The organism is uncultured Cetobacterium sp. (genome assembly GCF_947072685.1).
GTDB lineage: Bacteria > Fusobacteriota > Fusobacteriia > Fusobacteriales > Fusobacteriaceae > Cetobacterium_A.
Window position 1 is genome coordinate 1 of the sequence record NZ_CAMTIK010000019.1, and the last position, 41,436, is coordinate 41,436.

Sequence of the window (41,436 nt, forward strand, 5' to 3'; positions counted from 1 at the left end):
GTTGCTTCCGCAACTTTCTGACTATTTTCTCTATTCGGTTGTTAATGTCCTTCTGATTAAAATTAAGTGGTGCGAGAGGAGGGACTTGAACCCTCACGTCGAAACGCCAGATCCTAAGTCTGGTGCGTCTGCCAATTCCGCCACCCTCGCTTATTTATGGTGCCGCTTATCGGAGTCGAACCAATCACCTACTGATTACAAGTCAGTTGCTCTACCAGATGAGCTAAAGCGGCTTTTTATTAAATTAATGGTGGTGAGAGAAGGATTCGAACCTTCGAAGGCAGAGCCGTCAGATTTACAGTCTGATCCCTTTGGCCGCTCGGGAACCTCACCAAATTTTATTAAGTTGTATGGTACCCCGTAGGGGAATCGAACCCCTGTTTATAGAGTGAAAATCTATTGTCCTAACCGTTGAACGAACGGGGCAAAATATATTGGCTGGGGTGGCTGGATTCGAACCAACGCATGACGGAGTCAAAGTCCGTTGCCTTACCGCTTGGCGACACCCCATTAAATGGTCGGAATAGCAAGATTCGAACTTGCGGCCCCCTGCTCCCAAGGCAGGTGCGCTACCGGACTGCGCTATATTCCGTACTCTATTATTTTTGTCAGTTTTGTCCGCTGACAAAAATAATAGTATCATAAAATTTAAATCGTGTCAATAAGATTTTTTTATTTTTTTATCAATTTTTTTTTATCAATTTTTTCTTACTTATTATTACTATCATTTTTAAATGAAAACTATATGTTACTTAGAACTTTAGGTTATTTAAATAATTCATAATATATTATTTTTTAATGTATTCTAAAGAATAAATATTGTTGTCATTATTATTTTACTATAGTGTTTTATCAATTTATTTAATTATTTCTAAGATTTAATAATATATAGATTTAGTGTAATCAAAAGTTTTATAAATTAGAATAGATTGATTTTTAAGATTAAGAAATAAAATCATTTTAATATTGCTAAAATTAATTTTAAATTAAAGATTTATTCTGTTTATAGTTGTTTTTTTTGTTTATAGTTGTTTTATATTGTTGTCAGAAATAATTTTTTTGGAATTATAGCGTGAAACATTAGAAGAATTAAGTGTTTTATATGTGAATAAGGGAAAAATATCATGACCGTAGGTGTTGTATATCTATAGACGTAGGTGTTGTATATCTATAGACGTAGATGCTGTATTTAAAAGACGTAGGTGTTGTATATCTATAGACGTAGGTGTTGTATTTTAAAAAGTTAAAAAAATATCCTTTAGTGCTGTGCTTTTTTTGAAATATTTACAAGCCAAGTGGTCAAAAATAGAATTTTAAAAAACAATATTTTTTATACAACAGAAGAGTCAAAATAACTTGTTTTTTTCAGAAATTTCATGTAAAATATACAACATATAAGGGCAGTTGAATTGAAATATACAACATATAAGGACTGGTGAAAATGAAAAAATTAAAAAAATTTGAGATTCCTATGAACCAGATAATAGATACAGGACCTAGTGAAATTGTTGAAAAATTTTTGGATGTTTCGGAAATTGAAAATGAAAAAAACCACAGTTTAGTTAGAATAGATATAAATATGATAGAATATCCACTTTTTACAAAAAGTACAAGTAAAAAGAAAAATCAAATTATAAGATATTTTTTTAATAGATCAAAAGAAGCATATATACAAGTAAATCCTACATCAGGAGACTATATACCTGGAGAACTTGAGGAAAGAGTTTTTATAGCATTATTAAAAATAATGAGAGATAAGAGATATAATAGCACTTTTTATACAACAGTTAGCGAAATTCTGACAAGTATGGGAATTGTACAGGATTCTTTTAAAGGTTTTTATGGAAGAATATCAAAGGCTTTAGTTAGATTATCTCAGACTAGTTACACATTTAAAAATTCCTTGTACTCAAATAAAATAAAAGGAATAATAGAGGAGCAAATAAATACGAATATAATGAATATACATATGATTTCGATGAGACAGGCACATGAATCGGAAAAAGAATTGTTTATAGATAGAAGGATAAAAGAAATTATAAAGGTTTCAATCTCAGAACATTTTTATGATAATATAATAAGAAAAGGGTATCTAGTATATGATTCTCAGTTGTTATTAAGTATGGAGAATCCAATAACAAGAGCACTGTATATGCTGATAAATAAATTAAGATTTAATAGGATGTATATAAAAGTACTTTCAATAAATCTAATAAAAAGAATTCCTTTAAGTGAAAATATTCAGAAAATAGGAAGAACAATTAAAGTGATAGAAAAAAGTTGTGAGGATTTAAAAAAAATGAATTTAATCACAGATTATAAAATTATAAAAAATAGTAAATGGATAGAGTCTGAATTTGAATTTTATTTCAATGAAAGTCATAATGCTCTTAAACAAACATATTTTTATGATGATAAAAATCATTTTGATAATCTATTGATAACCCATACAGATAGTGGTGTAGATCTACCAAATGATGGGAATAAACATTTTGAAGCAGTGAAAGCAGAGACAATAGATAGAATTCCAACAAATGAAAAGTTAGAGGAAATATTAAAAATACTACCCCCAAAAGCGAGGGAATTAAAAACACTGCCTAAAGTGATTAAAGATAGCATACGTCAATATGGTTTTGAACATATTAGACTAGTGGCCGAATATATGAAGATTCAAAAAGTCGGAAATATAAGAAGCTATATGATTCAAGCACTTTTAAAAGGTTGGGCAGATGATTATATAATGCAAAAACAAAAGAATAATACAGCAAAAGCGGGCAAGAATGAAAATTTAAAGTTAATTGAAGTATTGGAAGAAGATACTAGAGAAGTTGAAATAACAGAATATGATATTGAAATTAAAAACTTTATTGATAGTTTGGACTTAAAAAACAAACAAAATTTAGAAGACCAAGTATATAAAGATTATATAAAAATGTGTGGTTCAGAAGGCAAAATTCAAAAAATGGCCTTTAGTGCAGCAAAAGATAAATTAATAAAAGATTATGTTTCAAAGAATTTCGAGAATATTACAGCAGAAGTGGCAAAAAATAAAAAAGATAGCCTGGAAATAGAAATTATCCCTAAAGAATCAAGCAATATAAAGAAAATAATAAATACAATAGAAGTGGACATAAACGAAACTCAAGACATAAAACCACTATATATAGAGAAAATAGAAGTTAAAAAACAGATTACAGCAGAAATGGCTATAAATAGAAATGTAGAAATAAGGAAAATTTATAGGAATATGTCGATGTTTCAACTCGATATACTAGATATTTTAGAGGGAGAAAATATAAAAGAGGTTAATAAAATAATAAGACTCTTAAATATAACAAAATTTTTTGAGGGAGAATTAGGAAAATTGCATATAATACTAGAATATGATGAAGATGGAGAAAGTTATATAAAAGTAACTCAGGTAACTGCTTAATTTTGGATTATTATAGTTGTGGCCAAAAATAGATAGAACAGGAAAAGGACTTGTGTGCTGTGTGAACTATCACCACCCTAACAGAGGAAGAGGTTTTCACAGAGTGTTTTGATAAAAAGTTAGTTATAAAAAAGATAGGAGGTCATTACAACTTATAAAGTGTAATAACCTCCTATTTATTAGTCAACAAGAGAGTTGATATATTTAATTCTGCTATCAGATAGTTTGTAATCAAATGATTGTGTTGTATCATCTACTTTTACTGTTACTAGGTAGATACCTTCTTTAACTTCATCCATAGCTATAATTTCAAAATTTTCAACATCAAGTTTTTCTGAAATTGAGTCGAGAAAGTCATCTTCAAACTCGAATTCAAAATACTCGTTGTTATGTTCTATAACATAGTTAAAATCAATAAAATTTAATAGTTTCATATTTAGCCTTCCCTTAATAGTTTTTATTTATATAAATCAAGGTCTAAAAGAAGAGACTTGATTTCATTGTTTAAAGTTTCAATTTTATTATAAACTGCTTTAGCTTTAATTGAATCCAAAGAGGATGTTTCAATTTTATTTTCAATTAAAGTAGAAATATTAGAATTAAGTTTGTTGAATAATTTTTCAATATTATTTAAATTTTGATTGCTATTTTTATTAGACACCAATCCCTCTTTTAGTGAAATATATTCTTTTCGTGTTTTTATTTGTTTGGATAAAACAGCTTTAACCAAATCTTGATTAGCATTTGGAGAAGAAACTTCATAAGTTAATGAGAGAGGAAGAGATTCAAAATAAGCTTGATCTTCTAAAGATAGACAATTAGTTTTTAGAAATCTAAAACGATTAATAAGTCTTTCAGCACTTTTTTTTCCGACTTTAATATGTTCTAGCCAAATTCCGAAAGTACCCGTTTTATTACTTGCATATTTTTCATTAGCCTCTAATAGAATTTCACCAGCTTTAGAATGATATTGACTTTTAACAAGATTTAAAAGGGATTCATATTTTATCAAGTCAGATTTCATTTCATCGTCCTGAATATCATCATAATTAAAAAGGAGTTCATTTGTAGATAGAAAATCATTTTCAATAACTGTGATTTCAAACTCTTTGCTTTCAATAGAATCTTTTAGTTCTTCTTTTTTTTTAAAAGAATCTTTTTTTAACCTGTCTAAAACACTATTTTTTTTATTAATCATTGATTATTCCCCCAATTATATCTCCATAAAGACCCTGCAATTCTTCAGCTTTTTTTGATTGAGTTTCCCAAATTGTTTTCCCTTTTTCAGAGAGTTGCTCTTCTATAACACTTTCAGGAATAGGATTAGTTAAAACCACGCCAGTATTATCAAAAAAATCAGTTAAATTTCTAAAATATTCTTTTGAAATTTTTGTACTTCTATATAAGTTAGGAACAATTTGAGTTATTTTATCTCCTTCAGCTTTTTCAATTAATCTAGTTATACCTGCTGTACTAAGTTTATCAAGTTTTATAGGAACGATAATTTCATCAGTGATTTCCAGGATAACATCGTTTAATATATTAAAGACAGGTGCACAATCAACAACAATGTAGTCATAAGAATCTTTTAGTTGAGTAAAAGTACTTTTTATTTTATTCTTTAAATTGATACCAAAAATATCTGTTTCTACAGGGAAATAATCTAAATTTTCTCTGATTTTTATTTTTATTTCATTCCCTGTTTGAACAAAAGATTTGAAACCCTTACCACCTTCGAACCACCCACCCAAAAGAATTAGGCTATCATTTTGAGCATCAGAAGTAATTAAAGCAGTTTTAAATTCAAGCATTGCTAATCCATGAGCAATGTTCTTAGAAAGCGTAGATTTTCCAACGCCCCCTTTGTTGTTTTTAATAGTTATTATTTTCCCCATCACCAACGTTACCTTCTAAAGTTAAAGTAACGCTTTTCACCTCCTTTTATAGTAATAGTATAAATTAAAAAGTAGAAATAATCAATTTTTTTATCAAGAATTTAGAGGAAGAGAAATTAAAAGACGACAATTTGTCGCAATTAAAAGGAGAGAAATTAAAAGACGACAATTTGTCGCAATTAAAAGGAGAGAAATTAAAAGACGACAATTTGTCGCAATAAGAAAAGTAATATGATATAATAGTAATAAAATTAAAAAGAGGTAAATATGGAATTTAAAGCATTAGAAAAAATAGAATTAATGAAGTTTTTAATTGAAAACTTAAAAAAACAAAGTAGAACTAATATAAAAACTTTATTATCAAAGGAACAAATATTAGTTAACGGAAAAGTAGAGAGACAATATAATTATCTTTTATCTAAAGATGATATAGTGACTGTTGATTGGAACAAAAATAGAAATGATAAAACGCCTAAAGGAATCAGAGTAATTTATGAAGATAAATCTATTATAGTGGTAGAAAAAGAAAGTGGTATATTGTCTATATCTACAGAAAACAAGAAGAATGAAAGAACAGTATATAAACTGCTTATGGATTATGTTAAGGGAAGAAATGAGAGAGATAGAGTTTTTATTGTTCATAGATTAGATAAGGATACTTCAGGTGTTATGCTCTTTGCAAAAACAGAAGAAATAAAAACAGAACTTCAAGAAAATTGGAAAGATATTGTAAAAGAGAGAGAGTATGCTGTTATTGTTGAGGGTATTTTAAAGAGTAAAACAGGACAGGTTAAATCATATTTAAAAGACAATAAAGCATTTGTAACATACTCTGTAAAAGATGATAAAACTGGTGGAAAATTGGCAGTAACAAATTATAGAGTAGAAAAAACAAAAGGTAAGTTTACATATTTAAAAGCGTTATTAGAAACAGGAAGAAAAAATCAAATAAGAGTTCATATGAGTGATATTGGGCATCCAGTTATAGGGGATAAAAAATATGGAGCTCAAACTAATCCAATTAAAAGATTAGGTCTTCATGCTCATACTTTAAAATTCATACATCCTGTAACAAAGCAAGAGATGTGTTTTACTTCGGATATTCCTCAAGAGTTTAAAAGAATCATAGGAGAGTAATTTTATGTTGAGATTAGATGATTTGAATTTTTTAAAAATCAAAATAGAGGAACACCCAACAAAAAAAATGAAATTGGAGTTCTTAGATAAACCTAATGCCATAGCCGCACTAGTTTTAAATGAACAAGAGACAGAAGTTTTACTGGTAGAACAGTATAGACCTGGAGTGAGAGGAAAATTATTAGAGATACCAGCAGGAATAATTGAGAGTGGTGAGAGTCCTTTGAGCACTCTATATAGAGAGATTAGAGAAGAAACAGGCTATGAAAAAGAATGTTACAATATCATATATAGTCCTGAAAAAGGATTGGTTTTATCTCCCGGATATACAACTGAATCATTGTATATTTTCATAGTTAAGCTGAAATCTGAATTTGAAAAAGTGAAGGATTTGATTTTAGATGAAGGAGAGGATATTGAATGTATTTGGATGGATTTAAATAAAGTTCTTGAAAATACAACAGATTTTAAAACTCACTATGCAATAAACCTATATAAAAGTTTATAAAAAATACCCATCGATCAATTGGTCGATGGGTATTTTTTTTAAATATTTAAAAATTGAAAATATTCGATAGCCTCTTTTAAATGACGAATACCTTCGGTTATTTCTTTTTTTGTAATTCTAGAGAAATTTAATTTAATATAGTTATCAAATGATTCAGAGTAGTTGTATCCAGGAACAATTCCAACTCCAGAAAGTAAAAGTTTGTTATAAAGAGATTTTGAAGATATATTTTCAGGGAGCTTTATCCAAAGAGAGCATCCACCACAAGGGATCGAAAAATGAATATCATCAATTTTATTTAACTCTTGGATAAGTAAAGCTTGAATATTTTTAAAAGATTTTCTTGAGGAGGACATATGTCTTTCAATTAATCCTTCTTTTAATAAATATGCAAAAGCCTTTTGGTATAAAGTTGAAGTATTTGAATCAGATAAAATCTTATTATTCAAGAAACTATTTAAAATTTGTTCTGGAATAATGGCAAATCCCAATCTGAACCCAGGCATAAATATCTTTGAAAAACTTTTAATATAAATGACTCGGTTATTAATATCCAAAGATTTTAAAGAATGTGGAGGATTATTGGAATAATATAAATCTGATGAAGAATCATCTTCAATAATATAAAAGTTAAAAGTTTTAGCTAAAAGTAATAAAGTTTTACTTTTTTCTAAAGAAAGAGTTATACCAGTGGGGGTTTGAAAATTAGTCATAAGATATAAAAATTTTATAGGGAATTTTAATAATATCTTTTTTAATTCTATAATATCAATGCCATCTGCTTTTAAAGGAATTTTAATAATATTTAAATTCAATTTTTTAAAAGTACTAAGAGCTCCTAAATAAGTTGGGTTTTCTACAATAATATTGTCTTTACTAAATGCCAATGTTTTAGAGATAAGATCTATTCCCTGTTGAGCTCCAGATAAAATTTGAATCGAGTTAATATTCGATGTGATATTTTGTTTATATAAATTTTTTTGAATAGTGGTTCTTAATTCAAGATTTCCAAGTGGTCCCTCATTGATTAAAGAAAGTTCTAAATCTCGATCTAAAATATAGTTTATAGCTTTTTTGATCTCCTTAACAGGAAGAAAACTGAGATTTGGAGCTGAACTTATGAAGTCAAAATAAATTTTATTTTGAGTGATTAAATTGAGATCTTCGTGTTCTATAGAATCAAATTTCAGATGAATATTTGAAAAAATAGATTTATTCACAAAAGTTCCCTTGCCTTTGTAAACCTCTATATAATTAATTTTTTCTAATTCTAGATAGGCTTTAGCTACGGTATTGGAGCTTATATTTAAGAAGCTAGAAACCTTTCTAATAGATGGTAATTGTTTATAAATTTCTTTTGTTTCAATTTTTTTTTTTAAAAAAGCAAATAATGGTATATATACAAAATTTGGGTCTGTAATTTTAAAATCATTAAAAAGTGTTTTCATCAAAGCTCCTTTGTTCAAGTGTATTAATACAGTTAGGATTATTAGTTTGAAAAACAAAAATTGATATGTGATACTAGGTTAATTATAGCATATAAATACAAAAAAACTGGGGAGGAAAATAAAAATGATTTTAAAAAAAATAAAAATATTATGTTGTTTTTTAATTTTTGCAACAATTTTATTTGGTGAAGAGAGAGGTGAGAAAAAAATAAAAATAGGTATAGGATATAGTGGACGATCATATGATCCTCATAAACATACTGATAGTGCCACGTTAGGAATAACAAAACAAATATATAGTAATTTGTTTTGTTTGAATGAAAATGGAGATATAGAGAATGAACTTGTTGATTCCTATAGTATAAATTCAGCTGGAGAGATTCAAATAAAATTAAAAAAAAATATAGTCTTTCATGATGGCGAAGAATTAGATAGTGAAATAGTAAAAAAGAGCTTAGAAAGAAATATGGAAATTCCAATAACAAAAGTTTTAGTTGAACCAATAAAAGATATTGTTATATTGGATAAATATAATTTTAAAATTGTATCTAGATATAATCCAAAAATTATATTGAATAATTTAACACATTCATCACTCGCAATAGTTAAAGAAATATCAAATAAAAATCTTGTCGGAACAGGACCATTTAAATTAAAAGAATGGAAAAACGGAGAGAAAGTAATATTATATAAAAATAAAGATTATTTTAAAGGAGAACCTAAGGTAGATGTTTTAGAGTTTGTAACAATTCCTGAAGCATCAAATAGATATATAGCTTTAGAAACAGGTGAGATTCAAATAGCTTATGACTTGGCTTCGATAGATGTAGCGAGCACAAAAAATAGAAAAGATATAAAGATAGTGAGTAAACTGTCTTATGGAACGGATTTCTTATCTATAAATACACAGAGGGCACCTTTGAATAATATAGAGATAAGAAAGGCAATAAAATATGCAATAAATAAAGAAGCAATAAATGAGGTTGTTTTTGAAAATACAGCAGAAGTGGCCAAATCTATCTTGACACCGAATACTTATGGCTATTTTAAAAATAAGGAAGAGGCAAAAGATTGTCTGGAAGAGGCAAGAAATATAATAAAAAACTATGGGGAAGCGGTATCAATTGAATTATGGGTATATGATGATTCTACTAAATATCAAATGGCTCAAGTGATTCAAGCAAATTTGAAAGATATAGGGATTGATGTAAAAATACAAACATTAGAGCTGTCAACATTTTTACAACTTACAGCTCAAGGAGAGCACGATACTTTGATAGGATTGTGGTATGCGAGTACAGGAGATGCAGACTATGGATTATATCCATTATTACATGACAGCTCAAAAGGCGCAGTTGGGAATAGAAGTTTTTATAACAACAAGGAAGTAAACAAATTGTTAGATGAAGCTAGAATAGAATCATCTCCGAAGGAAAGGTTAGCCAAATATAAAAGAGTTCAAGAGATAGTAGAAGATGAAAATCCAGTGATACCTTTGGTTCATAAAATGTATCATATAGGATTAAATAATAATATTAAAAATTTTAAATTTAATCCAAATGGCAATCATATTTTAGAAAATATTCAGGTTAATTAGAAATTAATTATTCTTCTTTATTTTTTTTAATATTATAGATATAATATTTTAAAGAATGACAAGGGGGATAAAATGATAAAAGCAATTGCACTGGATTTAGATGGGACATTATTAAACTCTAAAAAAGAGCTTTCAGAGGAAAATAAAAAAATCTTATATAAATTTTATAAAAAGAAATGTGAAATAATAATAGTTACTGGAAGGTCTTATAATGCTACAAAATTAGTTGTTGAGGAGTTAGGCTTTCCATTAACCGCAATCTGTTATAACGGGGCTAAAATTATAGATACAGAAAAAGAAGATGTGATATTTGAAAAACCATTAGATGAGCATATTGTGAAAAAATTAATAAAGTTAAGTAGAGAAACAAAGATACATTTAAACCTATATCAAGACGAGAAATGGTATGTGGAAAATATAAAAAATTGGCAGACAGACTATTATAAAAAGGCAACAAAATTGAGTCCAGAAGAAAAAGATTTCTGTACTTTTGAAACCTATTTAATGACAAAAGCACTTTTTATTGATGAGAATGTGGAGCTGAAAAAATTAGAAAAGTTGATTAAAGAGTACTTAAAACTGGATGTTTATTTAGCTTTTTCTCAAGAGCGCTACTTAGAAGTATTGGATAAAGAAGTGAATAAAGGTTTAGCTTTAGAAAAAATATTAAAATCTAAAGGAGTAAGTTTAGATGAGTGTATTGCTTTTGGAGATGCAGGGAATGATATGGAGATGATAAGTATGGTTAAATATGGCGTAGCCATGGGAAATGCTTCACAAGAATTAAAGGATAAAGCTTCTTACATAACAGATATAAATGATGAAAATGGAGTTGCTAAATTTTTAGAAAAATTTTTATAGAGAAGTGGGATTTAAAAACAATCCCACTTTTTTACTATAGATTTTCAGAAATAGCCCAAGCTATAGAATCTTTCATATTGGCAAAATTTCCAAGTCTTTTGATTTCAACCATTTCTCCAAACAATTTAACTTCAAAATTAGGTAGAGAATCAATATTTTCAGCTAAACTAACACTTCTTCTTCCAAAAGTAAGATTTCTTTTTTCTTGTTCACCATCAATAGAAAGAATTAACATTCCTTTGTTGAAACCAACTATTTGTATTTGTCCAACTTTTTCATAGAAATCATTTTCTAATCTTCTTTCTTTTCTAGATTCGGCATTAACCCTCTTATTTTCCGCTCTTCTTCTATCTTCTTTTGATTTTACAATTCTAGCAGCTTTTTTCATATTTTTAAGAGCACTATATTCAGTTCCCTTAGGCTTCGTTTTACTGATTACTTTCATACGTCACATCCTTTAATTTGTTTTTCTATCATTATATTATAAAATCTTTTACACTTTTTTACAAGTTATTTAAAAAAAAGTTTGACAAATACTGAAAAATGTTATAATAATTAATTAACGAACATGTTCACGAGAACAAAGGTGGGTAAAAAATGATAACACAATCAGAATTAGCTAAAATTTTAGGAATAACCAGAACTACTGTTGCTAGAGCTTTAAACGGCAGTAAAAATATAAAACCAGAGACTAAAGAAAGTATTTTAAGATTAGCCACAGAGTTAGGTTATGAAAAAAATTATTTAGGGAGTTCATTGGCTATAAAGGAAAAAAAAGTTATAGTGGCTCTTGTTGTAAAATCAATGAATGAAGAGTACTCAAAACAATTAAAAAATGGACTTAAGGAGTTCGAAGAGGAAGTAAAAGCATATGGAGTTAAGATAAAGATAATAGAAACAGATATTAGTGATGTAGATGCCCAAATAGAGGTGTTGAATAAAGTGCTTGAAAAGAAAATTTATGGTTTGATAATAACACCTTTGGATAAGATAAAAATAAGAAAAATATTGCAGCCTTTAAAAAATGAGATAAGTATAGTTTCCATAGGAAAACAATTATTTGAAGATGGTGTATATATAGATTCAAGATATTATAAGTCTGGAAGAATAGCAGCAGAAGTATTGGGGAATATTTCTAAAAAGGATAAAAAAATATTAATTATAGATGGTGGAGATGATAGAGTTTCTTCTAAAAAATATCTGACAGGATTTTGTGAAAAAATAGTTGAGTTAAAAAAGAATTTTGTAGGTCCTGTAGAAATAGATGATCTATTAGAAAATAAAAGTAAAATTTTAAATTATCTATCAAATGACATAGACAGTATATATGTAAATAGATTTGCACCAGAAATAATTGAATATTTAAAATCTATCAATAAAATAGATTTTAAATTTGTAACAAATGGTTTTAATCAAAAAATACGGGGATTAATACAGAGTGGTGAGATAGTAGCGACAATCTCAGAAGATTTTCAGAATCAAGGGTATACTGCTGGAAAAAGAGTATTTGAGTTATTATATAAAACAAGTTTAAAAAGACCTCAAGAATATAAAACTAAAATAGATATATTATTTAAAGAAAGTTTATATTAGTTAGTTTGAGTGTTAAAAAATAAAAAGATTATTAGAATTAAGGGAGGAATGGGTATGAAAAGAGTATTAAAAGTAGCGGGAATGACTTTAATTTTTGGAATGGCAGCATTTGGGGCAAATGAAAAAGTTTATAAATTAAAAATGGGATTAGTTGCAAACACAAGTTCAAATGAATATAAAGCGGCAGAATATTTTGCAAATAATTTAAAAGATAAGTCAAACGGGCAATTGATTGTAGATCTTTATCCAGGAGCTCAATTAGGAGATGATAGATCTATGTTAGAACAGCTCTCAGCAGGCGTTTTAGATTTAGGTTTTGCTGAAATCGGGCGATTTAATATATTTTTTCCTGAAGCTCAGCTATATTCATTACCTTATGTAATAAAAGATTTTGATCATATGAAAAAAGCAACATTCGAAACAACATTTGGAAAGAATCTTCAAAATAAAATTAATAAAAATTTAAACATTCAAATTTTATCTCAAGCATATAATGGAACAAGACAGACAACAGCTAATAGGCCAATAAATTCAATAGAAGATATGAAAGGATTAAAATTACGTGTGCCAAAAGCTGATTCAAACTTAGAATATGCAAAAAATACGGGGGCATCACCAACACCAATGGCATTTTCAGAGGTTTATTTAGCTCTTCAAACAAATTCAGTTGACGGACAAGAAAATCCATTATCAGCAATAAGAGCACAAAAGTTCTATGAAGTACAAAAAAATCTAGCTTTAACAAATCATATACTCAATGATCAACTATATCTAATAAGCGGATCAACTATGAAAAAATTACCAAAAAATTTACAAGAAATTTTAAAAACTGAAACTCAATCAGCGGCAGATTACCATACAAAATTATTTTTAGAAGAGGAAGCTGGATTATTGGATTTCTTTAAATCTCAAGGAGTAGCAATTACAAACCCAGATTTGGTACCATTTGCAAAGGCTATGCAGCCATTTTATGATGTGTATGTAAAAAATAATGGTAAATTAGGAAAAGATGGTTTAGAGGAGATCACATCAGTTAAATAGTGCAATTTAAGTAATAGGAGTTGAATATAGCATGAAGAGAATTTTAGATAACATAGAAGAAATTGTAGGAGCGATACTATTTATAGCGATGTTTTTTATATTAGTAGCACAAATAGTATCAAGACAACTATTTGATTCTCCATTGGTTTGGAGTGAAGAACTTGCAATATTATTATTCACATATATAGGAATGTTGGGTGTGAGTATTGGAGTAAAATATAGACAGCATGTTTTTATAGATTTTTTATACAATAAATTTTCAGGAACAGGATTGAAGATTGCCAACACGTTTATTCAATCGGTAGTGTTTGTATCGTTAATTTTGATGATACAGATAGGCTACAAATTATTTTTAAGAAAAAGAATATTTGAGTTGGTAGCACTAAAAATATCAGCAGGATGGATGTATGCATCCTTACCATTGATTTCATTATTGATGTTAATAAGATTTCTAGTGGTTTTAAAAGAAGATTATAAAGATGGAAAGTTTATAATTACTCCTAAAAGTGACAGAGAAGCAAGTAAAAAAGAGGCGGTGAACGAAAAATGTTAACTTTAATGACATTTCTATCTTGGTTTGGACTTATATTTATAGGTGTACCAGTTGGTTTTTCGCTTGTATTTGCAACACTGTTGTTCTTTGCATTGACTGATTGGAATGTTATTTATTTTGTGGGATCTCTTCTTGTTGACAGTTTGGATAGCTTTAGCTTATTGAGTGTACCCTTCTTTGTTTTGACAGGAGTATTGATGAATAGTTCTGGAATAACAGAAAGAATTTTTAGATTTGCTAAAGCTTTACTCGGACATTACACAGGAGGAATGGGGCATGTAAATATATTTGCAAGTCTTATATTTTCTGGAATGTCTGGATCAGCTCTAGCAGATGCTGGAGGACTGGGACAACTGGAGATAAAGGCTATGAGAGATGAGGGATATGACGATGATCTCTGTGGTGGTTTAACTGCGGCATCATGTATAATTGGACCGCTTGTACCTCCGAGTATAACTATGATTATATATGGAGTAATTGCAGATCAATCAATAGCTAGATTATTTTTGGGAGGATTTGTTCCTGGGATAATGTTAACTTTTGCACTTATGATAATGAATTATTTTATATGTAAAAAAAGAGGGTATAAAAGAGCTCCAAAGGCTTCAATGGAAGAGAGATGGATATCTTTTAAAGAATCCTTTTGGGCACTTTTAACTCCATTTATAATAATAGGTGGAATATTTTCTGGGTATTTTACACCAACAGAGGCCGCAGTTATTGCGACATGTTATTCAATGGGATTAGGATTTTTTGTATATAAAGAGTTGACAGTTTCGGGATTTGTCAAGGATGTTATTGAAACGATAAAAATAAGTGGAGTTACTGTTTTAATGATTATGGGTGTAACTTTTTTTGGACAAGTTATAGCAAGAGAGCAAATTTCTATGAAAATAGCAGAGGTGTTCTTAACATTTGGAAAATCTCCACTAATGGTTCTTATAATGATAAATTTATTATTAATTTTTTTAGGAACATTTATAGAGGCACTAGCCCTTCAAGTACTTGTGTTACCGATGTTAATACCTGTTATTATTCAGTTTGGAATAGATCCAGTATTCTTTGGAGTAATAAGTACACTTAATCTAATGATTGGTATATTGACACCACCTATGGGAATGGCCTTGTTTGTGGTGGCTCGAGTTGGAAAAATTCCAGTCAGTACAATAACTAGAGGAGTGATACCACTTTTAATTCCGATAATATTGACATTAGTTTTATTGACATTATTCCCACAGATAGTATTGTTTGTACCAAATTTAATTCTAGGAGCATAGTTTTTAAAAAATAAATTAAAATAAAAAAATTGGAGGCAGAAATGAAAGGGCTTTACTCAGCATTATTAATCTCATTTGATGAAAAAGGAAACTTAGACGAAAAGGGAACAAGAAATATTGTGAGATACAATATTGATGTAATGAAAGTTGACGGACTGTATGTTGGTGGAAGTACTGGAGAAAATTTTATGATTTCTACAGATATGAAAAAAAGAATATTTGAAATCGTAAAAGATGAGGCTAAAAACAAGATAAAGCTTATAGCTCAAGTTGGATCGATTAATTTATATGAGGCAGTAGAACTTGGAAAATATGCAACGGATTTAGGATATGACTCATTATCAGCAGTGACACCATTTTACTATAAGTTTGATTTTGAAGAGATTAAAAACTATTATATGACAATAGTTAATGAAACAAATAATAATATGATAATCTACTCAATTCCATTTTTAACAGGAGTAAATATGAGCGTTGAGCAATTTGGAGAGTTACTATGTCATGATAAAATAATTGGAATTAAATTTACAGCAGGAGATTTCTATTTATTGGAAAGAGTTAGAAAAGCGTTTCCTAATAAGCTAATTTATGCAGGTTTTGACGAGATGTTATTACCGGCAGTAGCTTTAGGAGTGGATGGAGCAATAGGAAGTACTTACAATATTACAGGAAAAATTGCAAGAGAGGTCTTCGAGGCAACAAAAGCAGGAAATTTAACTCTTGCAAGAGAGAGACAGACTCATTTAAATGATATCATAGAAGATATATTAAAAAATGGTTTATATCAAACAATAAAAGAGATTTTAAAATCAAAAGGAGTAGATGCAATAGGATATTGTAGACTACCAATGAAAAAAATCTCAGCAGAAAAAGTGGAAATCGCAAAACAGATTGGAACTAAGATAAACTAGGAGAGAAAAATGAATATAATAGCCATAGATATAGGTGGAACAGAGATAAAATATGGCTTAGTTAATGAAGAGGGGGAGATTTTATTCTCCTCTTCTTTACTAACTGAAGCTTCAAAAGGGGTAGAACAACTTTTAAAAAAGATTGATAAAATAATAGAAGAGTTTATATCAACATATTTGATAGCAGGAATAGGGATTTCTGCAACGGGTCAGATAGATGGAAAACAAGGTGTGGTTGTAGGTGGTACCAATTTGATTCCAGGTTGGATTGGAACCAAATTGGTAGAGATTTTAGAAGAGAAATACAAAGTTCCTACAATTTTAGAAAATGATGTTAATTGTGCAACTTTAGGAGAAATGTGGCTAGGTGCTGCAAAAGGTAAAAAGAATTTTATCTGTTTAACTATAGGAACTGGAATAGGCGGAGGGGTTGTTTTAAATGGGCGTCTCTTAACAGGGGAAGGAAGTGTTGCAGCGGAGTTTGGACACATCCAAATAGTTAAGGATGGAAAAGAGTGTGGCTGTGGAAATAAAGGCTGTTATCAGGCTTATGCTTCAACAACAGCTTTATTAAAATTAGTAGAGGAAAAAATGGGAAGAAATTTAAATGGGAAAGAATTCTTTGAAGAAGTACATAAAAATAGTATACCATACATAGAAATATTAAATGAATGGGTTGATTATTTTACAGATGGCCTATCTTCTTTGATATATATATTTAATCCATCATTAGTTGTAATAGGGGGTGGGATTTCCAAACAAGGTGATTTTTTAATGGATATATTTAAAAAAAGTTTAGAAAAAAAAGTTATGAAAAATTATTTGGATATTTTAACAATAAAGATGGCAGAACGAGGAAATGATGCTGGAATTTTAGGTGCATCGTACTTATTAATCGAAAAAAATAAAAAAACCAATCAAAAAAGTTATTGACAAAAATTTATTTTCATTTTACAATAGTCCTCATATAAGTAAAATTGAATAAGGGAAATCGGATGAAGGTATAGGGAGAGAGCCAATTTGGCCACCGAAGAAGTAAATCTTTCAGGTTAGTTTAAAAAACTTGAGGACCTATACTGGACGAGCCTCTGGAGAGACTCTATGAGCACCGAAGGAGCAAAACCAACTATTGTTGGACTAAACTCTCAGGTAAAAGGACAGAGGAATTATGCAGTAAATTTTTATATTTACTATTTTTTGTGTATAATTCTTTTTTAATTCCAGAAGGTATTATTTTATAATACCTTCTTTTTTTATTCAATTCAATATTAACAAGGAAAAAAAAGGAGGAATTACAATGCAGGAGATTGTAACAAGTATCAATAGTTTTTTATGGGGAAATTTTTTAATTATTTTATTGATGGGGACAGGGATATATTTTACTTTAAAGTTAAATTTTGTTCAAATTAGAAAGTTTAAAGAGGGAGTAAAACATGTAACAGGTTCAATAAACTTGAACGGAAAGGCAGCAGATAAAAATGGAATGTCATCATTTCAAGCCTTAGCGACTGCAGTGGCAGCTCAAGTTGGAACTGGAAATCTGGCAGGTGCAGCAACAGCGATAGCATCAGGAGGTCCAGGAGCTATATTTTGGATGTGGGCCAGTGCTTTCTTAGGGATGGCAACAGTTTATGTAGAGGCTATATTGGGGCAAATTTTTAAAACAAGAATAGATGGTCAGATAACAGGAGGACCTGCATACTATATAGAAAAAAGTTTAAAAAATAAAAAATCGGCTAAATTTTTATCATATTTTTTTGCTGTTGCATGTATTGTGGCATTGGGTTTAATGGGAAATGCAGTTCAATCTAACTCTATATCAGCTGCTTTTGGAAAAGCTTTTGGAGTTTCACCAGCGATAGTAGGTGTTGTTATATCCATATTATCTGGATTTGTATTTTTCGGTGGAATAAAGAGAATTGCCTCAGTAACAGAAAAAATTGTACCAATAATGGCGGGTTTATATATTGTGGCATGTATCATAGTGATAGCGATTAATTACAGAGAAGTAATTCCAGCAATAACTTCAATTTTTTACTCAGCATTCACTTCACAGGCAGCAATGGGTGGAGCTGTGGGAATAACAGTGAAGCAAGCTGTAAGATATGGAGTTGCAAGAGGACTATTTTCCAATGAGGCAGGAATGGGATCAACTCCTCATGCACATGCAATAGCAAAAGTAAAACACCCAGGAGAACAGGGGATTGTAGCAATAATAACTGTCTTCATAGATACATTTGTGGTTCTTACAGGAACGGCATTGGTTATTTTGACATCTAAGGTTCCTTTAGTGAAAGGAGCGGGGATTATTTTAACTCAAGGGGCATTTTCTAAAACATTAGGTGTATTTGGAGATTCTTTTATAGCGATATGTTTACTATTTTTCGCCTTTTCAACAATAATAGGATGGTATTTTTTTGGAGAAGCAAATGTTAGATATATATTTAGAGATAAAAAAGCTATAAATATATACCGAGCTATTGTTATGATAATGATAGTTATTGGTTCCATGATGAAAGTTGAACTGGTTTGGGAATTAGCAGACATGTTTAATGGTATGATGGTGATACCAAACCTGATAGCTCTGCTGGCATTAGGAAAATTTGCAAGAACAGCAATGAAGGAATATGATAAATTATAAATACAAAATGCGTCTATTTAGTATTGAATGTATTTTTTTATTGACACATTATGGTAGTATACAGTATAATTATTATAGAAAAATAACGAATATAATAATAAATAGAAAGGGGAACATTATGAAGAAATTTTTAATGGTAGCATTAGTTTTATTATCTACAATAGCTTTTGGATCTGAGGTAAAAGAAGGAACTGGGTTGGGATATGCAGATGATATAAAAGTAGCTGTAACTATGGAAGGAGATAAAATAGTTGCGATTGAAGTAAAAGAGAGCACTGATACTCCGGGAATAGCAAATCCAGCAATTGAGCAATTAACAAAAAAGGTTTTAGAAGCTCAAACATCTAAAGTTGATACAGTAGCAGGGGCAACATATACGTCTGAGGGATTCTTAGAGGCTATAAACAACGCAACAGGAAAGTAATTAACTATAAAGCTGAGATTTTATCTCAGCTTTTTTTTATAAATAAAAAATGGGGAGACATAATGAGAAATAAGTACTTAATATTATTGGGATTAATAGCACTATCAAGTTTAAGTTTTGCAAACGAACAAGCAACTAGAAGAAATAAAAGGGGAATGTTACGAAATAGTGACGAATTGGTAGGGGTAGATACATATAGTTTTCATGAAGAGGAAAGAGCTAAGAAAAAAGGGGCTGTAGGATTGGTTGAAATTGGAATGGATACCATGATGTATGAGAGATCTTTAGATGAAAAAAATAGAATAGAGCCGTATTTAAAATTTGAATTATTTCCTTTAGAAAATTCAAACTTTTATATTGATGGAAGAACATCATATAGACATGAATATACAACGACAGAAAAAAGATACAATAAAACTATGGTTGAATTGTATGGAGGTTCAATTTATAGAAATGGTCGATTCTTTTTAAACTACAAATTTGGGATTAGACATGATGAACTTAGACATACAAAAGTTCAGAACTCAACAACATTAAGATTTATACCAAAAGCGACCTATGATTTTACAGAGAGATTTGGATGGTATTTAAAAGGAGCTCTTGGACATGCAAAAGTTCAAGGAGATGAAAGAGATTTGAAAACTAAGGAGTTCAATTTACCTTTTCAAAATTCAGATTATGTAAATAAGATTGAAACAGGATTGAGTTATAGATTGAATGGAACTAAACTTTCTTTAGGGGTTGTAAACAAATCGGATGAGGAATATGCTGGTGAGAATATAAAATGGAGTTATTTAGCTAAAATAGATCATAACCTATATACCACAAATACACTACAAGTAAGACCATATGTTTGGGGATTTTTAAATCCTGAAGTTAAAACTGGTGGAAACAACAATAAAACTACAATTCATAATGAATTAGGGGCTATGATTGGAACTAGAGTTATTTGGAACCCTAGAGTAGATTTATCTTTCACAACAGATATTGTCTATATCGCACAATATAAAAATGTTTCTAATGATGGTTCTGGCGGAGGAACAGGTGGTGGAAATATTTCTGGCGGAGGTTCAGGAAGTGGCTCAGGAAATAAACCAAAACCTAAAGTAAATAGTACTCCAAGCTCAGGAAATAATAAGATTAAAAGAGCTGTAGAAGATTCAGTTATTATAAGATTAGGATTTAAAAAGTATTTCTAAAAAAAAACAGTATTTTTTGTTATAATAGCATTATCAAATTTAAGAGGTGCTAATGATGAAGAAAATATTGATAGTTGAAGATGAAAAAGAATTGGCTCTCTCTCTGGAGAGCCAATTTTCAGTTTTAGATGTGGAGATAAAAATAGCAAAAGATGGAAAAGAAGCATTGGAGATATTTCATTGGTACAAACCAGAACTAGTATTACTAGATATAAATCTCCCTAAAAAAACTGGTTGGGAAGTTTGTCAATCTATAAGAAAAGATTCAGATACTAAAATAATAATGATGACAGCTAGGGATTCAGAATTAGATGAGATTCACGGACTTGAAATAGGTGCGGATGATTATATAGTAAAGCCATTTAGTATAAATGTTTTAATAACTAAGGTGAAAAAAGCTCTAAGATTAAATATACAAAGTATATATAGGTATGAAGAGTTTCAATATTGTTTTAAAGATGGGATTTTAAAAATTTTCGGTGAGAGAGTGGATCTTTCATCTAGAGAAAAAGATTTATTGGAATATTTTATAAAAAACAAAAATATTCCTTTAAGTAGAGGGAGCATTTTACTTCAAATTTGGGGAATAGAAAATGATTTTGACGAACGAGCATCGGACACACTTGTAAAAAGATTGAGAAAAAAATTAAAAAATTATGAAACTTTAATTGGAACAGTTAGAGGAGTGGGGTATATTTTTGAGGAAAAATAAAGCAAGTATTTCAAAAAAAATGTTTATTTATTCAGTGGGAATAGTAATAGTTGCGATGTTAGTAAGCTACGGGTTCAATATACTTTTTTTAGATTTATATTATAAAAGAGAAATAAAGAAGGATTTTCCTGAAATAGCAATAAAGATAGAAAAATATTTAAAAAAAAATGAGATAGAAACATTAGAAAAATATATAAAATTACTGAGAGAAAAAAATGGAATAACAGTTTTAATAATGGAAGAAAATGAGAAAAGATGGAATAATTCTAGAGGTGGATTTGGAAAAGGATTTTCTTTAGAAAATTTAAAAAACGAAGAATTTTTAATAAAAAAACAAAGAGAAACAGAAGCGAAAATAATAGTCTACAATAAAAAAATATTGAAAAATCGTTGGATTTCTATAAGAACTTCATTGTCTGTTTTAGATTATTATAAAAATGAGATAGTTTATTTTAATATACTGGGAACAATTATAGCTGTATTGATTGCTTTGATATGTAGTAGAATTTTTTCTAAAAAAGTTATAGAGGACATAGATCGATTGAGTAAAAAAGCTGAAGATATATCAAATTTAAAATTTGATAAGAATAATTTAGTAAAAAGAGATGATGAATTAGGAAAATTAGGTGAAAATTTAGAAAAGATGAGTTTTAAACTGGAGACAGCTATTGCGGATTTAGAGTCTTTTGTTTCCAATAGTTCTCATGAATTAAAGACCCCAATTGCGATAATTTCATCCAAAGCTGAACTGTTGATGAAAGAGGTATCTAAAAATAAAAATTTAGAAGAAAGTTGTACAGTAATATTAAGAGAAAGTTTTTATATGAAAGAGTTGATTTCAAAGTTATTAACACTTTCTAAAATCGGTTCTTTGACAACATTGGAGAAAAAATCTATAAATTTAGAAGAATTAATAAAAGGGATATTAGAAAGGTATGATTATATAGAGCTTTCTAAAAATTTAGAAATAGAGTTAAGTGGACTTGATAAAAATATAATTGTAGATAAAGATTTTTTTTCAATTGCCTTAGAAAATATAATTCACAACGCATTAAAATATTCGGAACAAGATAGCATAGTTAAGATAAATTATAACAAAAATTTATTAGTAGTTGAAAATGAAACGAAAAATATAGAAAATATAAATCTTATTTTTGAGCCTTTTTCAAGAGGAGAAAATGGCATAAGGGAAGAGGGAACAGGACTAGGACTTACATTAGTAAAGAAAATTTTAGATATGAATAAAATTAAATATGAAGTAAAGTTAAATGAAAAAGTATTTAAATTTATATTGAACGTAAATTAAACTCGAGACACATATCTCGAGTTTTTTATATTTTCACAGAAATGGTAACCAAGTTGTATAATGGTGTATGGCATATGCCAAAACTGTATCGTAATATCTCCAGGTTAAATAAAGACAAAATATAGAAAAAGTAGCACACCGAGTATCTTTATTTTTAATTTTTATTAAAAGATATGGAATCATAGTAATTACACCAATTCTAAAAAATTCTAAAATTCTTAAAACTATAGCGAATCTATAAAATGTGATGAAAATAAATAGAGCTAATATATTTATATTAAACATAATATTTTGTTCTTCAGTCAAATTTGAGGATACAAAAATTAGAATGAGAACAAAAATTGAAAGTTCTAAAAATTCATAAAAATTTCCATGCTCTATAATGTAGGAGTACCTATTTAATCGTTCGCTTAGTCCTAAAAAAGTTATATTTACTGCAAATATTAAGTATGAAAAAGGATTAATAATTAAAGCTAGTGCCAAAATTCCTAGAACAGTTTTTTTATCTAATTTTAGATTCAATATAAAGTAAAGAGGGTAAAGAATAAGACTTGTTTTATGGAATAAAAAGGCTAAAGTTATCAATCCGAAGTAATAGAAAGGTTTTTTTTCTAAAATATACTTTAAACTAACCCAAAACAAAAGAATTGATATGTAGTTTCTTATAATAGTAAAATTATGCCAATAGTAAAATGTTGATAAATATATTAGAAAAGAAAAAGTAGGAAGTTCGCTATATTTAATAAGCAGTTTATAAATAGTAAAGTTAAAAATAAAGCTGAGTATAAATAAAAAAATATTGTAACTGATTCCAAGCATTTTAAAACTATCTCTTAAAATAACAAATAAAATTTCATATCCATAGGGATTTTGAGATTGGGGGAGACTATAAAAATATTTATAGACATGATAGTCATATCCACCGACATCTACTCTTGTTCCTGTATAAATTGATAGAATCAAAACAGGAAAAATCAGAAGGAATTTTTCATAATAATCCTCTGAAAATAAAAATGTATAAGATAAAAAAATTAGATATATTCCCAAAACAAAGATCATAAATTTTCCACCTTTTCCTTAAGAAAAATAGTAGTTATTCCAAAAATAAAAGAGATAATAAAGCCGTAAAAAAGAATTAAGTATCGATTATTTATAACTTCAAATGTTTCAGCTTTTATAATTAAAGGAAATGATTTCTTAGGGTTATTTATAAGAGTTTGAATTTGAACTCTTTTCTTGTTTGAAGTCTCTGTAGATAGTTTATTAAATAAAAATTCTTGATTGAAAAGAAGTAAAGAATCTAAGAACTCATTGACATCAATAATAGATTGCTCTGAGTTTAAAGAGTTGGCAATTACAGTATATGTCCCTTCACCACTATTAAACTTTATACTTACATTATCTTTAGTTATAAATTTAGAAAAGACAATATCTCCGTCTCCAGGTTTAAAATTTTCGTAAGTGACGATTCCATTATTATCAAGTTTTGTAGTTTTTATGCTTCCGCCGATACCAACATAACTAAAAGCGCCCTGTGCATAATATTTAATAGGAGTATGGAGATATACACCAAAACTGATAGCAAGTCCAGAACATAAAATTAAAAAAAATAGTTGTGAATGTTTTTTTATAACTCTGAGTATATCATTTGACATATGCCCCCCTTTACATAGTTTATTTTGAAGTTCTTCTAATTTAAAAGTACTGTAAAAAATAAAAAAACCTCTTTTTTAGAGGTTTAATTTAAAAGTATTTAATTAAAATGAATATTTTAAACCAGCTGAATAAAACCAGTGGTCTTTATTTCCTTCTTCACCATTATCTGTGTTATCATTTCTCCACTCATAGTTAATTTTAGCAATCAATTGTAAAGTTTTAGTGAGATTATAATGGGTATTAACTCCTAACATGTCTCTCTGAATTTGTTTTTTCTCTCCATTGGTTGCAATTCTTTCTCCATCAATTCCTTTAAAGAAGAAAGGAACAAATTTTAAATTTCTATTTGGTGAGTAGTGATATCTAAATCTAATTTGACTTCCATCTACATCATAATCAAATTTATTAACCCCACTTGTATCATCAGCAAAAGCTACTGAAAGTGCATGTCTTCTATTGAAGGTGTATCTAGCTCCACCCTCTAGTCGATGTTTATAACCATATCTAGATTCAGATATAATTTGTCCTGTCGCCCAATTTTTTGAAACATACGAATCTTTTAGCTCGGTGTATGCAATAAATCCTCTCGAATAAAGACTCCAATTTCTATTAAAAGTATAAGTAAACTTTGGATAGAATCTATATTCTTTAGCTGAATCTAGTTTCATATCGTCGTTATGGAAATCTGTATATTTTAATCCTATTTCAGGTCTAAACATAAGTTTTCCAAAAGTATAAAGATTTTCAACATAGAACTCCGACATCTCTCTACTTTGCTCTTTTATATTTTTACTAGAATTTTTACTTTCATTAAAAACTCTATCAGCAAATCCAAATCTGAATGCCAAACCCTTATTTTTATTAGGTTTTAAAGTAAGAGAAACATTTCCTTCTCTAAAATTTCGAGAAGCACCACCCTCTTCGTAATCCTTAACTTTAAATCCGACCTCGATATCTCCCCCTATTTTACTTGCATCAAATGCGAAAGTAGATGCATTGATTCCTAGAAAACTGCAAAGAGACATAAAAGAAATAACTCTTCTTTTCATTTTTACCACCCCTATATGTCAACATTATGTCAAAATTATACACTATAAAGATGAATTATGTCAATATTATGTCAAAAAAAACCAGAGGATTTTCCTCTGGTAAAATTATCGTTTAATTAAAAGGATACCAAAATCCTTTTAAGACATAAAATTTTAAATAGATTGTAAAAATTAAAAGAGCAATCATTAAGATTGAAGTAATAAAATCAATTGAAGCATACTTCTGTCCACTGTACCAAGTTCTTTTATTTTTATTTCCAAATCCTCGAAGATCCATAGCATTAGATATAACTTCCACTCTGTTCAAAGATGAAAGAACCAATGGGAAAAGGATAGTATTGTAATTTTTAAGTCTAGTTATTATATTGGCATCCTCTTTTCTAAAAGCTACTCCTCTAGCTTCTTGAGCGTTCATAATATTTTTAAATTCATCTCTGACATCTGGAATATATCTCAACGCGATATTTATAGCATATGCAACCTTATATGACACTCCAATCTTATTTAAGCTGCTTGCAAACTTGCTTGGGTGAGTAGTAAAAATAAACAGCATCATAATAGGAAATACAGCCAGATATTTCATAGAAAGTGTTATGGCAAACCAAACTGTTTCTAAAGACAGTGTTATTCCTTTAACTGTGATCAGTGATGTTGTAGTATCTGTCAATGTAGAACCATAGTTAGGAGTTACAACTATTAAAAATATAGAGTTCATAATAGTAAACATAACAATAAAGATAAGCAACGGTTTTATAGATTTAAATGGTACTTTTGCAACTTTTAAAAGAGATAATCCTACTATAAAAAATCCTAAAAAAACTCTCAAATCATTGAATAAAAAGACGCATGCTGTCCAAACTAAAAGAAGAATAAATTTAATGCTCCCATCAATTTTATGAATCGGTGAATTTGTTTCTATATAAAGAGTTCCTGCTCTAGACATTATCTATCCCCTCCTTGATTTTCAAAATTTATGAAAGAGTTCATAAGGATTTGAGGGTCTAGATGCATAAATTCCGCCATCTGAGAAAGTGAAGTTTCTTTTAAATTAGATTTTTTCATCAGCTCTTTTTCTCCTAGAATATTTGCAGGTTTATCATTGGCAATGATAGTTCCATCACAAAGAACAATCCCTCTATTTGCATATTCAAGAGCAAGGTGCATATCATGGGTAATCAAAATAATTCCAACATTTTGAGAGGAAATAGACTTTATAAATTCCATAAACTCTTTATATCTTTTATAATCTTGACCAGCAGTGGGTTCATCAAGAATCAAAATCTTTGGTTCAAGAGCTAGAATTGCTGCAATTGTAAGCCTTTTCTTTTGTCCATAACTTAAAGATGTAACAGGCCAATATCTAAATTCATGAAGCCCACATATTTCTAAGGCTTTTTCAGCTTTTTCAGTATAGTTTTTAACTTTTCTAATTTTTAATCCGAACTCTACCTCCTCTAGAAGAGTTTCTTGGGTAATCATGTGATTAGGATTTTGCATAACAAAGCCAATATTTTCTCCTCTTCTTCGAATGCTCTCTTTTTTTATGCTTTTTCCAAGAAGTGAAATATCCCCAGTAGTTTCTTTTTCAATCCCTGTTATAACTTTACAAAGAGTTGATTTCCCAGCACCATTATTTCCTAACAGAGCTAAAATTTCACCTTTCTCTAAAGAGAAATTGACGTTGTTTAAAATATTTTTATTTTCATCATATGCGAAGGTTAAATTTGAAATATTAAGAATGGTTTCACCAAATTTTTTATTTTTAATTTCAATAGATTCACACCAAGTTTTTACTTTTGAAATATTTTGTGGAGTTCCAATTTTTTCAATCGGATAGATAGAGTCTTTTTTAAAATCTACACCAGAATATTTTAAAGCTTCTATATATAGAGGCTCTCTAAGTCCATATTTTCTAAAAATATCCTGTCTAAACAGGTCTTCAGGCTTACCATTAGCGACAACCTCACCTCTATTTAAAACGATAACCCTATCAAAATTTTGTTCTAAAACGTCTTCGATTCTATGTTCAATAACAATAACAGTTTTCCCTGTTTTACTTTGAATGTCACAGATCAACTTCATAGCATGTTTCCCGCTGTATGGATCTAAATTTGCGAGAGGTTCATCAAAGAGTAAAATATCTGCTGAGCTTCTCATGATTCCAGCAAGTGATACAGATTGTTTTTGTCCACCCGATAATTCTTGAGGACTATGATTTATAAAATTACTCATACCGACATTATTAAGAGCAATCTGAGTATTTTTTATCATCTCTTCTTGAGGAACTAAATTATTCTCGTCAATGAAAGACACGTCTTCACCAACACTTAATCCAATAAATTGTCCATCTTGATCTTGTAAAACAGTCCCAACATGGTTACTAATTTCAAATATACTAGTTTCATAAGGATGAATGCCATTTAAAATAAGGCTTCCTTTAAATCCACCCTCTTTAGAAAATGGAACGATACCGTTTAAACAGTTTCCCAGTGTGGATTTTCCACTTCCACTAGGCCCAGCTATCAACACTTTTTCACCTTTTTTTATCTCTAAATTGATATTTTTTAAAGTGGGTTCTAGTTGGTTCATATACTTAAAAGTAAAATCTTTAAATTCTACTACATTAATCATTTGTTCTCCTTTAGTCTTCTATTTTTAGATTTGAGTATTTTCTTTTTCTTGCAGCTATTCCAAGTATGATAGGAATTCCTAAACTTGCAGTAACAACAAAATTGGTTGCGGTCGCCAGAGCAATTTGAATCCAAACCTTTTGAGCGGGTTCGCCGTAAAAATAAACATCCCCTGTATAAGCTGCAAAACCTGCAAAAATCATACCTAAAATAGCATAGATATACATTTTAAAAATATGTTTTTTTGTAACATGACCAGTTTCAAGGGAAAAACTTTTATCAAGAGTGATCATTCCACCAAAAAGACCAATAACAGCAGATAAAAACACCCAGCTAAACCAAACACTTCCCCACATAATCATGTCGTTTAAAGCATGCCCTACAAAGCCTACAAAAAATCCAACAACTGGACCAAAAATTGCTCCAAAAATTGTTAGAAGAGCAACAGCAATTCTAAACGAGGTGTTGGGACCAACTGGAATAGCAACTCCAGAGAGAACACTGTAAAGAGCAGCCCCAATACCGATAGCTACAACACTTTTAGTCGAGAATAACTCTGTTTTTTTTACGTAATAACGAAATCCTTCATCGTCAGTATATGTTTTATTCATTTTTTTCCAACCTTTCTTTTCTTAATTTCCAATCGGGCATATAAATATGGATAAAATTCCAAAATTCTTTTTTATGATGCGGATATTTTAAATGTGCAACCTCATGAAGAGACACATAATCAATACACTCTAGAGGTTTTTTTATGAGTTCTAAATTCAGAGTGATGACTTTTTTTAGATATCGGCATGAACCCCAACGATTTTTCATTTTTCTAATTTTTAATTCATTGAAATCTTCACCTATAATCTGACTATATTTTTTTAAAGAGTTAAAAAATATAGTAGATGCTTGTTCTCTATACCAGTAATAAAGAAGGTTTTTTATATTTTTTTCGTCGCTTTCTCTATTGGTTTGGATATATATATAATTTTCAACAAGTTGAACTTGATTTTTTTTATTTTGAAAAATTTTAAGAATATACATTTTTCCAAGATACTCTATATTGTCTCCGTTTTTATAAGATTTGTCAACCTGTTTAGGAGAAAATTTTTTAATTTTTTTTAGAGATTCATCAATCCAGTTTTCTTTTGATTTTATGAAGGACTCAATGTAATCTTTTGGAGTGGCATAAGGGACAGAGAGCAGTATTTGTCCATCAGCTTTAACTTTTAATATTAGATTTTTTATTTTTTTTTTGGTGATAATGATATTATATGTCATAGGTTATATCTTCTCCTTAATCTATCTATTATTAAAATAAGTTTACACTAAAAAAATCATAAATAAAAGATATTTGACAAAATATTATGTGCGGTGTATATATATTATTACAAAGATTAACTTGGGGAGGTTACTATGAAATCAAAATTATTTATGTTAGCAAGTCTTTTAGCTGTAACAACGGTCGCAAGTGCAGCTGTAAAAAAAGATGTAAAATTTACGGAGGTTCCTTACGGAGCGTGTGCAAAAGAGATGACCATAGAGGTTAAAGATGGAAAAATTGCGTCATTTTCAGCAGTAAAAGGATGTCCTGGAAATTTAAATGCAATTTCAAAATTACTTCCTGGAATGGAAGTGGACAAGGTTATCGCTTTGCTGGATGATAATCCTTGTAGTGGAGCTCCAATAAAGGGATTGAGCTCTTGTATGGACAATATGGTGGAGATGTTAAAATACCATGTGAACGGTGAAGGAGAAGGGCATGCTGCTGAATTAAGAAAAAAACAAAAGAATCAAAAGATAGCATTTTCTTATGAGGGGCATATCTGTACAGGGTGTGGATTGTGTGAGTCTCAATTTTCTTAAAAATATAAAATTTTTAAAAGTCCAATTTACTTGGGCTTTTTTTAATGGGTTAAAAAAGGTCTAGGGAACTTTTTGATATAGCGTTGATATATTAGAAAAATTATGATTAGATATTGTCAAGGAATAGAGCATAACAGGAGGATATTCATGGAAAATTTACACAACCCAAAAATATTTAAAATTAATAGATTAAACGCACATTCAGATCATAAATATAAAAGTAAGGGTATAAATTGGAGAAAAAGTTTGAATGGAATTTGGGAATTTTCGTATTGTGATTCTCCAAACTGGTCCAATATTCAAGTTCCAGGACATATGGAACTCCAGAGTCACGGGGAGCCTCAATATGTAAACACAATGTATCCATGGGATGGGGTAGAGGAGCTAAGAGCAGGAGAGGTTCCAAAGGAAAAAAATACTTTTGGTATATATAAAAAGTATTTTGAGATTCCCAAAGAATGGAAAGTGAATCCAGTATACATATCTTTTCAAGGGGTAGAATCTTGTTTAGAGTTATATTGTAATGGGGAGTTTGTAGGTTACAGTGAAGATAGTTTTACTCCAAGTGAATTTGAGCTCACAAAATATTTAAAAGAAGGTACGAATGAACTTACAGCTAAAGTTTATAAATGGTGTAGTGGAAGTTGGTTAGAAGATCAGGACTTTTGGAGGTTCAGTGGGATTTTTAGAGATGTATATCTTTATTCAATTCCTAAAGCACATATAAGAGATATGTTTATCACTTCAGTTTTAAGTCCAAATTTAAAAAAAGCAACGTTAAAGAACAAATTAAAAGTCCAAACTTTAGAGGAAAAAAAAATTGATATATTGATGGAAATCTGGGATGAAAAAGAGCTTGTATCTTCTATCCAAGAAAAAGAAATAGATATTGTCAGCAATTGTGAAGTGGAACTTATAAAAAAAATAGATTCACCTAAATTATGGAGTGCAGAAAAACCAAATCTTTATCTAATAAAAGTATTATTATTAGACTCAGATTCAGGAGAAGTAATCGAAGAGATAGAGCAAAAATTTGGATTTAGAAAATTTGAAATAGAAGATAAGATTATGAAGATAAATGGAAAAAGAATAGTTTTTAAAGGGATAAATCGTCATGAATTTAATTGTGATAGAGGAAGAGCTGTAACCGAAGAGGATATGATTTGGGATATAAAATTTTTGAAAGCCAACAATTTTAATGCAGTGAGAACTTCCCACTATCCCAATCAAACGAGATGGTATGAACTGTGTGATGAATATGGGCTATATGTAATAGATGAGGTAAATTTAGAAACCCATGGAACTTGGCAAATATTAGGACAGCCCTGTCCAGAGAATGTTATTCCTAACAATAATCCAGAATGGTTAGAAAATATAATAGATAGAGCAAAATCGATGTTTGAAAGAGATAAAAATCATCCTTCAATCATAGTTTGGTCTTGTGGAAATGAGTCGTTTGGAGGAGAAAATCTGTATAAGATGTCAGAATTTTTGAAGTCTTTGGATACGACAAGAGTAATTCATTACGAAGGAATATTTTGGGATAGAAGATATGATAAGACGTCTGATATGGAGAGTAGAATGTATGCAAAAGTTCACGAAATAGAGAAGTATTTGGTTGAAACTCCAGAAAAGCCTTTCATATTATGCGAATATTCACATGCGATGGGAAATTCAAATGGCGGACTTCATAAATATACTGAACTTGAAAAAAAATATCCAATGTATCAAGGTGGATTTATATGGGATTATATAGATCAGGGACTTAGAAAAAAAGATCCTTTTGGAAAAGAATATCTAGCTTTTGGAGGAGATTTTGGAGATAGACCTACGGATTATAATTTTTGTATAAACGGAATTGTTTACGCGGATAGAAAAGTGTCACCAAAGGTTCAAGAGGTTAAACAACTATTTTCAGATTATAAAATAGAAGTGAAAGATAGATTGTTTGTAATTGATAATCAAAGCTTGTTTACAAATACATCTGAGTATGATGTGGAAGTTAAAATTTTTGAAAATGGAGTGAAAATATCTTCAACAGTTATGGAATGCGATGTAAAACCTTTAAATAAAAAAGAGTTTAAATTACTACTTCCGAAAATGAATGAAAGCGGTGAATATACTGTAGAAGTTTCTTTAAATTTAAAAGAGGATAGATTTTATGCTAACAAGGGACATGAAATTTGTTTTGGTCAAAATATCTATGTTATTGAGCAGGAGAGATCTAAGGAGTTAGAAGATACACCTATTTTAATAAACGGTGGGTTTAATATAGGAATCAAGGGCAAGGATTTCCATTTGGTTTTTTCAAAAGCCTATGGAGGATTAATATCCTTAAAGTATTCGAATAAAGAGTTTATAGAGGGGATAGTTCTTCCTAACTTTTGGAGGGCAGGAACCGATAATGATAGAGGAAATAAGATGCCATTTAGATATGCTCAGTGGAAAATAGCATCTTTGTATCCAAAGATGACAAACGTTGAAGTGGTAGAGGGTAAAAATTATGTTGAGATAATATCTAAATATGAACTTCCTACAAATCCAACAACAGATTGTGTTGTAAGTTATAGAGCTTTTTCTGATGGAAAGATAGATGTTGGGATGGAGTATATTGGTGTAGAAGGTCTTTCAGAGATGCCATTATTAGGGATGAGCTATAAAATACCACAAGAGTTTAGCGAAATAAAATGGTATGGTATGGGACCAGAAGAAAATTATATTGATAGAGTTTCTGGAGCGAGATTAGGAATTTTTGAAACAGATGTGCATAAAAACATGAGTCAATACGTAATTCCACAAGAGTGTGGAAATAGAATAGGAACAAGGTGGATAGAGATAAAAAACAAGGCAGGATTTGGTATGAAAATTTCAGGGGAGATTCCTTTTGAATTTAGTGCGTTGCCATACACTGTAAGTGAACTAGAAAACGCATATCATCAGTATGAATTACCCAAATCTCATTGTACAGCTTTAAATATAAATAAAGTTCAAATGGGAGTGGGGGGAGATGATTCTTGGGGTGCAACAACTCATGAAGAATACTTGATTCCATCGGATAAGAATATTATATTTAGATATGTAATTCAACCAAATATGTAAAAATTATGACACAGATTTAAATCTGTGTCGTTTTTTTAATTTTTTAATACAAAATTTTGGATTATGTGGTATAATATCATGTTAAATTTAGATAGAAAGTGGGAGAAAAAATATGAATATTATTGAGTTTAAAAATGTATCAAAATCATTTTTTACACAGAATTTATATAAAAAAGTAGAATTAGAGATAAATTCTGAGGATAAAATAGCATTGGTAGGAAATAATGGAACTGGAAAATCAACGTTTATAAAGCTTATAATGGATGAACAGTCACCAGATAGAGGAAAAGTAATAAGAAATGAAGAGGCTATCATCTCTTGTTTTGATCAGTTTGGAAAAATAGATTTAAGCAAAAAGGTAGAGGATTTATTGAATACACCTTTTGAAAAAGTAATATCAGTACAAAAAGAGTTGGAATCAGTATCCACTCAATTTTCAGATAACAGTGAAGAGAATGAAAAATTACTGGAGAGATATTCTGAGCTTTCAGATGAATTTGAAAGTTTAGGAGGGTATTCATACCTTCATATCCAATCTGAATTTGCGGATATATTTGAACTGACAGATAAATTAAATAAGACATTCAAAGAACTTAGTGGTGGAGAAAAACAGTATATAAGATTGGCAATGACTTTATTTAGTCATTCAGATTTAATTATTTTAGATGAGCCATTATCTTTCTTTGATAAAAAGAAAACTGCTTGGCTATCAAGCTATATTTTAGAAAGCCATAAAGCTTTTTTAGTGATATCACATAATGTTGATTTCATAAGATCTTTTGCAAATAAAATATTAGATATTGACAATATGAGAATAGAAACTTATAACTGTAACTATCCTGATTATTTAAAAGAGAAAAAAAGAAGAATAGCTGAAGAGAAAAAGCAAAATCAAGAAACAGAATCTATTATCGAGACAACAGAAGAAGCTGTAGAAAAAAAATTAAAGCTTTTAGAAAGATGTAACAATAAACATGCTCATGCTGTTATTTTGAGAAGAATGAGAAAAGAATTGGAAAGATTACAAAAAGAGAGAATTAAATTCTCACCTGACTATCAATACGAGTATTCTACTCCACCAAGAGCGGTATTTATATCTGGTAGAGAGATAGATGGACCAATAGCTACTTTGACAAATGTTTCTAAAGAATATCCGGATAAATTACTTTATAAAGATGCAAACTTAGAGATTGAAAAAGATACAAAGATTTGTATAGTTGGAGAGAATGGTTCTGGAAAATCAACATTATTAAAAATAATCGCAGGTTTAGAAAAAGCAACGAGTGGAGAAGTTGTTATAAATGAAGATGCAAAAATATCATTTATAGAGCAGGACACTATTTTTGAAAATGAAAAACTATCTGTTAAAGATTATTTAAAGGAAAAAACAGGACTATCAGATGACTTTATAGAAGCAGCAATTGATAATCTTTATAACAATGAACTTGAATTTAGAGATAAAAGAATATTTATGCTTTCTGGTGGAGAGAAAAAGAGATTAGAAATATTTACAAATACTCTTCTGGAAACAGATCTATTGATAATAGATGAGCCATCAACTTATATGGATGATTATTCAAGAGATACGATAGCAAATATGCTTTTAGATTATCCAGGTGCAGTTATTTTAGTAAGTCATGATAAAGTATTGTTGAGAAAAATCAAATTTACAACTTATGATATACGTGATAAAAGATTTAGAATAAAAGAGTAATAAAAAAACTTCTTGACTTGAGCTATAGATTATGGTATAATTTTTAATGTCCTGAGGGAATTCCTTCAAGACGTTAATGTGTCTGTAGCTCAGCTGGATAGAGCAACGCCCTTCTAAGGCGTGGGTCAGGAGTTCGAATCTCTTCAGACACGCCATTTTTTTATTTAAAGCCGCTTTAGCTCATCTGGTAGAGCAACTGACTTGTAATCAGTAGGTGATTGGTTCGACTCCGATAAGCGGCACCATAAATGAATTTTAAACCTCTAAGTTTTAGAGGTTTTTTTATTTTCTAAATAAATTCAAGTGAAAAAGGTCTTTTACAAGACCTTTTAAAAATTGGATGGGGTTGCAATATATTGACCTGTACTGGAGTCTTCATTCACGTTGACATATACAATTCTATTGGAGTTTGAATTAATATAGTTTGAAATTCCAGAAACTAGATAAGGAAAACTAGTTCTTAAATCACTATCCTCGCTCTTTAGAGTTCCAACAACTTGCCAAACTGCATTATTTTTCTCGTAAGCAGAAAGTTCTAAACGCTTCACAAAATATGTGGAAGCACTTATAGAGTTTGTCCACATATCTCCATAGAATCCATTGTAAACACCACCATAAGGACCATTCCACCAAGGATTAACAGGAACAGGATAAGATTCAAAATTTGTGTAAGGGCCATGTATATTATAGTTGTAAACAATATTATACATTGAATTCTTTGGAGAGAAAGTTCGAGTATACCCTTTTGTTGATAACATATTTTGAAGCATAATTTCAAAAGATTGCTGTTGGAGTTGTAAGCCTGGAGTTGTGGTAGAAAGATAGTATGTTCCACCAGACATCTGCATAGTTGAATATGAGTCAACGGCAACAACTTGACTATTTAATGCACTACACCCTTGAAGTAAAGCCAATGAAAAGCCAGATATAATTAATAATTTTTGATACATAAAAGACCTCCTAACACTAATCTATATTTAAAACTATATTCAAATAAAAAAAATAAATCCTTTAATGTTGGAGTTATATTTTGAAAACAAAGAAGGAAGAATAAAAAAAGTGAGTATATAAGAAGTGAAATAGGGATTAAATTTTTTAGTATTAACTGGAGGCTAATTATGAAAAAAATACTATTTAAAGTCTTGGTATCGTCATTGATTATATCTGCGTCATCTTTTGCAGAAGATTTTAAACCCAATGGGAGTTTAAATTTTACTCAAACATTTTATGGGAATGCGGGGAAATATAAGACTGCAACATCGCATCCATCTGGTGTATTGAATTATAATTTTGCTAAAGAATGGACTTTAAGTTTACAGTGGGATAGAACGTGGAACATGTATAACTATAAAGAAGGTGCTGAAAATCAGCAAGATAATGATTTTAGTGGTCCTAAAGCAACAGTGAGTTATAATCATGGAGTTTTAGGTGATTCAAAAATAAAATGGACTTCATCTTTGATGGTTGAAAATGAGAATGAATTTACAGAAACTAGCCAAACATATGTGTTTGCTCAAACAAGCTTTGATTTTTCAGAATATATTCCAAAAGGGGAGTACGTTTCAGCAAATCAGTTTGCAGTAAGCCCAATGTATATATACGGTTGGGGAACAGAAGGACCATCTGGACATGTGAATACAGGAATTTTAAGTCTTTTAACAAATTGGCAACTTCCTGCAAACTTTACATTTACATTTAATGCATATGCATTTAAAGAGTGGTATAATGGAAGTTTTGCTCTGAGTGGTGAAAATGGGAAATCTTATGATGATGCAAGTTACTTTATGGTTTTAGCATGGTTAGAGTACTCTAAAGAGTTATATAAATTTAATGATCAAACAAGTCTTGCATTTAATTTTGCGGGTGGATTTGATCCTTATATATCTTCTAATAGAAAGGCAGCTTGGGATCCGTTTATAGTTGGGAATCAAATCTATGAGTGGCTAGGACCAGCTGTAGATGATGGAAATTATAAAAAAACATACTCAGTTTTTGCACTGCCTCAATTGGAAGTGACATATGATTATAGTGAAGATTTAACTTTTACTGCATTTGCTCAGGTTAAATATTCAAATCAAGTGTGGGGACAAACAGAAAAGGACTGGAAACTTCAACCTCAAGGAGGATTTGGAGTAGCTTATAATTTTTAGTGAATTTGAAGGGCTATCATAATATGATAGCTCTTTTTTAGTATATATAAATTTTATTATAAATTTATTTCATCTTCGTGTATAATAAATATATAAATTTTTGGGAGGTAGTTTTGAATGAAAAAGATGAATTTGGTGGGTGTTTTTTTGTTCTTATCTTTAACACTTTTATCAGCACCGATAAAAGTTGGTTTGATTTTAGCCATGGGGGGACTTGGAGATAAATCTTTTAATGATTCGGCCTATGCGGGACTTTTAAAAGCTAAAAAAGATTTTGATATTGAAGTGAAATATGTAGAACCGAATACTTGGATGGAAGATGGATTTTTTTTGGAGGAGTATTCTCAAAATGGATTTGATTTAGTTATTGCAACCTCTTATACAGCTCAAGATGCCATGGAGGATATAAGTTCAAAATTTCCAGACACAAAATATGCAATAGTTGATACAAGAGCTAAAGAGGGAGGAAATATAGCTTCTTTGGTATTTGATGAGGCTGAGGGTTCTTTTTTGGTTGGAGCAGTGGCAGCAAAGATGAGTAAAACAGGAAAGATTGGGTTTATAGGAGCGGTGGATATTCCCTTAATAAATAGATTTAGAAATGGTTATGAACAGGGGGCAAAATATATTAACCCTAACATATCTGTTGTTACAACATATGTAGGTGGAGACGCGCCGTTTAGCGACCCATTAAAAGGAAAAGAGCACGCGATTTCATTAGCTAATCAAAAAATAGATGTTATATATCATGCATCTGGAAATACAGGAATAGGAATTTTAGAAGGAGTAAGAGAAAAGGGGATTTATGGAATTGGTGTAGACTGTGATCAGGATGATATAGTTAAGGGACAAGTTTTGACATCAATGTTAAAAAATGTAAATAATGCTATTTATAAGATTATAGAAGATACAGTAAATGGTAAATTTGAAGGAAAAGTTTATAATTTTGGCTTGAAAGAAGATGGAGTTGGAACTACAGACTTTAAATATACTAGAGAAATTGTAGGGGAAGAAAACATAGCATTGGTACAGAAATTAAAAGAGGATATAATCAGTGGGAAAATAAAGGTGAATGAATAGTTATGAAAATACTTGTAGTGGTTTCTCATCCAGATTTAGAGAATTCAGTTGTAAATAAAAGATGGATTGAGGAATTAAAAAAAGAAGATGATATAAAAATTAGAAATTTAGATGAACTTTATTCAAATAGAGATATGGATATAGAAATTGAAAAAAAATATTTAGAAGAGGCTGAGAGAGTTGTCTTTCAATTTCCGTTTTATTGGTACAGTATGCCAGGTATTATGAGGGATTACTTTGATCGAGTATTGGAGTTTAAATGGGCTTATGGTCCAAACGGAGATGCCTTAAAAGGAAAGGAGTTCTTGATTGCTCTTTCTATTGGAGCCCCAGAATATTCCTATCAAGGTGGAAGCTACAATAATTTTACAATTACGGAGTTATTGAGACCATTAGAAGCAACTGCTAATGCAGTTCAAATGATTTATTTACCATATTTTGCAGTATTTGATACACCGAGATTAAAAGTGGATGAAGTGGATGAATCTGCTAAAAATTATATAGCTCACATAAAAAATGAAGATTTAAATCATAGAAAAGTATTAGAGAGGTTAAAAAAAACAAATCAAGAGAGTAGTTTTGTAGATTTATAGAGATAAAATAGTTAGAGAGGCAGTAAAATTGGTCTCTCTAACTATAATTTTTCTTAACTGCTCTGCTTTTTAGATATGTAAATACCCGTTAAAACAATAATTATTCCAACAATCTCTTGTAAAGATATCTTTTCCTGAAAAAGAATGAAAGAATATAATGCAGCAACAATTGGTTGACTTAAAACAAGCAACGAAGATAATGTAATTTTTATTTTACCAATGCAATAACTCATAAGTCCTTGTCCTAAAAGTTGAGAAAAAATAGCCAGTCCTACTAAAGGTATTGCCTCTTGAAGAGTTGTTGGATATTGTATCCCTTCGGTTAAAATCATTGCTATAAATAGAGTTACTAAACTTCCAAATCCAGCTACAAACATAATTACTTTTGCTGGAACTCTTTTTCTAGCATTGGAAACAGAGAATAGAAATAGTCCGTAAAATATAGAAGCTATAAAAGCATACATATCACCTTTAAAGTTTTCAGGGTTCGCAGTAACTTTTCCATTGATCAAAACTATGATTCCAAATGATAAGACAATTAAGCCTACAAAAAAACTTTTGCTCAATTTCTCCTTATAAAAAAAATAGGATAAAGGAATAATTGTAATTGGAACTAGATTAACTAATAGATTGGCATTTGCCACAGTTGTATAACTAAATGATGTGTTCCAGAAGATTAAATCTAATGCTAAAAAAACTCCTGAAAAAAACATTAAAAGCATATCTGGTAGATAAATATTTTTTAAATTTTTTCTTACAAAAGGATACAGCAATGGAAGACTAAAGAGTATTCTGTACAAGCCTGTTGATATTGGGGACAAAGAGCTCAGCTTTACAAATATTCCACCTGTTGCTAAAAAACAAATTGCTAAAAATACTAATGATATATATATATTCTCCTTCTTCGAAACCATATCTAACTCCAAAACTTATCATTATTTTCTTTACTTAACTTGATTCCAGATGCAGTATTAAACTTTTTTATTCCTAAATCAATATATATTTCTAAAGTTGATAAATCTTTAATATTTCCAACTAAATTTAAATTTAATTTATTTTTTGTTAGCTCTTGTATTTGTAAAATATCCTCCTTAGATATTTTTCTTTTCAATAGTTCGATACTATCTATATTTAAATCTAAGCATAGATTGATCAACATATTTATTTCTTCTAAAGTTAAATATTCAAGTTCTAGTACAACCTTTAAATTGTGTTCTTCAACAGCAATTTTAATTTCTTCAAGTTCATTTTTTATATATTCAACACTTCCGCTTTTTAACATTCCTAAATTTAAAATCAAACTAATTTCAGAAGCACCATTTTCTATAGCATTTTTTACTTCAAATATTTTTACTTTTGTTGATGAAGTTCCAAAGGGATAACCAATAACTGTTCCGACTTTAACAGAAGACCCTTGTAGCTCTTTTGATGCTAGATTTACATAGATTTCATTGACATATACTGAAGCGAACTTTTGATCTTTAGCTTCATTGCACAATACCTTAATCTGTTGTGGCTCCAATGCAGTTCCTAATGACATGTGATTGATAAAGTTATTAATATTCATAATTATCCTCCTAGAAATTCTTTATAGTTCATCTTTATTTAGATACTCTTATATTATATTAAAAATATGGCCATAGTATGGCATGTTCAAAAAACATTGAAATTATTGAATAGTTAATAGGTGTAGGGAGTATTGGTATATATAAATGTAGGAAATAAAAAATGACCTAAAAAGGTCATTTTTTATAAATTTAAAATCTGCAACGAATTATTTGTCTAACATAGGTTTTGGCATGATTTCTTTTCCCATTTCAACTGGCTCAATGATAATAGCCTTTTCCACAACAACAGGCTCTTCTTTTGGCTCAGAACTAGAGCAACCAACAAAAAACAAACTAAAAAAAAGACTAGCTAAAAATAAATTTTTCATAATAATAAGCCTCCTTTATATAACTTGAATTGCTTACTTATACAAGTAGAATTTATAATTTCTTTTAAAAATTTAATAAAGTTTTTCAAATGAAAGCTGGCGATTTGAACGACTCTCTAAATTTCCAAAAGATACTCCTAAGAGTTTAACATCTTTTTTAAATTCAACAGATGTAAAAATTTCGTCCAACATCCCTTTTAAAATCTCTTTATTGTCGGTGGGAGTAGAGCGAGTCTTAGAACGGGTGATTGTTTCTCTGTCTTGAAACCTAATTTTTAAAGTTAATGTTTTAGTTAACATTTGTTTTCGAATAAGCCGGGTATATGACCAGTTAAAGAGGTCTTCAATCTCTCTTGAAATCTCTATCTCTGAATCTATTGGAATTCTAAAGGTGTTTTCGTTTCCTATTGAATGGGTAGACCGACTAAAATCAATCTCTCTAAAATCAATTCCTCTGCTATATGTATAAAGAAGTTCTCCGCGAGAAGTACCGTATTTTGAGGTCAATTCTTTCAGAGAGAATTTAAAGATATCATCAACTAAAAATATATTATTTTTAGTTAAAAGTTGTTCAAATTTTACACCGACTCCAGGAAGTTTTCGTATTTTTTTATGCCGAATAAATTCAATAAATTCCTCTTCACTATTAAAAATATATTGTCCACCTGGTTTATGAATATCACTGGCGATTTTAGCAGTAAGTTTATTGATTCCAATTCCAACAGAGCATGAGAGTCCAGTGATTTCAAAAATTCTTTTTCTAAAAATATTTCCAAAAGCTTCCTTAGAAGAAAATTTATGGACTATGTGAGTTATATCAAGAAACCCCTCATCAAGAGCTATAAATTCAGCTTTATGTGTTATTTTTAAGACCAATTCTTGGATAATTTTAGATTCTTCCAGATATTTATCTTTATTTACTGGAACGACAATGAGCTTAGGACAAAGTTTTTTAGCTTCCGTTGTGGTCATAGCTGAGTGAACACCAAATTTTCGTGCTTCGTAATTGGCTGTTGTTACAACACCACCTGCAACAACAATAGGTTTATTCAGATATTTTTTATTATCTCTCATCTCAATAGAAGCATAAAATGCGTCCATATCGTAGTGCATGATAATTCTATTCATTTTACCTC

At 29.6% G+C, this 41,436-nt stretch carries 39 protein-coding genes, 8 tRNA genes and 1 riboswitch; of the genes, 24 read left to right on the top strand and 23 right to left on the bottom strand.

Translation table 11 applies throughout. From position 1 onward, the window contains the following. Nucleotides 1-67 precede the first annotated feature (67 nt). From Q0V67_RS07545 to Q0V67_RS07570, 6 genes are all read right to left on the bottom strand, one after another. A tRNA-Leu gene (locus Q0V67_RS07545) sits at nt 68-150 on the bottom strand. 7 nt (nt 151-157) lie between these two features. Continuing rightward, nucleotides 158-233: transfer RNA gene (locus Q0V67_RS07550), tRNA-Thr, on the bottom strand. A gap of 15 nt (nt 234-248) precedes the next feature. Then, a tRNA-Tyr gene (locus tag Q0V67_RS07555) sits at nt 249-333 on the bottom strand. Nucleotides 334-351: 18 nt separating this feature from the next. Further along, nucleotides 352-426, bottom strand: a tRNA-Glu gene (locus Q0V67_RS07560). 9 nt (nt 427-435) lie between these two features. After that, nucleotides 436-510 (bottom strand) — tRNA-Gln (locus tag Q0V67_RS07565). Nucleotides 511-515: 5 nt separating this feature from the next. Continuing rightward, nucleotides 516-592 (bottom strand) — tRNA-Pro (locus Q0V67_RS07570). A gap of 849 nt (nt 593-1,441) precedes the next feature. Between Q0V67_RS07570 and Q0V67_RS07575 the strand changes: the two genes are divergently transcribed. Next, nucleotides 1,442-3,433, top strand: a complete 1,992-nt coding sequence (locus Q0V67_RS07575) for a hypothetical protein (RefSeq protein ID WP_297598383.1) — start codon at nt 1,442-1,444, stop codon at nt 3,431-3,433. Between the two features lie 179 nt (nt 3,434-3,612). Here Q0V67_RS07575 and Q0V67_RS07580 read toward each other — a convergent pair whose 3' ends face one another. From Q0V67_RS07580 to Q0V67_RS07590, 3 genes are read right to left on the bottom strand one after another with little or no spacing between them, the layout of a single operon-like run. Continuing rightward, nucleotides 3,613-3,867: a hypothetical protein gene (locus Q0V67_RS07580; RefSeq protein ID WP_297598385.1), complete on the bottom strand. Its 255-nt coding sequence runs from the start codon at nt 3,865-3,867 to the stop codon at nt 3,613-3,615. Between the two features lie 23 nt (nt 3,868-3,890). After that, nucleotides 3,891-4,631: a hypothetical protein gene (locus tag Q0V67_RS07585; RefSeq protein WP_297598387.1), complete on the bottom strand. Its 741-nt coding sequence runs from the start codon at nt 4,629-4,631 to the stop codon at nt 3,891-3,893. Beyond that, the gene (locus Q0V67_RS07590) at nt 4,624-5,328 is read right to left on the bottom strand and encodes a ParA family protein (protein WP_297598389.1); all 705 of its coding nucleotides are present in this window, start codon (nt 5,326-5,328) and stop codon (nt 4,624-4,626) included. Before Q0V67_RS07590 ends, Q0V67_RS07585 begins: the two co-directional genes overlap by 8 nt. A gap of 267 nt (nt 5,329-5,595) precedes the next feature. Between Q0V67_RS07590 and Q0V67_RS07595 the strand changes: the two genes are divergently transcribed. Continuing rightward, on the top strand, nt 5,596-6,465 hold the full coding sequence (locus Q0V67_RS07595) for an RluA family pseudouridine synthase (protein ID WP_297598391.1): 870 nt from the start codon (nt 5,596-5,598) through the stop codon (nt 6,463-6,465). A 4-nt stretch (nt 6,466-6,469) separates the two neighbouring features. After that, complete coding sequence (locus Q0V67_RS07600; RefSeq protein ID WP_297598393.1) at nt 6,470-6,973, top strand: NUDIX hydrolase; 504 nt, start codon at nt 6,470-6,472, stop codon at nt 6,971-6,973. A gap of 38 nt (nt 6,974-7,011) precedes the next feature. Here Q0V67_RS07600 and Q0V67_RS07605 read toward each other — a convergent pair whose 3' ends face one another. Then, entirely contained in the window at nt 7,012-8,421 is a 1,410-nt protein-coding gene (locus Q0V67_RS07605) for a PLP-dependent aminotransferase family protein (RefSeq protein ID WP_297598395.1), read from the bottom strand. Between the two features lie 124 nt (nt 8,422-8,545). On the opposite strand from Q0V67_RS07605, the gene Q0V67_RS07610 reads away from it, so the two are divergent. Then, the gene (locus tag Q0V67_RS07610; RefSeq protein WP_297598398.1) at nt 8,546-10,018 is read left to right on the top strand and encodes an ABC transporter substrate-binding protein; all 1,473 of its coding nucleotides are present in this window, start codon (nt 8,546-8,548) and stop codon (nt 10,016-10,018) included. Nucleotides 10,019-10,090: 72 nt separating this feature from the next. Next, on the top strand, nt 10,091-10,879 hold the full coding sequence (locus tag Q0V67_RS07615; protein ID WP_297598400.1) for a Cof-type HAD-IIB family hydrolase: 789 nt from the start codon (nt 10,091-10,093) through the stop codon (nt 10,877-10,879). 34 nt (nt 10,880-10,913) lie between these two features. Here Q0V67_RS07615 and Q0V67_RS07620 read toward each other — a convergent pair whose 3' ends face one another. After that, nucleotides 10,914-11,324 carry a hypothetical protein gene (locus tag Q0V67_RS07620; RefSeq protein WP_297598401.1) on the bottom strand — a complete coding sequence of 137 codons (411 nt, stop codon included), beginning with the start codon at nt 11,322-11,324 and terminating at the stop codon, nt 10,914-10,916. A 152-nt stretch (nt 11,325-11,476) separates the two neighbouring features. Between Q0V67_RS07620 and Q0V67_RS07625 the strand changes: the two genes are divergently transcribed. The 11 genes from Q0V67_RS07625 to Q0V67_RS07675 all read left to right on the top strand — a co-directional run bounded on the left by Q0V67_RS07625 (nt 11,477) and on the right by Q0V67_RS07675 (nt 22,536). After that, nucleotides 11,477-12,472: a LacI family DNA-binding transcriptional regulator gene (locus Q0V67_RS07625; RefSeq protein ID WP_297598403.1), complete on the top strand. Its 996-nt coding sequence runs from the start codon at nt 11,477-11,479 to the stop codon at nt 12,470-12,472. 54 nt (nt 12,473-12,526) lie between these two features. Then, nucleotides 12,527-13,513 carry a sialic acid TRAP transporter substrate-binding protein SiaP gene (locus Q0V67_RS07630; RefSeq protein WP_297598405.1) on the top strand — a complete coding sequence of 329 codons (987 nt, stop codon included), beginning with the start codon at nt 12,527-12,529 and terminating at the stop codon, nt 13,511-13,513. Between the two features lie 31 nt (nt 13,514-13,544). After that, nucleotides 13,545-14,066, top strand: coding sequence for a TRAP transporter small permease (locus Q0V67_RS07635; RefSeq protein ID WP_297598407.1), 522 nt, complete (start codon nt 13,545-13,547; stop codon nt 14,064-14,066). Beyond that, entirely contained in the window at nt 14,060-15,343 is a 1,284-nt protein-coding gene (locus tag Q0V67_RS07640) for a TRAP transporter large permease (protein ID WP_297598409.1), read from the top strand. The genes Q0V67_RS07635 and Q0V67_RS07640 overlap by 7 nt, the downstream gene beginning before the upstream one ends. Nucleotides 15,344-15,384: 41 nt before the next feature. Next, nucleotides 15,385-16,254 carry an N-acetylneuraminate lyase gene (locus Q0V67_RS07645; protein ID WP_297598411.1) on the top strand — a complete coding sequence of 290 codons (870 nt, stop codon included), beginning with the start codon at nt 15,385-15,387 and terminating at the stop codon, nt 16,252-16,254. Between the two features lie 9 nt (nt 16,255-16,263). Then, nucleotides 16,264-17,187, top strand: a complete 924-nt coding sequence (locus Q0V67_RS07650; protein WP_297598413.1) for an ROK family protein — start codon at nt 16,264-16,266, stop codon at nt 17,185-17,187. Nucleotides 17,188-17,332: 145 nt separating this feature from the next. Then, nucleotides 17,333-17,425, top strand: a riboswitch (glycine riboswitch). 126 nt (nt 17,426-17,551) lie between these two features. Then, nucleotides 17,552-18,895, top strand: coding sequence for a sodium:alanine symporter family protein (locus tag Q0V67_RS07655; RefSeq protein ID WP_297598415.1), 1,344 nt, complete (start codon nt 17,552-17,554; stop codon nt 18,893-18,895). A gap of 118 nt (nt 18,896-19,013) precedes the next feature. Beyond that, nucleotides 19,014-19,319, top strand: a complete 306-nt coding sequence (locus Q0V67_RS07660) for an FMN-binding protein (RefSeq protein ID WP_297598417.1) — start codon at nt 19,014-19,016, stop codon at nt 19,317-19,319. 62 nt (nt 19,320-19,381) lie between these two features. Continuing rightward, nucleotides 19,382-20,518 (top strand): hypothetical protein, encoded by a 1,137-nt coding sequence (locus tag Q0V67_RS07665; RefSeq protein WP_297598419.1) that lies wholly within the window; start codon nt 19,382-19,384, stop codon nt 20,516-20,518. Nucleotides 20,519-20,570: 52 nt separating this feature from the next. Next, complete coding sequence (locus Q0V67_RS07670; protein ID WP_297598421.1) at nt 20,571-21,230, top strand: response regulator transcription factor; 660 nt, start codon at nt 20,571-20,573, stop codon at nt 21,228-21,230. Further along, the gene (locus tag Q0V67_RS07675) at nt 21,217-22,536 is read left to right on the top strand and encodes a HAMP domain-containing sensor histidine kinase (protein WP_297598423.1); all 1,320 of its coding nucleotides are present in this window, start codon (nt 21,217-21,219) and stop codon (nt 22,534-22,536) included. Before Q0V67_RS07670 ends, Q0V67_RS07675 begins: the two co-directional genes overlap by 14 nt. Before the next feature lie 33 nt (nt 22,537-22,569). Here the strand turns inward: Q0V67_RS07675 and Q0V67_RS07680 are convergent, their stop codons facing one another. The 7 genes from Q0V67_RS07680 to Q0V67_RS07710 all read right to left on the bottom strand — a co-directional run bounded on the left by Q0V67_RS07680 (nt 22,570) and on the right by Q0V67_RS07710 (nt 29,143). Then, on the bottom strand, nt 22,570-23,595 hold the full coding sequence (locus Q0V67_RS07680; RefSeq protein WP_297598424.1) for an EpsG family protein: 1,026 nt from the start codon (nt 23,593-23,595) through the stop codon (nt 22,570-22,572). Beyond that, entirely contained in the window at nt 23,592-24,191 is a 600-nt protein-coding gene (locus Q0V67_RS07685; protein ID WP_297598425.1) for a hypothetical protein, read from the bottom strand. Before Q0V67_RS07685 ends, Q0V67_RS07680 begins: the two co-directional genes overlap by 4 nt. Before the next feature lie 102 nt (nt 24,192-24,293). Further along, on the bottom strand, nt 24,294-25,241 hold the full coding sequence (locus Q0V67_RS07690) for a hypothetical protein (protein ID WP_297598426.1): 948 nt from the start codon (nt 25,239-25,241) through the stop codon (nt 24,294-24,296). A gap of 112 nt (nt 25,242-25,353) precedes the next feature. Further along, entirely contained in the window at nt 25,354-26,184 is an 831-nt protein-coding gene (locus Q0V67_RS07695; RefSeq protein ID WP_297598427.1) for an energy-coupling factor transporter transmembrane protein EcfT, read from the bottom strand. Beyond that, complete coding sequence (locus Q0V67_RS07700; RefSeq protein ID WP_297598429.1) at nt 26,184-27,872, bottom strand: ABC transporter ATP-binding protein; 1,689 nt, start codon at nt 27,870-27,872, stop codon at nt 26,184-26,186. The genes Q0V67_RS07695 and Q0V67_RS07700 overlap by 1 nt, the downstream gene beginning before the upstream one ends. A gap of 10 nt (nt 27,873-27,882) precedes the next feature. Further along, on the bottom strand, nt 27,883-28,482 hold the full coding sequence (locus tag Q0V67_RS07705) for an ECF-type riboflavin transporter substrate-binding protein (RefSeq protein WP_297598431.1): 600 nt from the start codon (nt 28,480-28,482) through the stop codon (nt 27,883-27,885). Further along, complete coding sequence (locus Q0V67_RS07710; protein ID WP_297598433.1) at nt 28,475-29,143, bottom strand: SprT family zinc-dependent metalloprotease; 669 nt, start codon at nt 29,141-29,143, stop codon at nt 28,475-28,477. Before Q0V67_RS07710 ends, Q0V67_RS07705 begins: the two co-directional genes overlap by 8 nt. Nucleotides 29,144-29,278: 135 nt before the next feature. Between Q0V67_RS07710 and Q0V67_RS07715 the strand changes: the two genes are divergently transcribed. The 5 genes from Q0V67_RS07715 (at nt 29,279) to Q0V67_RS07735 (ending at nt 34,786) form a co-directional block, all read left to right on the top strand. Beyond that, a complete protein-coding gene (locus Q0V67_RS07715; protein WP_297598435.1) occupies nt 29,279-29,728 on the top strand; it encodes a TSCPD domain-containing protein in 450 nt (149 codons plus the stop codon). A gap of 147 nt (nt 29,729-29,875) precedes the next feature. Beyond that, nucleotides 29,876-32,827: a glycoside hydrolase family 2 TIM barrel-domain containing protein gene (locus tag Q0V67_RS07720; protein ID WP_297598437.1), complete on the top strand. Its 2,952-nt coding sequence runs from the start codon at nt 29,876-29,878 to the stop codon at nt 32,825-32,827. Nucleotides 32,828-32,939: 112 nt separating this feature from the next. Next, the gene (locus Q0V67_RS07725) at nt 32,940-34,541 is read left to right on the top strand and encodes an ATP-binding cassette domain-containing protein (RefSeq protein ID WP_297598438.1); all 1,602 of its coding nucleotides are present in this window, start codon (nt 32,940-32,942) and stop codon (nt 34,539-34,541) included. Between the two features lie 78 nt (nt 34,542-34,619). After that, a tRNA-Arg gene (locus tag Q0V67_RS07730) sits at nt 34,620-34,696 on the top strand. A gap of 14 nt (nt 34,697-34,710) precedes the next feature. Next, a tRNA-Thr gene (locus Q0V67_RS07735) sits at nt 34,711-34,786 on the top strand. An 84-nt stretch (nt 34,787-34,870) separates the two neighbouring features. Here Q0V67_RS07735 and Q0V67_RS07740 read toward each other — a convergent pair. Next, nucleotides 34,871-35,491 (bottom strand): hypothetical protein, encoded by a 621-nt coding sequence (locus Q0V67_RS07740; protein WP_297598439.1) that lies wholly within the window; start codon nt 35,489-35,491, stop codon nt 34,871-34,873. A gap of 168 nt (nt 35,492-35,659) precedes the next feature. Between Q0V67_RS07740 and Q0V67_RS07745 the strand changes: the two genes are divergently transcribed. From Q0V67_RS07745 to Q0V67_RS07755, 3 genes are all read left to right on the top strand, one after another. Further along, on the top strand, nt 35,660-36,691 hold the full coding sequence (locus Q0V67_RS07745) for a hypothetical protein (protein ID WP_297598440.1): 1,032 nt from the start codon (nt 35,660-35,662) through the stop codon (nt 36,689-36,691). Nucleotides 36,692-36,808: 117 nt separating this feature from the next. Further along, nucleotides 36,809-37,771: a BMP family protein gene (locus tag Q0V67_RS07750; RefSeq protein WP_297598441.1), complete on the top strand. Its 963-nt coding sequence runs from the start codon at nt 36,809-36,811 to the stop codon at nt 37,769-37,771. 2 nt (nt 37,772-37,773) lie between these two features. Then, complete coding sequence (locus tag Q0V67_RS07755; protein ID WP_297598442.1) at nt 37,774-38,364, top strand: NAD(P)H-dependent oxidoreductase; 591 nt, start codon at nt 37,774-37,776, stop codon at nt 38,362-38,364. Between the two features lie 53 nt (nt 38,365-38,417). Here the strand turns inward: Q0V67_RS07755 and Q0V67_RS07760 are convergent, their stop codons facing one another. From Q0V67_RS07760 to dinB, 4 genes are all read right to left on the bottom strand, one after another. Beyond that, a complete protein-coding gene (locus Q0V67_RS07760) occupies nt 38,418-39,278 on the bottom strand; it encodes a DMT family transporter (protein WP_297598443.1) in 861 nt (286 codons plus the stop codon). A gap of 2 nt (nt 39,279-39,280) precedes the next feature. Further along, entirely contained in the window at nt 39,281-39,931 is a 651-nt protein-coding gene (gene deoC, locus Q0V67_RS07765) for a deoxyribose-phosphate aldolase (protein WP_297598444.1), read from the bottom strand. A 207-nt stretch (nt 39,932-40,138) separates the two neighbouring features. After that, nucleotides 40,139-40,300, bottom strand: coding sequence for a hypothetical protein (locus Q0V67_RS07770; protein WP_297598445.1), 162 nt, complete (start codon nt 40,298-40,300; stop codon nt 40,139-40,141). A gap of 72 nt (nt 40,301-40,372) precedes the next feature. Next, nucleotides 40,373-41,428: a DNA polymerase IV gene (gene dinB, locus Q0V67_RS07775; RefSeq protein ID WP_297598446.1), complete on the bottom strand. Its 1,056-nt coding sequence runs from the start codon at nt 41,426-41,428 to the stop codon at nt 40,373-40,375. Nucleotides 41,429-41,436 lie beyond the last annotated feature (8 nt).

Bases quoted from the DNA above. Each gene is read 5' to 3' on its own strand.
- Q0V67_RS07575 (WP_297598383.1), top strand. From the start codon at position 1,442: ATGAAAAAATTAAAAAAATTTGAGATTCCTATGAACCAGATAATAGAT.
- Q0V67_RS07580 (WP_297598385.1), bottom strand. From the start codon at position 3,867: ATGAAACTATTAAATTTTATTGATTTTAACTATGTTATAGAACATAAC.
- Q0V67_RS07585 (WP_297598387.1), bottom strand. From the start codon at position 4,631: ATGATTAATAAAAAAAATAGTGTTTTAGACAGGTTAAAAAAAGATTCT.
- Q0V67_RS07590 (WP_297598389.1), bottom strand. From the start codon at position 5,328: ATGGGGAAAATAATAACTATTAAAAACAACAAAGGGGGCGTTGGAAAA.
- Q0V67_RS07595 (WP_297598391.1), top strand. From the start codon at position 5,596: ATGGAATTTAAAGCATTAGAAAAAATAGAATTAATGAAGTTTTTAATT.
- Q0V67_RS07600 (WP_297598393.1), top strand. From the start codon at position 6,470: ATGTTGAGATTAGATGATTTGAATTTTTTAAAAATCAAAATAGAGGAA.
- Q0V67_RS07605 (WP_297598395.1), bottom strand. From the start codon at position 8,421: ATGAAAACACTTTTTAATGATTTTAAAATTACAGACCCAAATTTTGTA.
- Q0V67_RS07610 (WP_297598398.1), top strand. From the start codon at position 8,546: ATGATTTTAAAAAAAATAAAAATATTATGTTGTTTTTTAATTTTTGCA.
- Q0V67_RS07615 (WP_297598400.1), top strand. From the start codon at position 10,091: ATGATAAAAGCAATTGCACTGGATTTAGATGGGACATTATTAAACTCT.
- Q0V67_RS07620 (WP_297598401.1), bottom strand. From the start codon at position 11,324: ATGAAAGTAATCAGTAAAACGAAGCCTAAGGGAACTGAATATAGTGCT.
- Q0V67_RS07625 (WP_297598403.1), top strand. From the start codon at position 11,477: ATGATAACACAATCAGAATTAGCTAAAATTTTAGGAATAACCAGAACT.
- Q0V67_RS07630 (WP_297598405.1), top strand. From the start codon at position 12,527: ATGAAAAGAGTATTAAAAGTAGCGGGAATGACTTTAATTTTTGGAATG.
- Q0V67_RS07635 (WP_297598407.1), top strand. From the start codon at position 13,545: ATGAAGAGAATTTTAGATAACATAGAAGAAATTGTAGGAGCGATACTA.
- Q0V67_RS07640 (WP_297598409.1), top strand. From the start codon at position 14,060: ATGTTAACTTTAATGACATTTCTATCTTGGTTTGGACTTATATTTATA.
- Q0V67_RS07645 (WP_297598411.1), top strand. From the start codon at position 15,385: ATGAAAGGGCTTTACTCAGCATTATTAATCTCATTTGATGAAAAAGGA.
- Q0V67_RS07650 (WP_297598413.1), top strand. From the start codon at position 16,264: ATGAATATAATAGCCATAGATATAGGTGGAACAGAGATAAAATATGGC.
- Q0V67_RS07655 (WP_297598415.1), top strand. From the start codon at position 17,552: ATGCAGGAGATTGTAACAAGTATCAATAGTTTTTTATGGGGAAATTTT.
- Q0V67_RS07660 (WP_297598417.1), top strand. From the start codon at position 19,014: ATGAAGAAATTTTTAATGGTAGCATTAGTTTTATTATCTACAATAGCT.
- Q0V67_RS07665 (WP_297598419.1), top strand. From the start codon at position 19,382: ATGAGAAATAAGTACTTAATATTATTGGGATTAATAGCACTATCAAGT.
- Q0V67_RS07670 (WP_297598421.1), top strand. From the start codon at position 20,571: ATGATGAAGAAAATATTGATAGTTGAAGATGAAAAAGAATTGGCTCTC.
- Q0V67_RS07680 (WP_297598424.1), bottom strand. From the start codon at position 23,595: ATGATCTTTGTTTTGGGAATATATCTAATTTTTTTATCTTATACATTT.
- Q0V67_RS07685 (WP_297598425.1), bottom strand. From the start codon at position 24,191: ATGTCAAATGATATACTCAGAGTTATAAAAAAACATTCACAACTATTT.
- Q0V67_RS07690 (WP_297598426.1), bottom strand. From the start codon at position 25,241: ATGAAAAGAAGAGTTATTTCTTTTATGTCTCTTTGCAGTTTTCTAGGA.
- Q0V67_RS07695 (WP_297598427.1), bottom strand. From the start codon at position 26,184: ATGTCTAGAGCAGGAACTCTTTATATAGAAACAAATTCACCGATTCAT.
- Q0V67_RS07700 (WP_297598429.1), bottom strand. From the start codon at position 27,872: ATGATTAATGTAGTAGAATTTAAAGATTTTACTTTTAAGTATATGAAC.
- Q0V67_RS07705 (WP_297598431.1), bottom strand. From the start codon at position 28,482: ATGAATAAAACATATACTGACGATGAAGGATTTCGTTATTACGTAAAA.
- Q0V67_RS07710 (WP_297598433.1), bottom strand. From the start codon at position 29,143: ATGACATATAATATCATTATCACCAAAAAAAAAATAAAAAATCTAATA.
- Q0V67_RS07715 (WP_297598435.1), top strand. From the start codon at position 29,279: ATGAAATCAAAATTATTTATGTTAGCAAGTCTTTTAGCTGTAACAACG.
- Q0V67_RS07720 (WP_297598437.1), top strand. From the start codon at position 29,876: ATGGAAAATTTACACAACCCAAAAATATTTAAAATTAATAGATTAAAC.
- Q0V67_RS07725 (WP_297598438.1), top strand. From the start codon at position 32,940: ATGAATATTATTGAGTTTAAAAATGTATCAAAATCATTTTTTACACAG.
- Q0V67_RS07740 (WP_297598439.1), bottom strand. From the start codon at position 35,491: ATGTATCAAAAATTATTAATTATATCTGGCTTTTCATTGGCTTTACTT.
- Q0V67_RS07745 (WP_297598440.1), top strand. From the start codon at position 35,660: ATGAAAAAAATACTATTTAAAGTCTTGGTATCGTCATTGATTATATCT.
- Q0V67_RS07750 (WP_297598441.1), top strand. From the start codon at position 36,809: ATGAAAAAGATGAATTTGGTGGGTGTTTTTTTGTTCTTATCTTTAACA.
- Q0V67_RS07755 (WP_297598442.1), top strand. From the start codon at position 37,774: ATGAAAATACTTGTAGTGGTTTCTCATCCAGATTTAGAGAATTCAGTT.
- Q0V67_RS07760 (WP_297598443.1), bottom strand. From the start codon at position 39,278: ATGGTTTCGAAGAAGGAGAATATATATATATCATTAGTATTTTTAGCA.
- deoC (WP_297598444.1), bottom strand. From the start codon at position 39,931: ATGAATATTAATAACTTTATCAATCACATGTCATTAGGAACTGCATTG.
- Q0V67_RS07770 (WP_297598445.1), bottom strand. From the start codon at position 40,300: ATGAAAAATTTATTTTTAGCTAGTCTTTTTTTTAGTTTGTTTTTTGTT.
- dinB (WP_297598446.1), bottom strand. From the start codon at position 41,428: ATGAATAGAATTATCATGCACTACGATATGGACGCATTTTATGCTTCT.